Below are 56,941 nucleotides of genomic sequence, written 5' to 3' on the forward strand. Positions count from 1 at the left end.
GTGGATCGCGAGCCCTGTCAGCAACTGCCGCAGGACGCCGGCAGCCACCGCAGGATCGTCCAGGTCGGGACGTCCCCGTCGGGCGGCCATGAAAGGGCCGCCCTCCGTGACCAGCCGGTGGTACCGGTCATTCGGCGGGAGCGCCAGCGTCACGGAGATTGCCTGCACTCTGCCTTCGAGGGCCACAAGGTGGTGCTTTGCGCGCCCCCATGCCCCATCAAACAGATGGTTCGTCCCCACGAGGAGGATGGCGCCTGTGGCCCGGCACGCAGCAATGACCTCTTCGGCCTCCTCCCCACTGGTGGCCAGTGGCTTCTCGCAGAAGATGCCGCGCTTGCCGGCGGCCACGGCAGCCAGGATTTGGCGGGCATGGTCAGCAGGCGGACTGCAGACGGCCACCACATCAGCCTCCGGGTCCGCGAGCAGGTCAACCTCTCCTTCCGACCAGTTGGCACCAAGGCGCTCGGCCAGAACCCGGGCGCGGCCGCTCCCGGCATCGGCAATGTGCACCACTTTGAACAGCTCCACCAGCCGCCCCAGCACCGGGAGATGAAGAGCCGCAACCCCCGGTCCGGCCCCAAGGATCCCTACGTTCCACGGCATCATCGCCCTCCTTCTCTTATGTGCTTATTATTCATAAGTAAGAGAGGTTCTGGCTATAGTCGCGCCGCGCCGCACCTTAGTCGGCCACAATGTGTGAGAATTGTGAGCATGACGACAGACTCCACACTCCGCTTTGGGGCACAAACGGATGAAGTGACGAGCCTTTTGCGGATCGTAAACCTGGTACGCACAGGCGAAGCAACCACCCGCCCGGAAATCGGCAAGGTCACCGGCCTGGGCAGGGGCGTCGTCAGTCAACGTGTGGATCAGGCCATTCAGATTGGCTTCCTCGCTGACGGCGAGTTCGGCGCCTCGTCCGGCGGCCGCGCTCCACGGACCCTGCGATTCCGGGCAGAGCAGGGACGAATCGTGATATGCGCCCTCGGTGCGGCCCACATGCGGGTGGGCATAACTGCGCTCGACGGCGACATCCTGGAACACACGCACCGCCCCTGGGATATCGCGGAGGGTCCGGAGAAGACCATCGACGCAGCCTTGTCCCTGGTCGACGATTTGCTCAAGAAGGACCCCAAGGTGCCCGTGTGGGGTGTGGTGGTGGGGCTGCCCGGCCCCGTGGACTTCGCTACGGGGCGGCCCGTGGCGCCACCGATCATGCCGGGGTGGAACGGCTACGACGTCCGCACCCCCTTTGAAGACCGCTTCAATGCACCTGTATGGGTGGACAACGATTCCAACCTCCTTGCCCTCGGGGAACGCGCCCGGCGGCGCGACACCCTGGCGGACCTCATTTACTGCAAAATCGGCTCGGGCATCGGAGCCGGCCTGCTGTCCAAAGGCAGGATCCACCGGGGCGCAAACGGGGCCGCCGGCGACATTGGCCATGTCCGCGTTTCCGATTCGGATGCACAGTGCCGGTGCGGCAAGATCGGCTGCCTGGAAGCGGTTGCCGGCGGCTGGGCACTGGTCCGGGACGCAGAAGAGGCCATCAAGGAAGGGGCCAATACCTCCCTTGCCGCGCTGGCGAAGAAGGGGGCGCTGACACTTGAGGCGATCACCCTCGCAGCCCAAGCGGGAGACTCCCTTGCCATCACTCTCGTCCAAAAGTCGGCCCACGTAGCAGGCGAAACCATTTCGGCCCTCGTGAACATGTTCAACCCCGGCGTCATTGTCATCGGCGGCGCCATGGGCTCCGCCGGCGAGGTGTTCCTGGCCGAGGTGCGCCAACGCGTCTACGAATTGTCACTGCCGCTCGCCACTCGGGACCTCACCATCACCCTTTCCGTCAACGATGAGCGCGAACCCTTGCGCGGCGGCGCCGAGCTGGCCCGCGAGCAGCTATTCGACGTCACCTTCCCCCGCTGGTTTGCAGAGGGCCGGCCGTCACCTGAACGGGCAACTGTTCCGGCATAGTGTTCCACGATTGTGTGCCAGCCGGAGAGCCGGCCTCCCGGAAAAAGGAACTGTCCCGACGCGGCCTGGCAGCTCAGGTCACGTCGAGGGACGCGCTGGGCACCGGTGCCTGGTCGGGATCCAGCCAGGCCTCCAGGCGGAACGGCAGGACCAACGGCGAGCCCGGGCCGGCGTGCAGGTAGGGCACCAGCAGCCGGAAGTCGACGGTAACGGCGTGCGCACCACGGTGAAGTTCGCGCCTGCCGGACAGGACCAGCCTGTCCTGCACGAACCACCAGCCGGACTCTTCCGGGAGTGCACCTGCCGGCACACGTCGCCTCCCCAGTAGCACCGTCAACTCCCCCGATGGCACCGCGACGCAGTCGACCTCCACTGCCAGGCCAGCCACGCTGGACAGAGGCATCGAGCGGATCCACGGAAGTCCCAGCCGGAGCTCAAAGCCTCCCGGCGTGGCCGTCAGCGCATCTTCGCGCAAAGCGGTTTGCAACATGGCTTCCATCCTTTATCCTAAAAGTGACATAAGTTTGTCAATAACAAGCATAAAGGGGAAAGCACCCAAATGGCCCCCGAAATTCCTCCCTACTGGACCCTCTGCGCCAGCTCGTTCAACTGGACTCCGGAGATCACCGCCGCCCGCCGAACAGCCCAGGACATTGTGACTGGCATAGCGGATTCCGTCACGAAAACAATCGAGCTCGAACCTGGCCTGCTGTGGCGGTCCTTTCCCGCTCCCCAGGATGTCGAGGTGGACGAACTGCGGGATTCCCTGGCCGCAAAAGGGGGGCGTGTCAGCATCGCTGGCGCCAGCCTCGACGATTTCACCTCACCCACGGCCCGCCGCTCCCTGCAGGAGCGCCTGGACTTCCTGGTCCCCCAGCTCCACGCTGCCCAGCGGGTGGGAGCCGACGGGATCCGCCTGCCGATCGGCCAGGCCGGCAAGGAACTGCTCACATTGCTGCAACCGTTGCTGCACGAACTCGACCTAGTGCTGTACGAGGAGATCCAAGGGCAGCAGACGCCCTGGAATCCCGCCGTAGCGCCAGCCCTCGATGCGATCGCCGGGTTGGGGGACGATCACGTGCGGGTGCTCGTCGACATCAGCATGCTGATGCCCGCGCTTCCGGTGACGTACCTTGAAGAACTGCGGCGGGGAGGAATTTCCCCGGAACTATTGGGGCGCCTTGAGAATGACTGGCGGGACCCCGCCACCCTCGACGCCGCGGTTGCCCTGCTCCGCGCAGGGAAGGTTCCGCCAGACATCCACACACTTTTTATGAACCTGCTCATCCGCTTCGGCCGCAGCGACCCCGCAGACCTGCAAGGCATTCTTCCCCTCGTGGGCGCCTTCCACCTGAAGTTCTGGGACCTGGACGACGACGGCCACCGGGTTTCGCAGCCGCTGAGCGACCTTGGCAGTCTGCTCAGCAGGGACGGTTTCACAGGTACGCTGACCAGCGAGTGGGGTGGTCACGAGTGGCTGCTGGATGACCCCACGGAGATGACGCGGCGGCACCTGGCGTTGGCGGGGTCCGCCCTGGCCGGGACAGCACAGGCCGGCCGCGCTGTGGTCTGACCTGCATACAAACGACGGCTGACACAGCGGAACGGCCGGCCCGGGAGTTCCCGGACCGGCCGTTCTGCTGTGCACCATATGGCGCTGTGCGCTACTTCGTGCTGAAGGCGGCGTCGAAAGCCGCTGCGGAGGGCTCATAGCTGGAGAGCCGGCGCACGAACGCCAGCGCTTCCGGGGCGCCTTCTAAGCGGTCCATGCCCGCGTCCTCCCACTCCACGGACAACGGACCGCGGTAATCGATGGCATTGAGCATGCGGAGGGCATCCTCCCAGGGCACATCGCCGTGGCCTGTGGAGATGAAGTCCCAGCCGCGGCGCGGATCAGCCCATGGCAGATGGGATGACAGCCGGCCGTTCCGGCCGTTGATGAGGCGCTTCTTCGTATCTTGCAGTGGACGTGGTAGATGCGGTCCTTGAAGTCCCACAGGAACCCCACCGGGTCGATGTCCTGCCACACCATGTGGCTCGGGTCCCAGTTCAGCCCGAAGGCCTCGCGGTGCCCGATCGCCTCCAGCGTGCGTTGCGTGGTCCAGTAGTCGTAGGCGATCTCGGAGGGGTGCACCTCATGGGCGAACCGCACGCCGACCTCGTCAAAAACGTCGAGGATAGGATTCCACCGGTCCGCAAAATCCTGGTAACCGGCGTCGACCATCTTTTCGGTGGCAGGCGGGAACATCGCCACGTACTTCCAGATGGACGATCCTGTGAACCCGGTTACCGTCTTCACGCCGAGCCTGGCGGCGAGCCGGGCCGTGTTCTTCAGTTCCTCGGCGGCCCGGCGGCGCACCCCTTCCGGATCGCCGTCGCCCCACACAACGTCCGGCAGGATGCCGCGGTGCCGTTCGTCGATGGGGTCGTCACATACGGCCTGGCCCTTGAGGTGGTTGGAGATGGTCCATACCTTGAGGCCGTGGCGTTCAAGTATGTCCAGCCTGCCCTGCACATAGGCGTCGTCATCCCACCGCCAGGGGTCCAGGTGATCACCCCAGCAGGCGATCTCCAGCCCGTCGTAGCCCCACTCGCCAGCGAACCGGGCCACCTCCTCGAACGGCAGGTCGGCCCACTGGCCGGTGAACAAGGTAATTGGTCGTGCCACGTGCATTCCCTCCCTATGCGGCCTGGACGGGGACGCCAGCAGCGACGCGTGTCCAGGCGGAATCATTGTTGGAACTGCGCTCGACGGCGTCGAGCACGCGCTGCACCTTCAGCCCGTCAGCAAACGTGGCATGAGGATCGGTGCCGGACACAATACCCTCGACGAGGTCCTTGACCTGGTGGGAGAACCCGTGCTCGTAGCCGAGCATGTGGCCAGCGGGCCACCACGCCGAAACGTAGGGATGATCAGCTTCCGTGACCAGGATCTTCCGGAAACCCTGGCGGTCGGCGGGTGCCGTGCGGTCGTAGAACTGGACGCTGTTAAGGTCTTCAAGGTCGAAGGCCAGCGCGCCTTTGTCCCCCGAGACCTCGATCTCCAGCGTGTTCTTACGGCCCGTGGCAAAGCGTGAGGCCTCGAACGATGCGAGTGCTCCTGATTCGAAGCGGCCGGTGAAGATGGCGATATCATCCACGGTCACGCGGCCCTTGCCGACACCGGCAGTACCGGACAGACCCGAACCGGAGTCCAGGAGTGGCCGCTCCTTCACGATGGTGTCGATAACCCCGGACACCTTCTCCAGCTTCAGGCTGGTCACGAACTGGGCCAGGTCGATCGCATGGGCTCCGATATCCCCGAGCGCACCGGAACCAGCGTATTCCTTCTGCAGCCGCCACGCCAGCGGCATCGCCGGGTCCACGAGCCAGTCCTGGCGGTAGGAGGCGTGCACGTGGTTGATCCTCCCCACGGCACCTTCGGCGATGAGGTTGCGGAGGAACGTGACGGCCGGAACGCGGCGGTAGGTGAACCCCACCATCGCGCGGATGCCCCGGGCGGCCGCCCGTTCGGCGGCCTCGGCCATCGCTTCGGCCTCCGCCACCGTGTTGGCAAGCGGCTTCTCGCACAAAACGTGCTTCCCCGCCTCAAGGGCAGCGATCGCAATCTCAGCATGGGAGTCGCCGGGAGTGACAATGTCGACGACGTCGATATCGGCCCGGGCAATTACTTCACGCCAGTCTGTGGCCGACTCCGCCCAGCCCCATTTGCTGGCGGCGGCAGCAACGGCGTCGGCGTTCCTGCCCACAATAACCGCCATTTCCGGCTTAGCCGGCAGGTCGAACACCCGCGGTGCCGTACGCCACCCCTGCGAATGGGCGGCACCCATAAAGCCGTAGCCGATCATGGCTACGCGGAGCATCTTCATGCGAGCACCACCTTCCGCTCAACCGCCACCCGGTTGCCCACGTAGCGCATGGGTGCGATCTGCATGTAGAGCAGGCGAAGCGTGAGGATGACTTCGACGTCGATCTCCTCGCCATCATCGGGGATCCGGTCCAGCGGGATGATCACTTCCGGCCTGTCCGCGACAAACCAAAGCGTTTCCCATTGCTCGGGAAGCTCCGCGATGGAGTAGGACCTTCCCTGCAGTTCGAAGCGGAGGGAGTCCTTGGGGATCTGCACGCCGTTGACTGTTGCCGCGACGTCGTCGACGGCGGACAGCCAGAGGCTGCGGTACCAGGGCAGTTGCACCGACACGGCAATGCCCTCCGGGTGCCTGCGGACGTCGGTGTCCTGGAACAGGGAATTGTGAGTTGCCATTGCTTTTCCTTACTTGAAAGTGTCGACGAAGGTGTCGTGGGCTGCGGGTGGCACGGGGTCCGGCGTCTGCCGTGTAGAGGGACTGTAGTCGATGTACCGGCCAGCGTTGGTGTAACGTGCCCGCACGCCCGGAGTGCCGGGCTTGACCCATAGCGGGATGATCCGCTCGTCCTCGACGGCGTTGTGCAGGTACATGTAACGGCTGAACGGGTTCTCGATGTCGCCGCGGTCGGTGGAAGACGTGAACCCCTCCTCAGGCCGGAACGACGGCGTCTTCGATGGCACGCCGCATGAGCGTGTGCTGTTTCTTGACGAGATCGATCGGATCGGATTCGCCAAGGTCAGCGAAGGCATGCCCCTCCCACTCACTGGAGAGGTAGCCCTGGTAGCCGCCCTCGACGAACTGCCGCACAATCCTGGGAATGTCCATCGCTGGCTCATTGCCGTTTTCGTCGATGTCGTAGAACTTCGCGTGGACGTGGAAGATCTGCGGCATGATGTCCAGCCATTCCTCCGGCGGAACCAGCCCGTGCATATTGAAGGCCAGCCTGGTGAACGGGCCCAGGCGCGCGGGGTCGAAGTTGTTCGCGTTGAGGTAGTCCTCGAATTCCTGGTTGCGTTCCTGCATCGGCAGCGGCTTGCGCCAGATGTCCTGCATGACAGCAAAGTGCTCCTCGGGCAGCCCCATCTGCGTCAGCGTGCGGAACAGCGTCGGGGAAAGGCTGTGCATGGTGGAGCTGAAGTCTGCCGTGAAACCGAGCCGATCGCTGCCCAGCTCCGCGTACATTTCCCGGATCTGCAGGATCTTGGGATCGTTCGGGCCCTGCGGTGCATGGATTTCGTAGCCGAGCTTCTGGTCGTACTTCTCTGCCAGCGGAAGCAGCCGGCGGAGCAGTTCCTTGCCGGCGGAGCGGATCACCACGCGATGGAAACCGAGCCTGTTGGCTGTGCGCAGCTGCGCGGCGAAAAAATCATACTCCTCGTCCGGCGTCATGTCCCGGTCCTTGCGGCGGCCCATGTCCAGGTTGGTGCCCACTGCGCTGGGGGTGAGGCCGTAACGGTCCATGCTGTCACGCCACAAACGAACGAAGTGATCATCGACGTCCGGGTAAGTGCGCAACATCTGGGCGATGTTGAACTCGACGCCAGGACCCAGACCTTCATCGGCCACAGCCTTGATCAGGGTCTCCGGGGTGTAGAGTCCGGCGGCGAACTCCGAGGTGAGCGAATAGAGTGTGATGCCAAGCTCGATACCCGAGCCTGCGATGCCTTCTGTCATATTTTCTGATTCCTTCGTTGTCAGCCGCGGACGGGCTGGGCGAGGTGGCTGTTGAGGATGCGGCGGGCTTCCGAGGCGTCCGTGATCATGGCCGAGCCGGCGTTGACGGCGGCTGAACGCTGGACGGCCTGCTCGCCGCGGATGATACTGAACGGGTCCTGCCAGTTGTTCCAGTGCCAGCCTTCGTATTCGCTGGAGATTGCGCCGGAGTAGCCGTTCTCGACCAACTGACGGACCAGGGCACGCACCGGTACAGAGGGCTCTTCGCCGTTCGCGTCGATCCCGAAGAACTTGCCGTGCACGTGGCGCACCCACGGCATGATTTCAAGCCAGGTGTCAATCGGTGCAGGACCGAAAAGCCCGGTTCCGTTGATGCCAAAGTCGATGCCCAGATCGGGCCGGCCGTTGCGGGCCGCCAGGCCGATGAAGGCACCGAACCGCTCGCCGTGGACCTTCTGGGTGTTGGGCGGCCCTTCGGCGTAAAAGCCGTTCCACAGGTCAACCAACTGCCGCAGCAGCTCCTCGGACGCACCGCGCCGGCGGTAGGCCTCCAGCAGCGACGGAGCGAAGCCCGTAACGGTGGCACCCCAGTCGGCGGTGAAACCAAGCAGGGGGGAATCCAGCTTCTCGTAGCGGTCACGCAGGGCCAGGACGCGTTCATGAGCGCCATGCTGGTCCGCATGGACTTCCAGGGCCAGGGTCACACCGTACTTCTCCGCCACGGGCAGCAGGCTTTCCATCGCGTCCGGCGTCAGCGAAATCTGCACCCGGGCGATCGGGAAGCCGAGCCTGGCGGCTACTTCGATCTGCTTCCTCATGTATTCGACCAGCTCGTCGTGGTTCATGAGGCGGTCCCGGCGGATGCCCGTGTCAACGTTTACTGCAAGCGAGGTGGGAACCAGGTCCACCTCGGCGACAAGATCGCGGAACTGCCCGACGAAGTTGTCATCGATCCGGTCCGGGAAGCCCCGCAGGCTGGAGAATCCAATGACTTCGAGCCCGGGACCGAAGCCTTCGGCCGCGACTTTGCGGATCAGGCCGTCGAGCTCGTACTGCCGGGCATGGAAGGCCCGGGTGAAGCTGTAAAGGGTAACGCCCTGGATGGGAGTGCCGAGGCTGGTCATCGCTGTGCCACCTTCATGGTCTTGGTGTCGTGCTCTTCGATGTGCAGCACGCCGTGGTCGGTGATGATGTACGGGATGTAGAGCTTCAGGTCCACGCGGACCTCGTGCTCGGAATGGTTTTCCGCCACGGGAAGGTCGCCGGAAAGGACGGCCGAGTCCAGCGGAAACCACCACTCGCCGGTCTCGTCCACGAGCTCCTCGAAGCTGAACGTGCGGTTGTTCATAGTCCAGCGAAGCGAGTCCTCAGGGGCGGCAACGCCGTCCACTGTCAGTGCGGCTCCCGCGATGCACGAGCCCGGCAGGGCCCGGTACCAGGGGATGCGGACCTCCACGGCGGTGCGGCCGTCCTGCGTAGTAAGTGTTCCCTGCTCGATAATGCGGTCGGCGATCATCGAGACCTCCTTGTCTGCGGCATGCATTGCCTGCGCTTGGGTGAAGGGGCGGGCAAAAGCCACTTCTTCATTATTTAGACATTCTATTGTCTGATTCAAACATAAGTAAAGACCTGCTCAGACCTGCTGCGATGCGGCGTGCCCCGCGCACTGCGAGCGCCACGGCCGTCAGCGTTGGATTGCAGGCGGTGGCGGTGGGGATAACGCCGTTGCCGGCCACGAAAAGGCCGGGAACTTGCCAAACCTGACTGTCCGGGGAACACACACTCTCGCCGTCGTCCTCCGCGCCCATGCGCGTGGTGCCCTGGTAGTGCAGTGATGCTCCCGGCGGGAGGACGAAGGGGCGATCGTCGAGCGGTTCCCCCACCGCCTTGCCCAGCCGGACAATCTCCTGCTTGGCACGCTCCAGCACGTCGTGGTCCCGCTCGGTGAGGCGGTAATGGATGCGCATAGCAGGCATCCCGTAGGAATCGCGGGCGCCGTCGTCGAACGCCACCCGGTCCGCCCGCTGCAGGTCCTTAGCGCAGAACAGGCCCAGCCCGACGATCGATCCCGGGATGATGGGGTCATCCTCGGCCAGCGGGACGGGGGACGCATCCAGCTGCATGACCTGGCCGTGGAACGGCGCTCCGTCAGTGTACGGAACCCACGACACACCACTCTGTTCGCTAAGCGCACCACCCGCGGCTGCCGGGGCGTGATCGGCTTCGACGTCGCGCAGCCTGCTCGCGAAGACCACCTGCGCCTGGTCGTTGAGGTAGCGGCCCAGCGCGGCGGGCCTGATTCCGGAGGCCCACAGCAGTTGGGGCGTGCGCAGGGCATCCGCCCCCACCACAACGTAACGGGCGGACACGTGATGGGTCCCGCCACTGCGCCGGTCCTGGATTTCTACGCCGGCGGCAATGCCATCCTCCACCAGCACGCGGGTGACCAGCGACTCATCAAAAAGCTCAAACTGCGGGTTTTCGCGGGTCACGTCCCCCATCACGACGTCGGAACCTGACCATACGAGGCCGCCGTCCTCCCGCCGGTGCACGGCGAGCGGCATGGGCTGGACGCGGTAGGCCGGGTCCCGCCCCTCATCAACCGCAACCGTGAGGCGTTCGCGGACGAGTTCCGCGAACGGGGCACCGTCAAAAGCGTGGGTGGTGACGCCCAGCAGCCGATCTGCGTCGTCGAGCAACTGCTCCAAGTCGGGCAGGAACACGATGCGTTCCTGCCCGCCCGGGCGCGGGCAGGCGGCCGTCCAATGGGCAGCCATGCCGCCTACGTTGCTGGACATGGCCGCGACGGGCATCCCGTCCTCGCCGGGAAAGGCGTAGCCGTCCTGCAACAGGTAAGTTCCGGGCCGGGCCCGGCGCTCCCCGCTCTTGACGGCACCGGGTGAGTTCACCGTTTCGGCGCCCGCTCCCGGACCTTCCGAGGCCCGCTGGGCAAGGCTGCGGCGCTCAGGATCATCGATGTTCTTGACGTGCGACCCAGGAGGGTCGCTGACCGTGGGGCCCACTTCGAACATCGCGATGGTGGCGCCGGGCGCTTCCTCGCTGAGGATCCGTGCGTACGCCGACGCCGTGGGTCCGCTGCCAACAATGGCGACGTCGACGGCGGCGGGGTACCTGCTGCTCACCGGCCCGCCACCAGTTCCTGGATCCACCGGACGGACTTTGCCGAGTCTATGGTCGGGTAATACTCGAGCCCGACGGGGCCGGCGTAGCCGCTGTTCCGCAGGTCTGCGAGCCGGGCAGGCCAGTCGATGGATCCCGATCCGGGCTCGCCGCGTCCCGGCGCATCAGCGATCTGCACGTACTTAATTAGGTCGCCGGCGTTGGAGAGCTCGGCGGCCACATCCTCGCCCTCCACAGTTGAGTGGTACAGGTCGTAGAGGACCCCGAAGAATGGCGAGTCCACTCCCCGGGCAATGTAAACGGCCTCCGAGGTCCGGTCCAGCAGCGCGCCGGGGTGGTCAACCCGGACGTTCACCGGTTCGAGGACCAGGGTGATGCCGGAGCCCTCAATGTGCGCGACTCCGCGGGTGAATATCTCGATGAGCTCGTCAAGCTGGTCCTGCCGCTTGCGCCCGCCGAACCCGGTGCCGCTGCCCACCACGATCCGGGGGCAGCCGAGCTGCTGCGCTACTGCTACTCCGGCGTCAAGCCCCTCATAGAAGGGTTCGTGGTTACGGGGCGGGATCATGAACTGCATCCGCGGTTCCGCCAGCTGGGCGGTGAGCTGGACTCCGGTTTCCTGGAGCGCATCCTTGAGGGCGGGGATGTCCTTGCCGGTGGGGCCCCACATCTCCACGGCGTCAAAGCCGGCAGCTGCTGCAGCGCGTACCCGGTCAGCAGCGCTTTCGCCTGCTTCTGAAAACAAAAGATCGACATTGGGCGCAAGTTGAAACATGCGGGCCTCCTGGAAGTTGAAAGGGTTGATTGAGAATTGGGGTTGTCGCGGACCGGGTGCACCGTTTTTGGGCGTAGAGGATCGCCACGAAGCGGGGGACGCTGCGCGGTTGTCGCTTGGGCGGGTCAGCCTTTCAGGCCGCCGGAGAATCCCTGGATGAAGCGCTTCTGCGCGAACAGGAACAGCGCCAGCATGGGAATCATGGACACGATCACGATCGCAAAGATCGAATTCCACTCCGACACCAGGGAACCGATGTAGTAGTACATGGCCACCGGCAGCGTCTGGTTGGCCGAGCCGCCCAGGAAGATCAGCGAAGTAAAGAAGTCGTTCCAGACGATGAGCCCGGCGAAGATGGTGACCGTTCCGGTTGCGGGAGCCATCATGGGCAGCACCACCTTCGCAAAAATCTGGGACCTGCTGGCACCGTCAATGGTTGCCGCTTCCTCGTAGTCCGTGCCGAGTCCCCGGAAGAAGTTGGAATAGAGGAAGATCGACAACGGCAGGAGCATGCCGGTGTACAGGATGATCAGGCCCCACGCCGATCCCGTGAGGCCCATGGCCCGCGCACCCATGTAGAGGGGCACTGCGCCGAGCTGGCCGGGGAGGATGATGGCAATCAGGAAGAGGTAGTACGCACCCTTGCTCCAGCGGCGGGTGCTGCGGGAGATGACGTATCCGGTGATTGAACCGAGCGCGATCAGCCCCACGATGCTCCCCGTGGTAATGATGATGCTGTTCACCAGGCCAAGAACAACGTTTGAGTTGCCGGTGGCGGTCAGGACCGCGACAAAGTTGCTGAAGTCTGGGCTTTTCGGCAGTGCCAGGGGCGACGTGGTGTACATCTCGCTGTCCGGCTTCAGGGCCGTGGTCACCAGGAAGTAGAACGGCGCCAGGAAGATCAGCGCCAGGGCCCAGAGCCCAATTTCGCGGAGAAGGGTGAGTTTTGTGTAGCGGAACATGGTTAGTCCTCGGGGTTCGAACGCGTCAGCCGCTGCTGGATAACGGCGAAGAACAGAATGATGGCAGCAAGCACCAGGGCAAGGGCGGCACCGCCGCCGAAGTTGCCGAGCGCAAACGCCTGCTTGTAGACCTGCGTGGCCAGGGTTTCGGTGGCACCGGCGGGTCCGCCGTTCGTCAGGGCCATGATCGGATCGAAGACCCGAAGCCCTTGGACGATTCCCAGCGTGGTGGCAATAGCGATGGCAGGGCGGATAGCCGGCAGCGTGACGTTCCGGAAGCGCTGCCACAGGTTTGCTCCGTCGATGGCGGCCGCCTCCTCGACTTCCACCGGGACGCTGGCAAGTCCGGCCATGAAGATCACCATGGCGAAGCCGGTTGACCCCCAGACAAGGACTACCAGCACTGTCCAGATAGCCCACTGCGGGTCGGCGAGCCATGGTTTGGCGAGGTCGCCGGCGCCGATGGAGGTGAGGAAGACGTTGATGGGGCCGTCGAAGTCGAAGATGTACTTCCAGACGTAAGCCGTGGCCAGCGGACTGAGCACCACGGGCATAAAGAAGAGGGTGCGGAGAATGTACCGCGTCTTCAGCATCCGGTTGAGGCCGAGGGCGATGATGAGCCCGCCCACGTTGCCGAGTAAGACTGAACCAAAGGCCAGGAACATTGTGTTCGTCAGGGCGCCGAGCTTGGTGGGGTCCTTGAAGATGGCTTCGAAGTTCTGCCAGCCCACAACTTTGAACGAGCCGATTCCTGTCCAGTTGGTGAAAGCGAAGAAGCCGCCGATACCGGTTGCCACGTAGTGGATGGCGATGACCAGGACAATCCCGGGCAGCGCCCACCACCAATGTCCCAACTGCAGGCCCGTGCTCCGGGGGCGGGGTTTTTCGCCCGCCCCCGGAGTGCGCCTGCCTCGCAGGGGTGCTTTAGCTGCTTCGCTCTTCGGTTGCATCGTCGCAGTCATGGTAATCCTTGCTTGTCCCTTTGAGTCGTCGGAACTGTGGTGTTCTGAAACTGTCACTGTCCCCAGGCGGTATCCATGGCCTGGAGTACCTGATCGGCAGTTTTCTGTCCGGTGATAAGGCCCTGGACGCCGGTGGCGAGGGCGTCGTACACGGCGGAGTTGGGCCACTGGCTGTTCGGCAGCGGGCCGTACTTACCGTTCTTGATGAGATCGCCGACGTTCTTGTAGGCGCCACCGTTGAAGTCATAGCTGTCCAGGCCGGTGACCGGCAGGGCGCCATCGATTTCTGCGAAGGCCTTGGTCTGCTCAGGCTCTGCCGCCCAGTCGAGGAAGGCCTTGGCGGCATCCTTGTTCTTGGACGCTGCGTTGATGGAAAACGCGTAGTTCGCACTGGCGTACACGAAGCCTTCGGAGCTCGCCTCTGCCGGGAGCGCCCGCACATTGAATTCGGAGTCGGCGGCTGCAGTCTTCAGCTGCTTCCAGCTGGGGCCCGGAATAAAGCCGGCAACCGAGGTACCGCTGGCGAGGCCCTTGGTGATGGCGTCGAACCCGGCACCAGCGGCGCCCTTCTGGAAGCAGCCCGCGTCGTTAAGCTTGCTGACCGCCTCCAACGATGCTTTCCAGCCGTCCGAGCCGGCGAATGTGGTCTCCTTGGCGGCCCGCTTTTCATTCCACTTCGGGTCCTCGGCATAGACGCGGGACGCAGCGAGGGACATCGCCATCAGACCGGTGTTCGGAGCAGCGGAGCCAGCCAGCGCAATGAACGACTTGCCGGACGATGCGAGCGACTTGCACTGATCCTCGAGGGACGCGAAGTCTGATGGGAAATCCGAAATGCCGGATGCTTTGGCAGATGTTTCGTTGGCCACCAGACCAACCACCGTGATCTCCGGCGCCTGGCCGTAGACCTTTCCGTCAGTCCCAAAGAGAGCCTCGCTACCCTCGGGAACCAGTTCCTTGGCGGCGGCATCCAGCGGCTCCAGGAAGCCTGCCTGAACGAGCGGCAAAATGCTGCGGCCGGTGCCGGAACCCGGTGAGGTCACTACGACATCTGACGCGTTTCCGGCTTGGAGCTGGGTGCGGAGTGTCTGGTCGTAAGAGTCATTGGGCTGCGGGTTGAAGGTGATCTTCACGCCCGGATTCGACGCCATATACTTCTCAGCCAGTACCTGGAAGGGACTCTCAATGGTGTTGGAGGTGGCAAACGACAGGGTAAATTCCTGAGCGCCTCCTGTGGGGGAGCTGCCGCTGGCGGGGGCCGAACAGCCGGTGAGGACGAGGGCTGCGATCGTTGGTACTGCGAGGGCGCCGACCTTCAGAGCCGAATAGCTACGGTGCTGTGTCATGTCCAGCCTTTCTGACTTCATTGTCTAAGAATTCCGGGGGCCGTGACCCCGGTCACTCATCAGTATGCAGGAGATGTGCCGGAAAAGCACATAAGTCTTGCCGATGACAGACATAAGTTTCGCTGGGGTCACTAGGCGGACATTGCATAGAAACGGGTGATCTCCATCATCCAAAGTATCGATGCCGCTGATACACTGGCTGACTTAGCTCACCGTTGAAAGAATGTCCCACCGTGACGAACCATGTCCTGCTTTCCCGGCTTGACCTGAACCTGCTGATCTCGCTGGATGCGCTCATTACGGAGCGGAGCGTGACGAGGGCGGCAGAGCGGCTTCACCTGAGCCAGCCCGCACTCAGCGCATCGCTTGCGCGGCTTCGGTCCCACTTCGGAGACCCCATCCTGGCCCGCCGCGGCAATGCGTACGAGCTCACGCCATTCGCGCTGCGGCTGGCGGAGCACACCACCACTGCGCTCGAGGCTGCGCGGCGCGTCTTTGAGAGCCAGGCAACATGGGAGCCCAGCGAGTCCGAGCGGGAATTTTCCATTTATGGCTCCGATTACGGCTTCACCACCATTGGCCGGGTCGCCTCCGAGCTTGCAGCCGAGCGCGCACCGGGAGTCCGGTTTCGCTTTATGCTCCACAACCCGATGGTGGTGGAAGATGCCGCTAACCGTCTTCGTTCCGTGGACGGCATGGTCATTCCGCATGGCTTCCTCAGCGGGCTCCCCTACCTGGACCTGTGGAGGGACGGGTGGGTGGCTGTCGTCTCCTCGTCCAATGCTGCCGTCGGCGAGCACATCACCATGGAAAACATCGCCGAACTTCCCTGGGTGATGACCTATCAGACACGCTCAGCGTCAACGTCGGCGGAACGGCAGATCACGCAGCTGGGCGTCGAGCCGCGTGTGGATGTTGTGGTTGAAAGTTTCCAGTCCTTGCCGCACTTTGTGGTGGGGACCAACCGGATCGCAATGATCCAGGCGGCGCTGGTGCCGTTCGCGGTGCGTGTAGGGGGCGTGCGAATCCTGCCACTGCCCTTTGATGCCACACCGCTTGTTAATGCCCTGTGGTGGCACCCCGTACACAACCGGGACTCCGAGCACGAGTGGATGCGGAGCCTCTTCAAAGAGGCCGGGGACATCGTGGCGGCAGCCGCGACGAAGCAAGTCAATTAAACGCCTCGATGCCCGCCGCATAACAGGCGGACATCGAGGGATCTACGGCTTGCAGGTCAGGCTGAGGTCAACGCCCTGCGCATACTCCTGCGGATAAGGTCGTGCTGCCTCCGGACCAATAGCAGCGGGTCCACCTCGCCGAGCTCAGCGAAGGCGTGGCCTTCCCACTCGCTGGACCAGTAGCCGCGGTAGCCGCCCTCGACGAATACCCGGACGAGTTCCGGATAGTCAATGGCGGGCTCGCTCCCCTGCTCATCGATGTCGTAGAACTTCGCATGGACGTGCATGATCTGGGGCATGATGTCAGCCCACTCCTTCGGGCTGACATGGCCGTGCATGTTGAATGCCAGGTGCGCGAAGGAGCCAAGGCGTGCAGGATCAAAGTCCCGTGCCCGCAGGTAGCCAATAAACTCCTCCTGCCGCGCCCTCATCGGGGCATCGGTGGACCAGATGGCCTGCAGCTTCTGGACGGCTTCGTCGTCGAGCCCGGCACGGCGGACAGCGCGGAGGAGCGTCGGAGACATACTGTGCATGGTTGAGGAGAAGTCAGCCACGAACCCCAGCAAGGGTGAATCAAGCTCCGCAAAAACGTCCCGGACCTTCATGATCTCCGGGGAGTTCGGCCCAAGGGGCGCATGAATCTCATACGCAAGCTTGAGCTCAAGGTTCTCGGCGAGTGGAAGGAGCCGGCGAAGCAGTTCGGGTTTGGCGCTCTGGATGCGGATGAGCGGAAAACCGAGCTGCTTGGCGCCGCGGAACAGCGTCTCGGTGAACTCGTATTCCTCATCCGGGGTCATGTCGCGGTCGCGGCGGCGGCCCATATCGAGGTTCGCGCCAAAGGAGCTTGCGGTGAAACCGTGTTTGTCGAAGGCCGCGTGCCACGAGCGTGCGAAGTCATGGGTCACATTGGGATAGGTGGGCAGGACCTGGGATGCCACGATTTCAATGCCGGGGCCAATGCCCAGCTCGGCAACTCGGTTCAGCAGGCCATTGAAGTCGTACCAGCCTGCCCGGAACTCGGCACTCGCCGAGTACAGGGTAAGCCCGAGGGAGAACGGATCCTCCTCGGCCTTCGGCGGAGCCGGAGTGACCGCCGTCGCCAGCTCCGGTGCCGCCGAAGCCCTGTCCGTGGCGGCGAGGTCCAGCGTCTGGTTCACGAAATTGGGAACGTACATGCCGGGACCCCCGTCGGTTCCGGGGGCAATCTGCATGTAGGGCAGTCGCAGTTCCCCGATGAGCTGAACGGAGTGCTGCTCACCGAGCGCGACCGGGTCCTGCCTTTTCACAATGAGCAGGGGATGGTCCTGGAGGTACCAGAGGGTCTGACTTTGACCCGGCAGGTCCGGGAGCGCATAGCGCACACCTCCCAGTTCCAGGGACAGGTCCTCGGCGGGGATGTCCTGGCCGTCAACGGTAAGCCTGAGGCTGGAGACCGAGGAGAGCCACAGGCTCCGGTACCACGGAAGTGTCAGGGCCAGGGCGAAACCCTCGGGGTGGACGCGGAGGCTTGAATCGTCAAGAAGTCCGTTTGGCATGGTTGTTCTCTTCGCTGGGAGGTGGAATGGGTCAGGTAAGTTCGGAGGTGATGCGGCGGATCAGGGCGTGCTGGCGGCGCACTTGTTCGACGGCCCGCCACGGGGTGCGTTCGCCTTCGTATTCACTGGAGAGGTAGCCGGAGTAGCCGGAGTCCTTGAGCGCCTTGAGTACGGGCAGCCAGGGAATCTGCTGGTCTTCCAGCTGCTCGTCAATGTCGTGGAACTTCGCTTGGATAAACACCACGTACTGCGCGATGTCCGCGAAGTCGGCAGGATCGACGCCGATGCCGTCAAGGAAGGCCGGCCTCGTCTCGCGGGTCTCCCCTTCGCGCAGCGGGATCGGCCGGTCCTGGAAGATCCCGGTGTCAATGAGCAGACCGAAGTTCTTGGTTCCGGTCCGTTCAATGAGGCTGATGTAGTCCTCGACGACGGGGTGTTTGATCGGCGTGGGCGAGTGAATTTCCGGGCAGATGATGATCCCCAGCTCGTGGGCCAGATCAAGGGATCGTTCCACGGACTCGGCCCAGATGGGATCCGGGACCAGATCACTGGACACCACGCCGATCTTGGGGCGCACGAACCCGAAACCCAGTTGGCTGGCAAGCCTCAGGTCGCGCTGCAGGGCCGCCGCACCCTCGGCAACGGTCATAGTACGGCCCGGGTGAAGCCGCGTGTCGATCCAGGAGCCGTAGCTCGTTGGCTCCAGTGAGTACTTCTCCAGCAGGCCGAACCACGTATCGATCCAGGCGCCAGAGGGTTCCGGATAGTTGGGAATGTGTCCCTCGCCGAGGATTTCGACGCCGGCGGCACCTACGTCCGCGACGGCGGCCAGCGCTGACTCCAGGTCCAGGACGGTGCCGTAGTCACCCATGAAGCTGTAGAGGGAAACGCCGTACCGGAAGGTGCCTTCGCCGCCTTCCGGCGCGAGCGTCACCTTGCGGCTGACCCGGTAGGTGCTGGGCTGATGCTCCACCGGGATATAGGACATGCGTAGCCGCAGCTCAATAGAGAGCTCGTGGACGCCCTGTGGCAGCCCGCCGTCGAAAGGAACGGTGACCACCGCGGCTTCCTCAAGGGGCCAGCGCACGCCGTCACTTTCCCACAGCTGCTGCAGCGTGTAGGTCTGCCCGCCGAACGTCCACAGCGGAACGTCAGGGCCGACGTCAACGACGTTGCCTACGCGTACGGCGACGCCGTCGATGAGGGACGCGGCCATGCCGCGGTAGGAAGGCATCCGGAGGCGGAACTGAAAGCCGGTTACGCGCCTGCCGTCAGTAACATTCCGGAAGCCAACGGACTGGATGAGGTCTCTTTCGAGAAGCATCGTTGCTCACTCTCTCTAGGTTCCGAACCAGCCTAACAGCATTAGGTAGGTTTACGACTTAAGTCTGTGAGAATTCGTCCTAACTCGCGGCGAGCTTGACGAACGAACATTCGCCTCCTGGGACTACAGGGCTCGACGGTGGGATCTGGCGGGTTCACAATCCAAGTTGCAGCCATTCACGCAGCGCGCCACCCGGGCCACGGGCGGAAGGAATCGAGCTCGTTGGGCGGACCCCCGAACGGGCCCAACGCCCGCTTCGAAGACCCACGCCCCTGCGCCGCCATTGTGGACGCCCGTAAACGGCAGATCCCCAGTTCATGGCGCGATTGCGGCGGCAGGTCTCCGCGGCGCGAACGGTCGTGGATCAGCTCAATCAGTCGGTCGGCCCGTTCCACCTGTGGGCAAGAGAACGCAGATCTGCCCTGAGATCTCCGAGAGGATTTCGTCAACGGACCTGGAGATGTTGATCGTGGCCGCCATACTGAGGAACATTATCGCGGAGACTATGTGTGCCAGCCTGGCAGCGTTCCGAGGCTCGATCCGGGGGTCCCGCGTCAGCACGTCGGCAATCGCCTCCTCGGTCTGAGCGGTGAGGGCGAGGGCTTCGCGGTGGTGGGGTTCGTCGGGATCCCCGAACACGATCTCGCGCAGGTAGGTTCGGCCGTTTTCGATCTGCTTTCGGTTGCACTCCACCACGGGGCGAACGATCGCCATCACGGCCTCTAACACATCCGGGATCGCCTCGGCGGCCGTCCTACCCGTGACGAGCGCATCGGCGTAGGTGGAGTTCTGAACGAGCAGGAGCAGCTCCCCCTTGGTCTTGGCGTACAGGAATAAAGTCCCCGTGCCAATGTCAGCCCTGTCGGCGATCTGCTGGGTTGTGACTTCATCGACACCATGTTCGGCGAAAAGCTCTGCTGCGGCGGCCGTGATGCGGTCGAGCTTGTGCTGCTTGTTCCGCTCACGTCGGCCTACGGGTTGGACGACTGCCATTACGTGTTCTCCGGGGAATAGAATCTGACCATGCTCAGTTATGAGCATAGTCGGTACCGTGTGGGCTCAGTAGTTTTTATTGTCCCACAGCGGCCGAAAGGGGCCTATCGGGTGGTGCTAACGATCTATCGAATGGGAAGGACCACGCTCATGAACATGTCCTCTCTCTGGCACCCTCCCACGCCTGATCAGGTGCCATTAAGCCGCAGGCCCTGGCGGCTCCCCTTCAAGCCAGGGCGGGCGGCCCCCTCACCATCAACCCCATCCGCGCCGACCCGTGCGCATTTATCTCAAACAAGAAAGTCCAAGCAAATGCCCTCACTCAATGGAGTAGTCGTCCTCGTCACCGGAGCGAACGGCGGCATCGGAACGCACTTCGTGCATGACGCCCTCGCCCGCGGTGCCAGCAAGGTCTACGCCACTGCCCGCACCCCCCGAACCTGGGAGGACGAGCGCATCGTCCCCCTCACCCTCGACGTCACCGACGTCGCCTCGATCGAGGCAGCCGTCTCGGCAGCCGGCGATGTCACGGTGTTGATCAACAACGCTGGAGCCTCGGTCGCCAGCCCGGGCATCCTCACCCACACTAACGAGGAAATCCGGACCAATGTCGAGACGAATTTCCTTGGCCCGCTGTTCCTCGCCCGCGCATTTGCACCGGTCCTTTCAGCGAAGGATGAGTCGGTGATCATCGACATCCACTCCGCCATGAGCTGGTACGCCGTCGCCGGCATCTACAGTGCCACCAAGGCAGCCCTCTGGTCGGCCACCAATTCTCTGCGCCTGGAACTGGCCTCCGAAGGGGTCCACGTGGTGGGCGTCCACGTGGTGTGGGTCGACACTGCGATGGCTGCGCACACCACCGATCCCAAGACGGACCCGGCCGATCTGGTCCGCACCGTATTGGATGCCGTGGAAGCCGGCGAATACGAAGTTCTGGCCGACGAGACATCCGTGCAGCTCAAGGCCGCCCTGAGTGGCCCGGTCGAGGCACTCTACCCGGCGTTGCAGGGCACAAATTCCAAGAGCCAGTCATGACAGAACCTCGGCAGGTTGCGCTGGTAACAGGTGCTTCCTCTGGCATCGGCAAAGCGGCAGCGATCGCACTCGCGGCCGCGGGTTTCCAAGTGATCGGAACCGGCCGCAACACCGTGCGATCCACCGCTCCCGCCGGGGTGACCTACCTCGACCTCGACGTGACCAGCGACGAATCGGTCGCCTCGGTGGTCAAGCACGTGATCGACCAATTCGGGAACATCGATTTACTCGTTAACAACGCCGGCGTGGGCGCCACCGGCGCCGCCGAGGAGTTCTCTCTCGCGCAGACGCAGGACGTTTTCGACACCAACGTCTACGGGGTGATGCGGATGACCAAGGCGGTCCTGCCGTACATGCGCGCCCGACGACGAGGACGCATCATCAACGTCTCCTCCCTCAGCGGGTTCGTCCCCAGCCCGTTCATGGCTGTCTACGTCTCGACCAAGCACGCCGTGGAGGGCTGGACCGGGTCGCTGGACCACGAGGTCCGCGAGCACGGCATCCGGGTACTGCTCGTCGAGCCCGGCCCGATCAACACCCCGTTCGCAGGCCACAGCGTACAGGCCGACACCCCCATGCCGCTCTACGCGTCGGGACGGCGCACCTTCGACGAGGTGCTGGCGAAGAATACCAGCGGTGGCGACGATCCCGCCGTCGTAGCCAAAGTGATCGTCGCGGCGGCCTCAGACCGGAACCCGAGACTTCGGCGCACCGCCGGCTCGACGGCGGCAAGCATCAGCGCGCTGCACCGCGTCCTGCCGGCCCGAATCTTCGACCGCATTGTCCGCAGATTCAACCGGATGCCGAGCTGACGCTCACGTTCGAACTGACGTTGAATGCCTGAGGGCCGCAGCAAATGCTGCGCCCCTCACTCTCGGTGGCTGGTGTCAGCGTCGCTAGTTTGCGATGCCGATGTACTCGCCGAGTCGGTATTCCAGGTCCGTGCCGGCCTGCTCTGCAAGCGCCTGGGTGCCTGCGGCGCGAGTGAGGAACCCAGGCAGGGTGAGCGAGTGCGCGAACTCGCTGTAGGCGGCGACGAGGTCCGCATCCGGCGGTAGCGAGGCCCGGTTGATCATCGCCTTGGCCGATGCCAGGGATGTGCGGTCGAAGGACGCCAGCCGAGAGACGATGGCGTCGACGAAGGCATCCAGCTCGGCGTCGGGCAGGGCGCGGGTTACCCAGCCCCATTGCTCGGCGGTGGATGCGTCGTAGTCGGCGCTGGTGAGGATGACCTCCAGTGCCCGGTCACGACCGATGGTGCGTGGAAGCCGCTCGGTGCCGCCACCACCGGGCAGCAGACCACTGCCGACCTCGGGCTGCCCGAAGATCGCCTTCTCGAGGCTGGCGTAGCGCAGGTCGAACGCGAGAGCGAGCTCGTTGCCCCCACCCCGGGTGCGGCCTCGGATGGTTGCGATGGTGATGTAGGGGGCTCTGGAAAGCTTCAGGACCAGGTCGGTCCACACCGGCACTGCTCCCTCGCCGTCGGGGGCGGGAAAGTCCGCGGCTGCGGCGAGGTCGAAGTGGTTGTAGAAGAAGTCGGGCACACTGCTGCCGAACACGACGACTTGGATGTCGGGATCGGTCGCCAACTCTTCGACGATCTCGGTGAGTCGAAGGACGGTCTCGCCGACGATGAGGTTCACCGGCGGGTTCGCGAAGGTGATCTTCGCGACCTGTGGCGACGTGCGTTCGTAGTGGATGGTGCTCTGCTCGCTCATGTTCTGCTCCAGAGGTTCGATGGATGTCGGGATGGGAGGAGTTCGTCTATTCCTGGTAGTGCGGAAGGATGTCGCCACCGGTGACGTAGGTCAGGGCCGCGGACACGTCGTAGGCGTGGACCGCGGACGCGAACCCCGACAGCCTGTCCGAGAGCGTGGCGACCTCCCCGCCGGCGAAGAACGCCGCCCGCGCGGCTGCGTCGTTGAAGCCGAGGATCAGTGAGGCGTGGAACTGCTGGTCGGTGGGGTTGTCGTGGGCGACGTTCGTCGGTGACAAACGTCCGGAACGGGCTGGTGCCGACGGCCTCCCGTTTCCTAAGGTAGATCAGGGTCGTCTCGCCGGGTCCGGCGATACTCATTGAACCCCGGCGTCGGGGAGAACATTTTGCTCGTCCTGTCAGTGAGTTTCGGCTGCCGGTCAGCGGGCCAGGAACTCGACGGCGACAGGCGCGAACTTGTCGTGGAACTGGAAGATGCCGCCGTGTCCGGAGTCGGGGTAGATGATCAGCTCGGAGCCGTTGATGCGGCTATGCATATCTTCGGAGAGGACCGAGGGCACCATACGGTCGTTGTCTCCGTTGGCGATCAGGGTGGGCTGGGTGAGTTTCGACAGGTCGGCGGGCGCCGACCGTCCCCACTTCCTGATCGCCTTCAGCTGCGTCTGGAACGCCTTCACGCTGATCGGGGCGTCGCGGTCGACGGTGCGCTCCTGAAGGCGCGTGATGAATGCCTTCGCGGCGGGCTTGCCGGTGGCGTTGCGGTTGAAGAAGAGGAATTCCTTCGCGTCGGACCGGGTCAGCGCGGCACGAAGGATGTCGTAGTAGGTGGTCCCGGCGACCTTGTCGATGTCCTTGCCGCCCCTGGGACCAGTGCCTGTGAGAACGAGCTTCCGGACTAGCTCGGGGTGCTTCAGGACCAGTGCCTGTGCCACCATGCCGCCGAGGGAGAAGGAGAAGATGTCGATCTTCTGGTATCCGAGGGCTTTGATGAACGTGTACGCGTCGTCTGCCATCGCCTCGATACTGTCGGGCACCTGGCCGGTGGAGGCTCCGACACCTTTGTTGTCGAACGTGATGACGTGGTGGTTTTTTGCGATGGGGTCGATGATGCGCGGGTCCCAGTTATCCAGGGTCGCGGCGAGGTGGACGAAGAAGATGACGGGGATGCCTCCCTTGGGTCCGAGTTCTCGGTAGGCGTAGTGCACGCCTCCGGCGCTAATGGCACGGGCAGGCGCTTTGGCGTAGGAGGTGATGACGGGTTCGTTGTCGCGGGCATTCATGACGGTGCTCCTGCAAGGTGGATTGTTGGTCGTTTGGTGATGATGGGGCGTGCTGCGTCTCTGCGCGGTGTTCAGGGGTTACTGATGACGGCCTTGCCGCGGATGCCGCCCTTTTCCAGGCCCTGAAGGGCTTCGATGGTCTGATTGAAGGGAAAGACACGTCCAACGACCGGGCGCAAAGCGCCGCTGTCGATGAGGGCTGTGATCTGGCGCAACTGGTCGCCGCTGGCACGCATAAACAGGAACTCGTAGCTGACGCCCAGCTTCTTGGCTTGGCGGCGTATGCCTGCGCTCAGGGCAGCGATGGCAACGCGCAAAACTGGATTCAGGCCGGCTTCGCGTGCAAATGCCGGGTCTGGAGGCCCGACGATTCCAATCGCCTTGCCGCCGGATTTGAGCACCCGCAGGGATTTCTTGAGGTTCTCTCCGCCGACGCTGTCCAGCACGAGGTCGTAGCCGCTCAGGAGCTGTTCGAAGTCCTGGCTGCGGTAGTCGATGACCGTGTCGGCGCCGAGCCCGCGCACGAACTCCAGGTTGGCGGCGCTTGCGGTGGTCGCGACGGCAGCTCCGAGGTGCTTGGCGAGCTGGATCGCGATTGAACCGACTCCCCCGGCGCCGGCGTGGATGAGGACCTTCTGTCCCGGCTGCACATTGCCGCGCTCAACCAGGGCCTGCCACGCCGTCAACGCAACCAGCGGCAGGGAGCCGGCCTCCTCCATGCTGACCGATGCCGGTTTGAGGGCCAGATCGGCCTCGGCGACGGCGATTCGCTCGGCGAAGGTGCCGATCCGGTCCTTGTCGGGGCGGGCATAAACCTCGTCGCCGGACCTGAACGTGCGCACCTTCGAACCGACACGGATGACTGTTCCGGCGACATCGTTACCTGGAATCAAGGGAAGCGCATAGGGCAGGATCTGCTTGAACTCGCCCGCTCGGATCTTCTCGTCGAGTACGTTCAGCCCTGCGGCCTGGACCTGTACGAGCACATCATGCTCCCCCACTGTGGGCTCGGGGACATCCGATTCCTGCAGCGGACCCTTGTATTCGTTGATGACGAACGCTCTCATGTTTCTTGCTCCTTCTGGGCGTGTGGCGAAGCTGGTTTGGGTTGCCTTAGCTGCGGAGGAAATCCCGGGCCACAGCGACGAACGCCCGGAAGTGTTGGAAGGCGACGCCATGACCGGACTGCCGGAACACCAGGACCGGAAGCGTTCGGTAGCTGCCGAGCACGTTCGCGTTTGCGGACGGCACCATAGGGTCGCTGTCTCCGTAAACGCTGCGCATCGGGCCCGCTCCTCGGAATATAACAGAGTATGCTCAATTATGAGCACACTCAATTATTCTGTCAAGGGGGGTCGCATGAGGGGTCACGTTGGCCAAAGCCAGGGAGGTGGTCTGGCACTGGCTGGACTAGCACAGACCAGCAGCCATATTTAGAAATTGCCAGCTTCCTGAGAGTTCATCGCCGGAAGGTCGGGGTGGCGATCGACACACTCGCCAATTTTGACGCGGTGTTCGTCGCGCTCCCCGCAATGAGTCAGCAGCCGCAGGACCGGCGGATGATGAGCTCTGTGGGGAGGAGCTGGATCTTCCCGGCTGAGTCCTTGTGGGAGAGGGCCGCTTCGAGGACCGCTTCGGCGATCTGATTGATGGGCTGCCGGACAGTCGTGAGCTGAGGCCAGCTGAATTCCGATTCAGAGGTTCCGTCGAACGAGACCACGGCAATGTCATCGGGTATGGAGAGGTCGGCCTCGTGGATGGCTCGCAGGGCACCAACCGCCAGCAGGTCGGAGCTCGCGAAGATGGCCGTGGGCCTCTTTGGTAGTTCGAGCAGCCGCCGGGTGGCTTCATAGCCGCCTTGCCTGGTGAAGTCAGTGAATTCAGCAGCCCCCTCGGGCAGGCCTGCCTCCCGGAGCGCCTTCTTCCAGCCGTTGTGTCGTGGATCCGCGCGGGTTGGATCAATATCCTTGCCCACCAGAATGGCGATATCCTGGTGACCGTGCCCGATAAGGTGCTGCACCCCCAGTGCGGCTCCCTGTTCAAAGTCGGTGCTGACCGTGGGTATGCCGTGCACTGCGCTGGACTGGTCAATGAGCACCCTGGGAATTCCCTGAACCGGCATAGCGGCGACTTCGCTGGGGCTGAGCACCGTGGCGAGGATGATCGCGTCGACCTGACGTGACACGAGATTGAGGGTGTTTTGCCGCTCGGTGTCGGCGTCCGTACGGGAGTTGGCTGCGAGCAGAGCGTAGCCCCGTGCGGCAGCAGCCTGCGCGATGGTGTCCGTGAGTTCAGCGAAGTACGGGTTGGTGCTGTCCGGGACAATCATGCCTAGCAGCCGGGCGGATCCCATAGTCAGAGCCCGGGCGGTTGCATTGGGCTGGTACTGGAGCACTTTGATGGCCTCATGCACCCGTGCGGCAGTCGCTGCCGCGACCGGCTTGGGGCCACCGTTGATGACGTAGCTAACAACCGCCGTACTCACCCCGGCATAGCGGGCAACGTCGGTTCTCGTTATTTTTCCTGATCCGGCTTGTGCCTGCAGACTCGCCATGTAGACCACCCTTTCACTCCATCGTTCACATCATTCTACCCGGGTGGAACGCATTGTCTTTAGATATCTGCCAGCAAATACAACGTAGAGTCGGGTTGTTGCGCGAACGAGTCTACCCGCGTAGACTCGTGTTCGAGCAATGAGCAGTGATCCTCCTCACGTTCCCCGCCTGACGATATCCAGGCCCTTTTGAACTCTTACAAAAAACTCCACATTCTCCGAAGGGATCAATGATGATGACCATTCCAAAGCCTCGAAGCGGGGCGGCGCGGATCCTCACCGCCGCGGCCACTGCAACCATCGCAGCCATGGCACTGACCGGCTGCGGCGGACCAGGATCAGTCGGTAGCGGTTCCACCGTTGAGGCGGGCTCCGGCGAAGGCACCATTAATGTCTGGGCAGTCGACGGGCAGGCAGCCGAGAACGACGCGTTGAAGAAGATCATCTCGAACTTCGAAAGCGCGCAGAGCAAGATCAAAGTGAATCTCAAACTCTTCCCCTCCGACCAGTACACCAAGGCCGTGAACTCTGCGGCGCCGGGTGACCTGCCCGATGTTCTGGACTTCGACGGGCCCACTCTGGCCAGCTTCGTCTACAACGGCAAGATGGCCCCACTTAAAGGCTCCGTATCCGACGCGACCCTGTCGAACCAGACGGACTCCATCACGGCACAGAACACCGTCGATGAAGCCGTATATGGAGTAGGCATGATGAACGCCGGCCTCGCATTGTGGGGCAATAAGAAACTCCTGGACACCGCAGGTGTTGCCTACCCGACCACCCCGGAGAAGGCCTGGACAGCTGACGAATTCACGGGCGCCCTGGACAAACTCACCGCAGTGGTCCCGGGAGGCAAACCGCTGGATCTTTCGGAACAGTACGGCTTTGCCGGCGAATGGGGAACCTGCTGCTCGGCCGGGCCCGTCATCTGGTCCGGGGGCGGCACCATGCTCAAAGACAATAAGGCATCCGGAGCGCTGGACTCAGACGCCAACGTGAAGTCGCTGACAAAGTTCGCCAGCTGGAAGAAATACACCGATCCGAACGCAGACGGGCTGGCATTCACGAGCGGACGCGTCGCCCTGAGCTGGGTCGGACACTGGACCTACCCGACGTACAAGGCCCTGGGTAACGACCTGGTCTCAGTCCCACTGCCGAACTTCGGCAAGGGCACCAAAACCGCATCCGGAACCTTTGCCTGGGGCATGGGCGCCGGGTCGAAGAACGGCGCCGCGGCCGGGAAGTTCCTGGACTTCCTGATGACGGACGAAAGCGTCCGCACTTACACCGACGCCAACGGTGCCCCTCCCGCTACGAAGACGGCACTAGCGGCATCCGCCCTCTACGGACCCGGCAAGCAGCTGCAGCTCCTGGGCGATCAGCTGAGCAAGGCCTGCGGCCCGGAGGACCAGATCAGCGACACCTGCGTTAGCGTCACCCGGCCGGTGACCGCGGGCTACCCCGTCGTCACGGACCAGGTGGGCAAAGCCGAGGCCGCCATCTACGCAGGCAAGGACGCCAAGGAAGCCCTGAGCGCGGCCGCCCGCGCCATCGACCAGAACTTCGCCGACAACGACGGATATAAGAAATAGACCTCCGGCAGTCGTCCGGCCGCCGCAACCACCGCGGCTGGCCGGACCCCCGGAATCGCTCCCAGCGAAAGCCTCCATTATGACCACTCAAACGCAACAGATCCAGGCCCCCGCGGCGCCGGTAAAGCGACGGCCGTCCGCCGGCCTTTCCGGACACCGGTTCGCGGGCCCGCTCTTCGCCAGCCCCGCCCTGCTCGGACTCGCAATCTTCCTGGTCGCACCGTTCGTGCTCGCCCTCGTGCTGTCCTTCTACCGCGTCCAGCTCAACAGCCCGCGTCCGGCACGCTTCGTCGGATTCGAACAGTACACCCGCTTGTTCACCGATCCGGACCTGGCAGCAGCCTTTGGCCACGCACTGCTGAACAACTTCACCTTCGCCGTCATTGTCGTGCCCGTGCAGACCGTACTCGCTCTGGCCCTGGCGGTCCTCGTCAACCGCAAACTGCGCGGCATGGTGGTCTTCCGGACCTTCATCTTCATGCCCCTGGTATTCCCGCTGGCCCTGACGGCCGTGATCTGGCGCCTCATCTACTCCCGGGGCGATCAGGGACTCCTCAACGCGATCCTGGGCTTCTTCAGCGGCGGTGGCCTACCCAGCCACGACTGGCTCGGCGATCCCTCCACCGCGCTCGGATCAATCATTGTCATGTCGATCTGGCAAAGCGTCAGCTTCCAGATGATCATCGTCCTCGCCGCGCTGCAAAGCGTACCGACCGAACTCTACGAGGCGGCATCGCTGGACCGCGCCAACAAATGGGCGCAATTCCTTAACGTGACGGTTCCCGGCATCAGAAATACCCTGATCTTCGTCGCCCTCATCACCACGATCTTCTCCTTCCGACTCTTCGACCAGGTCTATCTCCTGAGCCGGTCCGGCAGCGTCGACCGCGGTTCGACCGAGACCGTGATGACCCAAATCATCAACACCGGATTCGACAACAACAACGTGGGGCAGGCTGCCGCCATGACCGTCATCTTCATGCTGATCATCACCGTGATCGCAATCATTCAACGCGCAGTTGCGCGCCAGCGAGGAGGCGTCTGATGGCGATGTCCAAGACCGTGAAGCCAGGGCGAAGGGGCGGGAGCATGAAACGCACACGCCGTTGGCAGACCGCACTCCACTACCTGATATTGACAGCTGTTTCGCTGTTCTTCTTCCTGCCCGTCTACTACCTCATCGTGGGAAGCTTCCGCCCCTCTGCCGAGGTACTCAGCGGGATCAGCGGCTTTGTCCCAACGAACTTGTCCCTCGACAACTTCACAGGCGTCTTCGAACACCTCGGTTCAGAGGCCACCGGGTACTTCGGACAGTTCGCGGCCGTCTCCATCCTTGTCACCACCGCGGTCGTTGCAGGCAGCCTTGTCGTGAATTCCATGGCCGCCTACTCCTTCGCCAGGATGCAATGGCGCGGGAAGAAGATCATCTTCCTGCTGGTGATTGTCCTGACGATCATCCCGTTCGAAGCGGTCGCCCTGCCTTTGTACTTCATGTTCTCCGGGCAGCGGGACACCATCTTCATCCAGGCGATTCCGTTCATTGCCAACGCGTTCTCGATCTTCCTGTTCTACACCTTCTTCCTCGACGTTCCGGGCGAAATCGAGGAGGCAGCACGTCTTGACGGTGCCGGGCCATTCCGGACGTTCTTCCAGGTCGTGGTGCCCATTACGAAACCGGCGTTTGCCACCGTCGCCATCCTGACCTTCCTGGCGCAGTGGGGATCCTACCTCTGGCCGGTCCTGATGGTCTCGGATCCAACCGTCCGGCCGCTGCCACTGGCGATCAGCATCTTCCAAAACCAGCAGCCACCGGAGTGGGGCCAGGTGCTTGCCTTCGGAACGATGTTCATCGTCCCGGTCCTGGCCGTCTTCCTGGTCTTCCAGCGCTGGTTCGTCGCCAGCATCAGCAGCTCCGCAGTCAAGGGCTAACACTTCCTCCCAAGCGGCCCCGCCCGGGCGGCCACCAACAGAAAAGGTGAATTCACTTGGTTTTCAGTCTTAAGGATTCATGGGTGTGGGACTTCTGGCTTGCCGACGACGGCGGCAACTTCCACATGTACTATCTCCACGCTCCCAAGAGCCTGGGCGATCCGGCTCTCCGGCACCGCAACGCCCGGATCGGGCACGCCACCTCACAGGACCTGACCCACTGGGTCTCGCACGGCGTCGTCCTGCAGCCCGATGACCCGGATGCCTTTGACGCAACCTCAACCTGGACCGGTAGCGTCGTCCAAGGCCCGGACGGCATCTGGCGGATGTTCTACACCGGAGCCCGGTTCTACGAAACACACAACATCGAAGCCATCGGCGTCGCAACCTCCCCGGACCTCCGCACCTGGACCAAGCACCCCGCCGCCGTGATCGAAGCCGACGCACGCTGGTACGAAAAATACGGTGATTCGACCTGGCCGGAAGAAGCCTGGCGGGACCCCTGGGTGTTCGCCGATCCGGCTGGCGACGGCTGGCACATGCTGATCACAGCCAGGGCAAACCACGGCGACGTCGACAACCGCGGCGTCATCGGCCACGCCGTCTCGCCGGATCTGGAGACCTGGGAGGTGAGGCCGCCCCTGAGCCGGCCCGGTGCCGGCTTCGGACACCTCGAAGTGCCCCAGACCACCGTCATGGACGACCGGGCCGTCCTGTTGTTCTCCTGCGGAGTGGACACGCTCGCGGCCAAGAAGGCAGAAGGATTCGGCGGCGGGGGGATCTGGAGCCTGGAAACGGACCAAACCAGCGGACCCTACGACGTCGCATCAGCGGCGATCGTCACCACTGCGCCGCTCTACAGCGGGCGCGTCATACGGAACCGTGCCGGCCAACTGATGATGATGGCCTGCCACAACGCCAACAGCGACGGTTCCTTCGACGGCGTCATCTCGGACCCACTTCCGCTCCACTGGGATCAGGAGCGCGGCGGCCTGACCACGACGCCGACACAACAAACCAACACCGCCAAACCCGTTTAACCCGTGACGGCCCCGACCACCCAATGCATGAGGAGTTCCATGCCAACCGATAACCAGGGCGCGCTCCTGCAGCTGACCGCCGCCGGAGTGACCGTGCTGATAGACGCCACGGCCGGCCAGCTTCCCGCCATCGTCCACTGGGGCCCTGCGCTACCGGCTTTGACTGCCGATCAGGCCCGTGCCCTGCTTGGAGCAAGCGTCCCGGTGGCCGGTTCCAACACCGTCGACCTGCCGCCCCGGCCCGGCCTGCTGCCCGGGCACCACAGCGGCTGGACAGGCCGCCCCGGGTTAAGGGGCTCCTTCGACGGCGCTGGCTGGTCACCCAAGTTCCGCACCCAAACCGTGGCACTGAACGGCACCCCGGTCACAGGATTCACTTCCTCCGGGGCCGGTCTTCTCGAAGTCAGTGCCCTCGATGACGCCGGACGGCTGCGCCTCGACCTGACGCTGGAGCTGCTCCCGGGCGGGCTGCTGCGCAGCCGGGCAGAACTGACCAACCTGTGCGATGAAAAGTACACGCTCGAAGACCTCGCCCTGTCCTACCCGATTCCCGCAGAGGCCACGGAACTGCTGGACTTCGCCGGCAACCACAACTATGAACGGATCCCCCAGCGCGGCACGCTGCGTACCGGCACCCACGTGCGCGAGAACCGCAAAGGCCGCACGGGGGCCGACAGTGCGTTCATCCTGCACGCAGGAACGCCCGGATTCGGATTCGGCCATGGCGACGTCTGGGCCGTCCACACAGCCTGGAGCGGAAATCACCAGCACTATGCAGAACGCGTCTTCACCGGCGAGCAATTGCTCGGCGGCGGGGAGCTGCTCCTGCCAGGCGAAATCCGGCTGGGCCGCGACCACAGCTACATGAGCCCCTGGATCTACGCCTCCTACGGGGCGGGACTCGACGAGGTCGCACACCGCTTCCATACCCACGTGCGCAACCATACGCCGCGGGTCTCAGCTGATCGACCGGTTAGCCTCAACGTTTGGGAGGCCGTGTACTTCGGGCACGACGCGGACAAACTCATCGACCTGGCCGAGCGTGCCGCCGCCGTCGGCGTCGAACGGTACGTGCTCGACGACGGGTGGTTCGGTTCACGCCGCGACGACACGTCGGGGCTGGGCGACTGGGTGGTCTCCCCCGACGTGTGGCCCACCGGGCTCCATCCTCTGGTGAAATCCGTCCACGATCTCGGGATGCAGTTCGGCCTGTGGTTCGAACCGGAAATGGTCAACCCCGACAGCGACGTCGCCCGAGCACACCCGGAATGGATCATGGCCGCCCGCACCGAATGGCCCGTGGAGTCACGCCACCAGCAGGTCCTCAACCTCGGCATCCCCGAAGCCTACGAACACGTCAAGAAGCAGATCCTCGCCATCCTCGCGGAGTACCCGGTCGACTACATCAAATGGGACCACAACCGCGACCTCATCGAAGCAGGCAACCAGCTCCACGAAGGCCGCCCGGGCGTTCACGACCAGACCCTGGCGTTCTACGCCCTGCTGCAGGAAATCCGGTCCCTGCATCCGGGGCTGGAAATCGAATCCTGCTCATCGGGCGGCGCCCGCGTCGACCTGGGCGTCCTGGAACACACGGACCGGGTCTGGGTGTCGGACAACATCGATCCCCACGACCGGCAGACCATGCTGCGCTGGACCGCGCAGCTGCTGCCGCCGGAGTACATGGGCTCCCACATCGCATCAGGGCGCTCCCACACCACCGGCCGCCAGCACGACCTGGCATTCCGGGCAGGCACCGCGATCTTCGGACATCTCGGCGTCGAGTGGGACCTTGCCCAGGCCTCACCCGAGGAGCTATCAGGCCTGCGCCGATGGATCGACTTCTACAAACAGGAACGCGGCCAGCTGCTCACCGGCGACGTCGTCCGAATGGACGGCCCCGACTCGAACGTTTTGGTTCACGGTGTCGTCAGCAGGGACCGTTCCCGGGCGATCTTCGCGGTAGCCGCGCTCGACAGCCTGTACCCGGATCCTGCCGGACGCCTGAAACTCCGCGGACTCGCCCCGGACGCAACGTACCTGGTGGAACCCGTCTTCCCAGGGACCACGCCCGCCGGGCTCCTGCCGCCCGAATGGTGGGGTACGCCAACAGCCGCCGGCCAGGCGATCGAACGCACTTCCCTGCGCGGAGCCACCCGGGATGACGTGACATTTCCCGGAGCCAGCCTCCCAGGCAGCGTCCTGGCGAAGGTCGGCGTGGCCTCCCCACGGATCCACCCCGACCAGGTGGTCCTCTACCGCATCACCAAGACCGCGTGAACCCATCGCCGACCAGAGCAGCAAAGGGAACCATATGATCACACACATCAAACCGGGTCAGGCTTTGCAGGTCACCGGAAACAGCACCACCCACATTGAGGACGAAGGGTTCGGGTGTGAACAAGTAATGATGGAACTCTGCGGTTCTTCTTTTTCATGGCGTTCCAAGGTCCTGTCAGCCTTTCAGGCCCTGATCGCCCCACATTCACCTGAGCCGTCTCCGCTTACAACGGGAACGTGCCCCTCCTGGGTGGGGGCTACCGAACGGTCCGGCCACAGCATGGAACTCGGAGACTGTCGGAAGTTGCCTGCAGCCTGTCCAACTACGCAGCCAAGGTCGGGCCGCCCCCGGACGGGTTACCCTCCGGCGCGGAGGCGGCCTGCGTAAACGTGCGGGCGGCCCGTGAGCCGGCGGCGGTGCTCGCCGCGATGGTGATGAGGGCTCCGAGAATCATGGCCGCGGCCTCCCCCGGTTCCAACAAATGCAATTGGGAGCCGATTGTGGCAGCGGCAACCGGCACTCCTAACTGGGACGCTGCAAGCATAGCCAGCGGCAGAGGCTGGCCGAGTAGCCGAAGGCTTCCATGGACCAGCAAGGTTCCCAGTCCCAGGCAAATACCGAGGAGAAACATTTTCGGGCTTATCGCAAGGGTGCGCAGATCGAGCGATGCGCCCAGCCAGACGAAGAACACCGGCCCTAGAAAGCCGTCGCTGACGGCGAACAGTTGATGAGCCAGTCGCCTGGGTTCGCCCACCGCTGCAACCACCAGGCCGAAGGAGAACCCGGCCAGCATGATGGACACGTGGCCGGCCACCGCAAGCCCGGAGAGCGCGAAGAGCACAGCAAGTTGGATCCTCAGCTCCAGGGCGAACTTCCGATCCTCGGACAGGTCATGCACCCGTCCGCGCGTGCCGCTGCGCTCCAGCCAGCGAAGTACAAAGAACAAAACCGCCGCGCACGCCGCGACGACGGCTGCCCCAACGGCGGCCCTCGGCGCGTTGGGTGGGTCGACAGCAAGCGGAAGCGCCACAATGCAGGCGATGTCCGCTACCGCCACTTGCGCCGTCGTCGTCAGGACCTTTGGTCCCCTCAGCCGCAACGAATCGACGATCGGCAGGACCAGGGCTGCCGACGAGGAAGCGAGCAGAACAATGTAAAGGGGAGCATGTCCGGTGCCGAACGCAAAGGCAGTGACGATACCGACGACGGCCGCCAACACTGCGGCGATGCCGGCACGCAGCGCGCCCGCGCCCAGTGCCGGGCGGATGGCTTCGTCCCGCACTGGGACATGTGTCCCGGCCACGAACATAACGAGGGCGAACCCTACGTCGGCCACAAAGGTGAACGTGGGGTCCGAGGAGTCGACCAGACCCAACCCCGTGCGCCCGATGGCGATACCTGCCAGTAACTGCCCTAGCACCACGGGCAGATGCCATTTCCGGGGAAGTGCCAGCAGCGGTCCGAGTAGCGCGACCGCGGCGATCAGCGAAAGCTGAAAGAACGACACCTTCCTCCTTCCACCGGGATTGCGGTTGGCTTGCGGCAGTTACCGCGGCGCGTCAGCCAGTTTTATTGGAATGTCTGCGTTTTCGTCCGTGTAGTAGCTTGCGCTTACCCGATGGTAGCCATCGGCCACCATTGCGGGAATCCCTCGGGCCAGCGATGCTCGAGGGGGCGACCTTGAGCGACGCGACAATGGTGGCAACAACGTCGGCGGATCCGACGCGGAGCGGGTACAGGACGTCCTCCAGGACGGGGTCGACTTCGACGCGCGACCCGGTACGGTTCACACCGCCATCGAACGGGTGGTTAGGCTGGGTGAATGGCGACAGTTATTCTCGTGCGGCACGGCCGCACCACAGCCAATGCCACTGGACTGCTGGCCGGCCGGGCCGTCGGCGTCAGCCTGGACCAGACCGGGCGCGACCAGGCGGCTCTGACCGGAGACCGGCTCGCGGCCGTGCCAGTGGTCGGGGTGGTGTCGAGCCCTCTTGAGCGTTGTCAGCAGACCGCCCAGCTCATCCTCGATCGCCAGGCTGGCTCGCCGTACGCGCCGGTCGATCTCGATCTCACCGAGTGCGATTACGGCCAGTGGCAGGGCCGCACGCTCAGTGATCTCGCGACCGAGGATTTGTGGCCGGTTGTTCAGTCGCAACCGTCCGCCGTCATCTTTCCCGGCGGTGAATCCATGGCAGCGATGCAGGCTCGGTCGGTGGCAGCGATTCGACGCCACGATGCAGCCTTTGAAGCCGAGTACGGGCCAGGGGCAGTGTGGGTGGCGGTGAGTCACGGTGACATCATCAAGTCAATCCTCGCCGACGCGCTCGGCATGCATCTTGACCTGTTCCAGCGTATTAACGTGGGCCCCGCCTCCGTATCAATCGTGCGCTACGGCGCTAGTCGGCCGAGCGTTTACGCGACCAACACCGACGCGGGTGATCTGTCGTGGCTGTCGAACGGCATCCAGTCTGGCGATGCGCCTTTGGGCGGCGGTGCAGGGCAAAAGGCGCCATGAACTTCATGTGCCTAGAATACTGACATGCCTACACTTGTTCACGAGTTTGCCTGGCCTGATCGGGTCGTCGTTGGCACCATTGGCCTTCCGGGTGCGCGCACGTTCTACCTGCAGGTGCGGGCAGGGACGCAGATCGTGAGTATTGCCCTGGAGAAGCAGCAGTCGGCTCTGCTCGCGGAGAAGATCGACGAAATTCTCGACCAGCTTCTCGCCGTCGAGGGCAACCCCCACAGCGTTCCCACCAGTACTCCCATTGAGTTGGTTGACAATGACCAGCTCGAGGCCGTTCAGGAGCAGTTTCGGACCGGCGCCATGAGTTTAGGTTGGGACCCGACGACGGCGCAGGTCGTGATAGAGGCCTACCCGATCACCGATGTCGACACAGATAACAACGACGAATCGCTTGAGGACGAAGCTGACGTGCCCGAAATGCTGCTGGTGCGTATGCCGGTTGGCACCGCCCGCGCATTTGCTAAGCGCACGCGTGAGGTTGTGGGCGCCGGGCGTCCCGCGTGCCCGCTCTGCGGTTACCCCGTAGACGCCGACGGGCACGTCTGCACTCTGCCCGAGGTCTGATGCCGGCGCCCGACCTGTTCACGGCCGAGCTGACGCTCACTGGGCGCATCACCACGGCGTCGAACGCTACATTTCTGGGCAGCATCGGCGACACGACAGTCGTCTATAAGCCGATAGCCGGGGAGAAACCGCTGTGGGATTTTCCCGACGGCTTCCTTGCCCACCGGGAGGTTGCCGCCTATCTGGTTTCGGAGGTCCTCGGCTGGAACGTGGTGCCACGCACCTGGCTGCGCGATGGTCCGTTCGGCGCAGGGATGGTGCAGCTGTGGCAGGAGACAGACCCAGACCAAAACGCGGTGGACCTCGTTGCGTCGGACGACGTACCGGAGACCGGTTGGAAACACGTCCTCGAGGGTCAGGATGAGAACGGACGGATGGTCGCCCTCATACACGAGGACTCTCCGGTGCTTAGACGCATGGCGGTGTTCGACGTCGTCGTGAACAACGCCGACCGTAAAGGCGATCACATCCTTGCCATGACGGACGGACACCGGCACGGCGTGGACCACGGGCTCACCTTTCACCGTGACCACAAGCTGCGCACGGTGCTGTGGGGATGGCTGGGAGACGCTCTGACCGCCGAGGAACGCGACGGCATAGACCGTGTCAGCGAAGGACTGCACGGTGGGCTGGGCCGGGACCTGGCGGACTTGCTCAGCGCCGAAGAAATCGCATCGCTAGCCGCGCGCTGCGCCCGATTGCGCCTGGCAGGGCGGTTTCCGGCTCCGAGCGGGGAAATGTCTGCGGTGCCCTGGCCGCTGTTCTAAGGTAATTACGGCTAAGGCTTCGCAGGCTGTACACGTTGATGGCATGGATCTGAAGGTAGCGGCGGAGCTCATCATTCCTGAGCACGAGCTCCGCTGGCGATTTTCCTGGGAGCGGAATTCGCTGCCCAAACGCCATAAGTGCTTCGGCGTCACACCATTTCCGTCATGTAGTCATCCAACAGGCCGGTAATGAACCGATATGGAAGACCAGCCAGACAGCAGCAGGTACCTCGCCTCGGGACATCAAGCTTAGAATCCGCAGTGTCATGTACGCCGCGCCGAAGGTATCCATGAACGGGTAGCAAGAAAAATGGCCCCCGAAGGGACCCTCATGTAGGGAGTTTGTCCACAGTCAGCGGCCCATTAGGCTGTTGACCTGCGCAGCCCTCGGTCGCGCTGGTTCGCTGGTTCGCTGTCAACGATCGGGTGCCGCGGTTCAACATTGCAGCGCGGGGCGGCGAGGCTTCGGTGGACGGTCGCTTTTCGAGGATTCCGTGAAGCGATGTCCTTTTAGCTCCGGCATTCCCTTTCACGGGCGGGTTTTGAAGGACTCCACCTTGGCGGGGTCTCGTTCGATGACCGGGTCCAGGATGTCATCGACCCGCGTCAGAAGGGCCGGGTCAAGTTTTACCCCGGCTGCGGTGGCGGTGTCGATGAGCTGCTCCGGGCGGGAGGCTCCGACGATGGCCGCAGAGACATTGGGGTTTTGAAGTACCCAGGCGACAGCCAGTGCGGGCATGGACAGCCCGGCCTCGGCAGCGAGCGGTTTGAGTTGCTGGACGCGGGTGAGGATGTTGTCGGTCAGGTAGCGGTTGTCTGACTTAAGTTTGCCGCCCTCGTCTGTGAAGCGGGATGCTGCCGGGGCTGGCCGGCCGGGGGCGTACTTTCCGGTGAGGACGCCTTGAGCCATGGGTGACCAGCAAATCTGTCCCAGTCCCAGCTCTTCGCAGGTGGGGACGATTTCTTGTTCGATGACCCGCCAGAGCAGGGAGTACTGGGGCTGGTTGGAGATCAGGTGAAATCCTAGTTCCCGGGCGAGGGCGGCGCCCGAGCGGATTTCTTCTACGGTCCATTCGGAGACTCCGATATAGAGGGCTTTGCCGTGACGGATGACGTCGGCGAAGGCTTGCATGGTTTCTTCAAGGGTGTCTCGTAGTCGTAGCGGTGGGCCTGGTAGAGGTCCACGTAGTCGGTCTGCAGCCGCTTCAGGGAGGCATTGACGGATTCCATGATGTGCTTGCGGGACAGCCCGCGGTCATTCCGGCCCTCGCCGGTGGGGAAATAGACCTTGGTGAAGATCTCGACGCTTTCACGCCGCACACCGGTGAGCGCTTCACCGAGCGTGCGCTCCGCGCGGGTGCCGGCGTAGGTGTCCGCGGTGTCGAAGGTGGTAATGCCGAGGTCCAGGGCCTGCTGGACGCAGGCCGTGGCCGTGTCCTGGTCGATCTGTTCACCGTGGGTGACCCAGTTTCCGTAGGCCAGTTCGCTGATGTACATGCCGGAAGAACCAAGTTTGCGGTATTCCATGCTCGTAGTGCCTTTCGGAGTCAGGTGTTGCCTGCGGCTGCCGGCCCGGTGGCGGCGAGGGAGGATTTTGAGATGTCAAAAGTTGGGTCTTGCGGCGCCGGTTAAGATGCTGGCTGCAAATGGGCCCGGAGTTCCTGCAGGGTCGGCGGATTTGCGCCCGGGCGCCCCACTGTGATGGCCGCGGCCATGGATGCTGTGCGCCCCAGCTGCTCCAGAACAGCCGGTGCGAGGCCGTCAGTCCCCCGGGTGAGGAGCCCCAGGATGAGGGCAGCCATGTATGAGTCCCCCGCGCCGATAGTGTCAGCTACGACGGCTTCTACGGACGGGATGTGCAGCCGTGTCGCAGCCGTGGCGAGCAATGAACCTTGCGAGCCTTTGGTGATGACAGACAGACCGGCGCCCAGGCCCAGGAGATGCGTGGCGGTGTCATCCAAGGTCTTCCGGGGGTAGAGCCATTGGGCGTCCTCATCGCTGAGTTTGACGACGTCCGTGAGCTGCACCAGGTCTTCGAAGATGGATTTCGCCTCGGAGTGGCTGCCGAGCAGGGCGGGCCTGATGTTGGGGTCATACGTGATCGTGCAGACGTGGCGGCACTGCTGCAGGAGTGATTTGACCGCGGCCGCGCCCGGTGCCAGAAACGTGGCGATCGAACCGGTGTGAAGCACCTTTGGGACGTGGGCGGGAGCGACTGGTTCGAGGGCCCAGGAAATGTCGAAGTCGTAACTGGCGGATCCGTCACTGGCGAGTGTGGCGGTCGCTGTCGCCGTTCGGTCCAGGGAATTTGAGCCGGGAAGGAGCGTTACGCCCGCACTGCGCAGGTGCCGCTCGATGGCGGCACCGCGCTGGTCTTCGCCAAGGGCAGTCAGCAACCCGGTGTTGACGCCGAGCCGGCCCAGTCCGTATGCGACGTTGGCCGGTGACCCGCCCGGGTATTCGGTCGTCCCCTCCGGTGAGGTGACGACGTCGACGAGCGCCTCGCCGACAACAACGACGTCCAGGAGTTGCCGGGACGGTCCGGCGGACTCGAGATAATGCATGTCATGTCTTTCTTCAGGTGGGGTGTTGAGCGTCGACGGGGCGCGCCGGCCGCTTCGAACGGAAGCTCGTGCCAGCTATGCGTATTGAGTGATACTCAGGCTGTTGAGTGTTGCCGTGCCCCCGATGGCGTAGAGCGAGACCTCGGTGCTGGCGGCTGCGGGAAAGATCAGTTCGGTAAGGGTGACCTGGCCTCCCTGGGCGAAAACCTCCACGGAGCAGTGGTCCACATAGACGGTGAGCTCGTAGGATCCGCCGCTCGTCCGGATCGGGGCGGTGTCAAGGGAAGCGAAGGATTCATGGAAATCTATTTGCCCGGATTCTCTTCTGTCGACGATGATGAGCCCTTCCGTGGGCCGGATGCCGATACGGGTTCCCTGTGTTCGGTCGCCGCGGACGACTAGCCCGAATTCGTGGGCTGTTCCCGGGGTGAAAGCGAGGTCGATGCGTTGGACACTGCCGGCTGCGCCGTCCAGGACGTGATGACCTTCGGATATTTCGACTGCCGCGAGGCCGAACGACGGCGTAGCGTCAGGGGACGGGGAAAGATCTCCCGCGGCCTGCTGTACCAGACACCAGCTCCGGTCCATGCTCGCCAGGGACACTTCACGGACCAGGGACATGGGACTGCGCCATGGCGAGGTGGGGATTTGGTTGGCGTATTCCCAGTTGTTCATCCACGCGATCATGAGGCGGCGGTCGTCGGGAGCGTCGCTGAAGGAAACGGCGGCGTAGTAGTCGCGGCCCCAGTCGAGCCACTGGTATTCCCCCAGCCTGTCCGGATCCTGCAGACCTTCCGTGACCGTGGTGCTTGAGGTGAACGTTGTCCCGTCGAAGTCCCCGACGAAGTACTGCCCGGCCGAACCGCTGTTGGGGCCGCCGGGGTTGAGGTTTACCGTGAGTACCCATTTGAGATTTTCCGGGTTGCCGTCGACGGGCAGCGGGAAGAGGTCCGGGCATTCCCAGACGCCGCCGGTCGCGTTTGCCGGGCCGAAGGCACTCAGCAGCTGCCAGTTCTTGAGGTCGTGGGATTTGTAGAGGACCACCTGGAACTCCGTGGCTTCCACGGCGACCATGACCCAGTAGCTGCCGGCGTCGGCGTCGTAGCGGAAGACCTTGGGGTCGCGGAACTCAGCAGATCCCCGGTTCAAAACGGGGTTTCCGGAGTGCTTGGTCCAGGTGTAGCCCCCGTCCAGGCTGTAGGCCAGGGACTGGGCCTGCACGCCATGAAGTTCCGATGCCGGTTTGTAGGCGCTGGTGTAGACGGCGACGAGCGGCGGAGCCGAGTCGGTGCCGAATCCGCTGGTGTTGTCCCGGTCGAACACGACGCTGCCGGAGAAGATGTCTTCTTCCTCGTCGCAGGCGATGGCGACAGGGTGTTCGGTCCAGGTCAGCAGATCTGTTGAGGTGGCGTGCCCCCAGGACATGTTTCCCCAGACGTTGTCCAGGGGGTTGTTCTGGTAGTAGAGGTGGAAGACGCCCTCATGATGAATCAGGCCGTTGGGGTCATTGAGCCAGGTGTTCCGGGCGGCGTAGTGCAGGGCCGGCCGGTACGTGTCGGCTGTCGTGGCAGTAGCGGCAGTCATGAAGAACGGTTCTCGTTTCTGTGCAGGTCTGGCGGGCCCCCGTTTGCAAGGGTTCCCTCAGGTGGGGCGGGGGGGGGGGGGGGGGGGGGGGGGCCGGTAGGCCGGCCCGCCCGTCTTGTTGGGGTTAGGAGTTCTTCTTGTAGCGGTCGTAGGCCTGCTGGTAGACCTCGATCATTTTCTCGACGCCGACGTTCTTGAGCTGGGTGACGTAGCCGTCCCATTCCTGCTCGATGCCGCCGGAGACGATCCATTTGGCGATGTTCTGCTTCACCAGGGATGCGGTGTCCGTCTCGATGCTGGTGATCTGCTGGAGTTCCTCGGTAGACAGTGCCACCGGGGGGTAGCCGTCGTTGCCGGCGAAGGGCTTGTAATTTTCCTCGACGGTTTTCTGGCGTTCCGCGGCGCGCGGTTCGGGGGCGACGACGGTTGTAAAGTTCTCGGCGGTGTTGGCCTTCGGCCCGCCCGGGGCGACCTTCTGGCGGCGTTCGCCTTCGCTGGTCCCGGCCGGCGCCGGGATCTGGGTCAGCAGGCCGCTGGCGTCTTTCTGGAGGGTTTCACCGATCGGCCCCCAGTTGGCCTGGGCTGACTGGATGGGGTCGTAGAGGTTGTCGGCCCAGCGCACGGTTGCTGCCGGGTACTTGTTGGCCCGGGTGATGGCGAATGCGCCGCGGGCGATTTCCTGGTTGTTGGACTGGCTGGCGATCCGCTTGCCGTCCACACCTTCCAGGACTGAGACGAGGGAGTAGTTTCCGGCACGGTCCGCGCCGACCATTTCGGGGACTTCCCACCAGACGAACGAGCCGAGGTTTTCCGTGGCCGCTTTGCCCTTGGCCAGGTACGCCTTGTCATCCTGGGAGAAGGATTCCGGGTCGATCAGGCCCTCCTGGTACCACTCGTGCAGGGTCTGGATGGCTTTTTTGTAGCCGTCCTGCGTGGGGGTAAAGATGACTTTGTCGTCCTGGACGATCCGGTGGTCCATGTTGTCCGGCACTCCGCCGAGGGCGGCGATCAGGTCAACGATGTCCCCGCACCATGAACCGGGCATGAAGCTCAACGGGATTGTCTTGCCGGTCCCGGACGCGTCCTGTGTTTTGAACGCGAGCAGGGCGTCATGGAACTCATCGATGGTCTTCGGCATCGGGATGTTGAGCTTTTTCAGCCAGGAGGTGTTGATTGCCAGCTCGTTGGGAAACTGGACCAGGCCAAGCTCTTCCACCGAAGGCAGGGAGTAGATATGCCCGTCCGAGGAGGTGATGGCTGCCTTGATGTCGGGGCGTTCCGAGAGCAGCTTGGAGAGGTTGGGTGCGTTCTTCTCGATGAGTCCCTCGAGCGGGATGAGGGTGCCGCTGGCGGAGTATGTGGCGATCTCGGCGTCGGTGAGGCCGGTGTTGAAGAAAGCGTCCGGCAGGTCTCCGCTGGCGAGGATGAGGTTTTTCTTTTCCTGGAAGACCGTCTCGGGCAGGTTTTCCCAGTCGACGTGGATGTTGGTGGCCTTTTCCCATTCCTTGACCACGGTCATGGTGTTGTAGTCCGGCGCCAGCGCCGCTTTCGTGCCGGAGAACTTGAGGGTGAGTTGCTTGCTGACGATCGGTAAGCCGGTTTCCTGGAAACCGAAGTCGGCGGAGGCGTCCTTGATCTCGGTGGTGCCTGAGCCGCCGCCGGAGCAGGCGGTGAACGTCAATGTTCCGGCCAGGATGGCGCCGAGGGCGGTGTATTTGCGGCTGATTGCCATGGTCTTCCTATTCTGAGGTGGGTTTGCTGGCGTCCGAGGGCGGACGCCCGGGAGGTATTGGGGAGGAGTTATTTGACGGCGCCGATCATGGCGCCCTTGGTGAAGTGCTTCTGCATGAATGGCAGGGCAATCATGAGTGGCAGGCTCGAGACGACGATCATGGCGTACTTGGTGAGCTCTGCGATGCGTTGCGCGGCAGCATAGGATTCGATGTCCCCGCCGGTGGTTCCGGTGGAGGAGACATCTGACTGGATGAGGATGTTGCGCAGCACGAGCTGCAGCGGGTATTTGGAGTCATCGTTCAGGAAGATCAGTGCGTCGAAGAACGAGTTCCAGTGCGCCACGACGTGGACCATGATCATGAGCATGATCAGTGGCTTGGACAGGGGAAGCACCATCTGGAAGAAGAACTTGAAGTCAGTGGCCCCGTCCATCTGCGCAGCTTCGCGCAGTTCGTTCGGGATGGTGTGTTCAAAGAAGGACCTGGCGATGATCAGGTTCCACACGCCCACGGCGCCCGGCAGTACCACCGCCCAGACTGTGTCCAGCATGCCCAGGTCCCGGACGACCAGGTATTTGGTGATGAGGCCGCCGTCGAAGAACATGGTGATCACGAAAAGGAGCATCAGGATCTTGCGTCCGGGCATGTCCTTACGGGACAGCGCGTACGCTCCGCACAGGATGGTGCTGACGCTGATGGCGGTGCCGAGGACGGTGTAGACGACGGTGTTGCCCAAGCCGTTCCAGATCCGGCTGTCGGCGAAGATCCGCTCGTAGCCTTCAGTGGTTACCCCGGAGGGGAACAGCCAGACCTTGCCCTCGTAGACAGCGTTGGGGTCGCTGATGGAGGCAATGACGATGAAGTACAGCGGGTAAACCACAGCCAGGATGGACAGCAGCAGGACGGTAGTGGCGGCGATGTTGAAGACGCGGTCACCGTACTTGTCCCGGAGCGTCGGCTTGGGGCGCGGGTGGCGGCCGCGGTTCACGGTCGGGTTGTCGATAGTGCGGGGGTTGGTTGTCAGAGACATTTCGGCATCACCACAGGGTCGCTTGGTTGGCCCGGCGCGCAATCGTGTTGAAGACGAGCAGCAGCGCCAGATTGAGGAGGGAGTTGAACAGGCCGATGGCGGCCGAGTAGCTGAACTGCGCCTGCTGCAGGCCCGCGTGGTAGACGTAGGTCTGGATGATCTCCGAGGTCGAGAGGTTCAAAGGCGTCTGCATCAGCAGCGCCTTCTCGAAACCGACGTTCAGCAGGTTGCCGATAGCCAGGATGAACAGGATCGTCACGACGGGCATGATGCCCGGCAGGTCGATGTGCCGGATGCGCTGGAGCTTGGAGGCGCCGTCGACCTTGGCCGCGTCATGGAGCGCCGGGTCAATGGCCGCCAGGGCTGCCAGGTACACGATCATGGAGAATCCGGCGTTTTGCCAGACATCCGAGATCACGTAGATGGGGCGGAACCACTCCGCGGAGCCCATGAAGAAGATCGGCTCGCCGCCGGCCAGCTGAATTGCGTTGTTGACGAGCCCGGATCGGGGGGACAGGACCACGAACATGATGCCGACCACCACGACGGTGGAAATGAAAGCGGGCGAATAGAGCACGGTCTGGGTGAACTTCTTGAACCTCTCACTCTGGAGCTGGTTGACCAGCAACGCCAGAATGATGGGGACCGGAAAAGCCAGCAAAAGGCCGAGGACCGCTATCCAGAGTGTGTTTCCGACGACCTGGCCGAACTGGTAGGAGTTTACGAACCTGATGAAGTGCGTCAGGCCCACCCAGGGGCTGTCGGTGAACCCGTCTACGGGGTTGTAGTTCTTGAACGCGATCTGTACGCCATACATTGGCCAGTACTTGAAGACCAGTATGTAGATGATGGAGGGGGTTAGTAATACGTATAACTGCCAGGCCCGGGAAATTCTCTTCAGGCGGAGCGAAAGAGAAATTTTTTGTAGCGGCAACGGCGCCGCCGACGGACGCCCGCGTCGGGCCGGTATGGTGCGGCTCATGGCATCTCCTTAGGATGAGTCACTGAATTCCGTTCAATCAGAGGGCAGTCCATCAGCTCGACCCGGCCATCGGGTTCCGCGTCCTGGAGGATCAGTTCAACCGCACGCCGGCCCATGGCGACGAACGGCAATTCAAGGGTGGTAAGACCGGGTCGCAGGTGGGGCGCCAGGATGGCCTGGTTATCGAATCCGACTATCGAGACGTCGCCGGGGATCGAGAGGCGCAGGTCCGAGATGGCCTGGTAGGCCCCCCAAGCGGTCCGGTCGTTCGCGCAGAATATGGCTGTCGGTGGCTTCGGGGCAGTCATTAGCTCCATGGCGTACCGGTAACCGTCTTCCTCTCCTCCTCCGCCGAAACGGACCAGAGCGGGATCGACGTCCAGACCTGCCTCCTCGAGGGCTGCGGCGTAGCCCTCGTAACGGCCGACAGCAGCAGGCAGCCCGCTCTCCAAGGTCTCGATGTTGATCAGCCCTATCCGGCGGTGCCCTGCGTCAAGCAGCCGGCGCGTGGCGGCATAACCGCCCTTGACTTCGTCGGGGGCGACGCTCGGGAGGCGGCGGGCCCGGTCCTGGGAGTTCAGTACCACCGACCGCACGCCCGCCAGGGCTTCCGGAACGTCAAGCCGCCTGTGATACATAGCGCCGTAGACAATTCCTGCGACCTTGTAGGAGAGCATGGTGTCCAGGGACGCGGCTTCAAGGTCTTTGTCTCCGCCGGTGTTCATTGTCAGCAGGAGGAGCCCGTCCTCCCAGGCCCGTTCCTGCGCTCCCTCGATGATGGCCCCGGCAAAAGGGGAGGTCGCAACGGAGTCGCCAATGAATCCGATCATGCCGGCCACGCCGTCGCGAAGAACTTTGGCATGGGCGTTGGTGCGGTAGCCGAGCCGATCCACAGCGTCACGAACCCGCTTACGGGTCTCCTCGGAAAAGCGCGACCCGGACGCCGAATTCAGAACCAGGGACACCGTGGCCTGCGAGACGCCGGCAGCGGCGGCGACATCATGCATCGTCGGTCCCGACTTTGGCCGTGATCCAGCCATGGGCACCTCCTTGGGCCAATCGATTTTCTGGTAGTTATTCGTATAACTTGAGATGAACTGTATCGTTCATCACATCGATCGTCAACATAGGGAACAAACCACTCAGGGCGGACCGACGGGCAACCAAACACCACTGCCTGATTTGCAGGCAGAATACACATCCGCGGTTGCGGAAAGTGGCTGGTGCGCGCCACTGAGCGGCCCAAAGCAGTACCATGACGTCATACTGGAGGCTGTCGCTTCGGCCGCCGTCGACTCCTTCTTCCAGGGGTCCGACGGCATGATTCCACGCTACTCTGAAGAAAGGTCTCGTGTCGGCTCAGGAATTGGCTCTGAATCTCCAAGAAGTCAGTTTTGAGGATCCGCGTGCTGCCCGATTACGGGATCTGCTGAGCAAGGAACTCCTGGATGTCGTGGAAAACTGTTGTATTACGAGACCCCAGGTGTGTCTGTTTCTTGCCACCGATTCTCGTCAACGTGGCAACTGGCCTGCCCCGATCTGTGCGGCAACTTTTTCCGCTTCCTCATAGCTGGTTGGCATGTTGTCCCGGAAGGCCGCATCGGCCTCTGCACGGCTGACGTTGGCAGCGAGCACTCGAACGTGAATTAATTCCTCGTGGGATTCGCTGCATGCCAAGACGTCTCCGCCGTGGCGGGAGGTGTGGGCGTCATCGGTCGGAAATGGGTGGAAAATGATCCACCAGGTCCCGCCAGACTTGTCCTTGAAGAGGTAGTCGCCCGGTGGCCGGTAGGCGATGCCGTCCACGCCGCGGCCACCGTAGCCTTCGACGCTCTCGGCAGCTGCGGCGAACCTCAGCCCGGATGGTCGGCGCTCCCCCAATCCGCCCTCACGCCAACGCTCGTCGTTAGCCAACATGGACCCAGGGGCGTTGGGTGACATCGGGTACTGCTTCCCGGAGCACTTCTCTCGTAACGGGAGCGATTTCGCCTTCGCCAAGGAACAGGAACCGCAGGAGGTTGGTGACCGGGTTCCCTTCCGTCCAACGGAAGTAGATGTGTGGCATGAGCCCGGTGGCATCGCGGATGTGGAGTAGCACCGAAGCGATGGTGTTCGGGACGACGGGCCCGTGCACTTCCAGAATCCGGTAGCCGTGCCGGATCACTCCGTGCACCTGCAGTTCCGTTTCGAAGTCCGAGGAGTCATCGACGATCACTTCAAGGAACAGGGCTTCGTTTTCCAAGGGCAGGTGGCTGACCTCAATGGCAGAGGTGAGCTTCTCCCGGTAGGCGTCGGCGCTGAGCCGGAGTGGTTCGTGGGCGATGATCGCGATAGGCCCTTCGAGGGTGTCGGACATGAATTCCAGGGCCTGCCGGTCCAGGTGGACGTGGGTTGCGTGCAGTTCGAAGGAACGGCGGACGCGGGAGAGCAGGGAGATCACGATGATGCCCAGGATGAAGATCCCGGCGATCCTGATGCCTTCGGGGCGTTCAAAGATGTTGGCGATGGTGGTGTAGGTGAAAACCACCGAGATGGCGCCGAAGCCGATGGTGCGTTTGCGCTGGTTGCGGCGGCGGGCCGATAGGGTCACGGCGATTGCTGCTGAGGTCATCAGGACCAGGACGCCGGTGGCGTATGCGCCCCCTTGGGCGTCGACGTCGGCCTCGAAGAGGTAAGTGATGAGGAAACCGATCAGGGTGAACACCAGTACCAGGGGGCGGACGGCTTTGGCCCATTCCGGTGCCATGCCGTATCGGGGCAGGTAGCGCGGGACCAGGTTCAGTAGTCCAGCCATCGCTGAGGCGCCGGCGAACCACAGGATGGCGATGGTGCTGATGTCGTAGATGCTGCCGAATCCGACGCCGAGGTATTCGTGTGCCAGGAAGGCCAGGGCACGGCCGTTGGCCTGTCCGCCGGGCTGGAATGCCTGCTCGGGTATCAGGACGACTGTGATGAAGCTGGTGGTGACCAGGAAGCAGCTCATTATCACGGCAGCGGTGGTCAGCATACGGCGGGTGCCACGGATACGGCCCGCAGGGTTTTCCTCGGTGTCGGTTTCGTCACCGCTGACCTGCGGCATGACGGCTACTCCTGTTTCGAAGCCGGACAGGCCGAGGGCAAGTTTAGGAAAGACGAGCAGGGCGATTCCCACGACCATAAACGGGTCCCCGTGCGAGGTCCATAGGATCGTCCACCAATTACCCATGGCAACCGGGTGGTTGAACACCTCTATGAGGGTAGCGGCGACAACTACGGCGTTGAGGCCCAGGTAGAGGACGACGAGCGTGACGGCAACCCCGATGGCTTCCTTGAAGCCGCGTAGGAAGACCGCCGCCAGCAGTGCCAACAGGACGAGGGTGACCAGGATGTTCTGGCCCTGCAGCCATCCGGGGGCGACGGGGTTCTGAATTAGGTGTGCGCTGGCGTCCGCGGCAGAAAGAGTCATGGTGATCATGAAGTCGGTTGCAGCGAATCCGAGCAGTATCAGGACGAAGAGTTTGCCGCCCCAGCGGGGAAGGAGCCGTTCAAGCATGGCGATGGAACCTTCGCCGCGGTGGCTTTCCCCCGCGACTCGGCGGTAGACCGGCAGTGCGCCGAGCAGGGTGACGGCGACGAGGACCATTGTTGCCAGCGGTGAAATCACGCCTGCGGCCAAGGCAGCGATGGCCGGCTGGTAGCCCAGAGTGGAGAAGTAGTCGACGCCGGTCAGGCACATGACCTGCCACCAGGGGTGCTTCTTCTCGTGGGCAGTGGTGATGCCGCCAGGACCAAGGTGGGTGCCCTTGCTGTCCTGGAGTCCGAACAGCAACCAGTTCTTCAGGGCCTGCTTGCCGGCGGGTTTGAGGGCCGATGGATCAGCCGGGGGCCTGCTCAACGTGGTCATGGATTCCTTTCCGCGCGGCGCACCGCACCGCACCGCCGATAATGCCGAAGCTAACACCGGCGAAGAGCACCGAATCGCAGAAAGTGGATTTATTGACGAATCATTTACACCGCCGTCGTAACCTTTGCCCGGAGCGGCCGGGCGGCGATCCGGGTATCTTGCAGCGGCGTTATAGTTCGAAGCGGTAGCCCATCCCGGCTTCGGTGAGCAGGTGACTGGGCCGAGCTGGCTGGGCTTCGAGTTTTCGCCGCAGCTGTCCCATGTAGACACGCAGATAGTGGGTCTCACCCTCGTAACCAGGGCCCCAGACCTTGGCCAGCATTTGTTGCTGGGTGATGAGCCGTCCGGGGTTACGAACCAGCAGCTCCAGGATGGCCCACTCCCTCGGGGTGAGCCGTACTGTTACTCCGTCGCGGATCACCTTGCGGTTTGCGAGGTCCACTGCGAAGTCCCCGACGTCAACGGTCCGTTCCTGCGCGTCAGATGTGCCCAGGCGGCGTTCGGCGACCCGCAACCGTGCGAGGAGTTCGTCCAGCCCAAAGGGTTTGGTGACATAGTCGTCCGCTCCGGCGTCGAGGGCCCGGACTTTGTCCACGGACCCGTGCCGGGCCGAGAGGACAATGATCGGTGTGGTGCTGGAACGGCGGATCCTGGTTATGACGTCCACTCCGTTGATATCCGGCAAACCCAGGTCCAGGACGATCAGATCCGGGTGGTTTCTTTCGGCGTGCAGGAGCGCCGTTGTCCCGTCCAGCGCAGTGAGTACCTGGTAGCCCTCAAGCTGGAGGTTCACCTGCAACGCGCGCAGGAGTTGGGCCTCATCATCCACGACAAGTACAGTCCTCATGGCGTGCCGCTTCCCTTGCCATGCGGTTCGGTGCGGGTGAGCTGAGGGCCGGTGGAAAGGGGCAGCCGGATCACGACCGTCAGCCCCCCTCCCGGCGTCGCCTCCGCCGTCAGCTGTCCGCCCATCCCTTCGGTGAACCCCTTGGCAACGGCAAGTCCCAGTCCTATACCGAGTCCTTCCGGCGCGTCATCCAGCCGTTGGAACGGCTCAAACATGGCGACCACGTCCTCTGCAGGCACACCCTGGCCATGGTCCACAATCCGTAGTTCGCCGCAAGGGCGACCATTGATGGTGGAGGCCCCCGATCCGGTGGATGGGCCGACGATGACGATATCGGAACCGGCTGCATATTTCAGGGCGTTCTCGACGATGTTGGCGATGACGCGTTCCAGCATGCCAAGGTCTGCGTCGATGGGGGGCATGTTGGGGGCCAGGTCGACGCGTATATTTCGTTGAGGGAGCCCTCGCAGGGCGTCTTCGATGGCGTCGCGCCAGGTCACCGGGGATGTGAGCGGAGCAGCGGATCCGCTCGATATTCGGGACATGTCCAAGAGATTGCCGATCAGGGAATCAAGGCGGTCGGTGTAGGAATCAATGGTGTCCAGCATTTCATTCTGAATCTCTTCCGGAAGCCGTCTTTTTTGGCGCTGCAGCGAGGTGACCGCAAGCTTGATACCTGCCAACGGTGTCCGGAGGTCATGGCTGACGGCGCGCAGGATGGATGTCCGGATACTATTGCCCTCAGCCATCCGCGTGGTGTCTTTCAGCCTGAGCTGAAGTGCATGTCGCTCCCGAAGCAGGAGCAGGTGGGCCGCGTGCGCTGTCAGCAGTCGCCGGTCCCCGCCGGTGAGGGTTTTGCCGGAGACCGCTAGGGCTGTCTGCTGATCCGCCAGTGCATAAGCGCCGTTGCCGGGTTCCTCCGCGCCCGGTGGCGCAGGCGGGACCTCTCCTGCATTTGCCTGCAGTTCCCACTCGCTGCCAGTGTCCTCCCTGGTGAATAGCCCCGCCGAGCCGGCATGGAAGGTCTCACGGACTTTGTCCAGAAACGCCGCTATGGTGTCATCTTCGATGAGTGCGTCCCTGGCCAAATCCGCCAGGGTTGCCGCCTCAGCCCGGGCTCGGGCAGCCTCTTGCGTTCGCTTCGCCGAAAGTCCTACCAGCAGGGCCACCGTGATGGCCGCGCCCAGGAATACCAGGAGCGCGAAGAGATTCTGCGGGTCATTGATGCGCAATGTTCCGACCGGGTCGGTCTCGAAGTAATTGAGCAGCAATGAATCGAGGAGCGCTGCCAGCACGGCCGGCCAGAGACCTCCGATAAACGCCACCGCCATTACTCCGGTGAGGTGCACCAGAACATGGGTGGCCAAGTTCAGTTCCGGAGTCAATGACAGAACGGATGTGGCGAGGGCCGGGATGAGCACCGCAAGGATAAAACCGGCTGTTGTCCTGGCACTGCCCAGCCCCCACGGGTTTGCCCTCGGCAGTCCGCCAGCGGCTGAAGGGTGGGAAACCATGTGGACGTCAATGTCTCCGGAACCCCGAACTACTTTGGATGGGACGTCCCTGCCAAGCAGACGGTTGGGAAACCGGCTCCGAGAGATCCCAATGACGAGCTGGGTTGCGTTGACACTGCGGGCAAACTCCAACAAAGCCGCTGCTTCGTCCTCGCCGGAGATGGTGTGGAAGCTGCCACCGAGGCCTGTCACGAGTTGGCGCTGCTCTGCCAGGGCTGACAGCGATTCCTTGGGCCGGCCGGCCGAAGGGCGGACATGAACGGCCAGAAAGTCACCGCCATTGACCCTCGAAAGAATCCTCGATGCGCGCCGGATGATCGCATCGTCCCCAGGATTTCCCGCGACACCGACGACGATGCGTTCCCTGGCCGGCCAGTTCTCTGTGATGCCATGGCTGGCCCGGTATTTCGCGAGCCCCTCATCCACCCTGTCCGCGAGCCAGATCAGTGCCATCTCGCGGAACGCGATGAGGTTGCCAAGCCGGAATTCATTAGCCAGGGCGGCGTCAACCGCGCCTCGGGGATAAATGTTCCCATCCGCGATCCGCTGACGCAGTAGTTCCGGAGAAATATCCACGAGCTCGATGTGGTCTGCCCCGCGAACGATCTCATCGGGCACCGTTTCCTTTTGCGTCACCTGAGTGATGCCGGATACGACGTCTTCCAGAGATGCCAGGTTCTGGATACTGATGGTGGAGAGCACATCAATGCCCGCGCTGAGCAGCTCCTCGATGTCCTGCCACCGGTAACGATTCCTGCATCCGGAAGCATTAGCGTGGGCAAACTCATCAACGACAGCAACCTCGGGATGCCGGGCCAACACGGCGTCGACGTCCATCTCCGGCCGGTCAGAACCATTGTGTTCCTCCGACATCGGGGCCACCGTCTCAAGGTACCTCAGCAGCTCCCGTGTCTGCACCCGGCCATGGTCCAAAGCGATGCCCACAGCAACATCCCTGCCGCTGGTCACCATCTGGTGGGCCTCCTGCAACATCGCAAAAGTCACGCCCGCCCCTGGCGCCGCACCCAGAAATATGCGAAGAGTTCCCCTGGCCATGTCCACAGTCTGTCAGCTCGCATCAGGTCCAGCGCCATGATTCTTCCAACATGGTCCGACTACGCACATGGCGGCCGCCAGTTACCGGTGCCAGAACGCTATTCCATCCGGCTGCCCGACGACGTGCTGGCGAGGGCTGTGAAAGACCTGCTGGGAGCGAAACTGGTCGCGTACATCGGGGCCGTGAAGGAAGCCCGGGCCGTCCGGCAATGGGCGGACGGGGAACGGAAACCCTCCGCCGACGTGATGCGCCTGCTCCGCGCAGGCAAGCTGGACGACGCCTGCCCGCAGGTCCTGGCCGCCGCACACGCGCTCGCGGCCGCAGGCTGACCGCGTGGTTTCTGCACAACTGACTGCGGCCAGGGCCGCCGGCAAGGTCTGGCAAGTCGGCTTCCACCCGGAACCGTGGCCCTGGAGCGGCCGGAAATGGATCGGCTGAATAACGGACACGCCGATCACGTCCACCGCCTGACCAGAGCACCCCCTCGACGGTAAGCAGCATCGGCAGGAAAGAGAGCCAGGTGTCTGGCAACGACTACCTTAACCGTCGGCGTCCCCTCGGCTTCCGTCCGAGCTCGGCGGAGCCCAGCGATGTCACTGCACCGCCGATCGGGCCGCCGGCGCCGTAGACCAAGGCCGTTCGGCCACGTAACAGGCCGGTTGGCTCTGCACCCTTTTCCAGCAGCAATGCGGTCCTCCTGCCGGAGTGGTCAATTCCTCCACTATCTTCTCGTCGGCGGCAGGTGGCAAGGGCACGGCTCCGTTCGAGCCCTGAAAATGGCGCTCACCACGGCGACAAACTTCGGCCTCGTCGTAGGTGCCGCCGTGAGCGCTGGCGCGGCTGTGGCCGCCGTCCTGGTCTTCTATAAGGCCTGCAGTCTCCGCCGGATCACTCTAATCCCCGCGGTCGAGAAGGCCCGCTTCCTTTCGAAGTTGGACCGAATTCGGGAAGTATTCCAGCGTCATCGGGATGCGGTTGTCGGGGTGGGCCAGAAACCATTCGTAGGCGTGGTCGTCGGCAGCCCGCCAACAGGGCTTCGGCAGGCCAGTGAGCTTCCGGGCCCTCCGTCCCTGCCACTCTTCTTTGACATTGAAGTAGCCCTGGAGGACGCCGAGGCCGAAGAGGGCGCCGAAGAACAGCATGACCAGCGTCAGGAGCGGCATCTTGAACAGGACCAGGACTCCGAAGATCAGGCACGCCAGGGTTGCCGGGAGAAAAATGAAGACAGCTGCCAGAAGGCTGAAGTAGAAGGACCGGATCAGTTTATGATCCCCGCCGCCTGAACTGGCCCCGATGCCCCATTCCTCTTTGGTGTAGGCGTACACGGTTTTACCCGTCATCGGATACCCGTAGTAGTAGGGGCGGTTCACTATCAGCCGGAAGTGCTCTTCGTCCGTGGTCACGGTATTGATCCTATCTGCCTGTCATTGGTGAGTTTCCTGGTCCGCCAGCCCAGCTGCCGGCCGATTCCCAGGCCTTCCTTGGGGACCTCGTACGGCCACCGGCTGCCGGTCAGTGCCGCCCGGTACTGCTTGCCGGCCAGGGAAACTCTCCCAGCCCAAGACTTCATGTGGCCGGCGATTGAGTTGATCCGCAACTAAGGCAAGGTGTTCGGCAGTGTGGACGCCCAAGTCTGTTCCTTTCGGGGACCATTCCAAGGCGTCGTTGACTCCAGAACGAGGACTGGTCCTTGGAAATCCACGAGAGGGTCGAAGCCAGCCCGGAACAGCCGGTTGTTTTCTTCCAGGAACGCGGCTTCGAAGAATTTTTCGGGTCGGGCCCGCGGGAAACCAGAGCACGTTCTCCAGCTAGTCACGTCTCATGTCGACCAGGGCGTGTCTGGTACCGTTGCGGTCCACCCAGTACTCGGCCTGCCGGAAAGTGCCGAGCAGTATCGGCACTGCGTTGTCGTTCATTCGGGGGCGCCTCATCCTTCGCTAGGGTGAGGTCTATGTGTGCGGCGGCGCCGGATGGGTTCACCGGTCATAGCCAGAGCACATGCCCGCTTCGTCCTCTCCCGTCAGCACAGTCCCAGCGCGGCCGACCTTAACCCCTTTCGTGGAACTCTCCATAGGCAACAAACAGCCAGTAGGACGCACGTAACTACAGGGATTTCCTAGATTCGCACCCCGACTCGGGAAGCCGGCACGCCCTCGTCAAGGCATGCCCACGCATCCGATACGTATCCTCGCCGAAGATGTAAGAGACTAAGCTGTGGGCCCAGACCCGGCTACTTCCAGCTGAAAACCCGAATACCGGTTCGCCTGCGGCATCTTAGCTGCCGCCTAGAAGGTCCTGCCCACGGAACCAAGCTGCTGAGCTGCGTCAACGATCCGGCCAGCGAGCCCGGCCTCCGCCACGGCGCCCCAGACGCGGGGGCCGTAGGTCTTCTTGTTGCCAACTTCGCCCTCGACCTTGAGGACGCCATCATAGTTGCGGAACATGTGGTCCACCACGCAACGCGTGTAGGCGCACTGGGTGTGGCAAGAAACGGATAGAGCCCGATCGCAGCAGACCACAGACAAAATATTCGAGACGATCGAGAACTCCGGACCCCCAAGTTCCGCACTAAAAGAATCCTTGACAGGGCCTCCCTGCAGCCCTATGTTTATTGCAACCGATCTCAGCAACCGATCTCACTGCTCGTCAATGCAACCGATCTCAAAGGAGAGACTCGATGATCAACTCGCTCATCCCCGGACCTTCGGTAGCCCCACATTCAGCAGGCGTCGTTTTGAATACGGCATGCTCCCGCATCAGCAACCCAGTACACAGGAGAGATTCATGATAAAGAAGCGATGGGGCTTGGCACTCGTCACAGCAGTCGTAGCCAGCCTTGCTCTCAGCGGCTGCTCCCCCTCAACTCCGGAATCTGGGGGGCCGGTGACGCTCAATTACTGGGACTTCCTCGATCCCAGCCAGGCTAATCCGCGCTCAAAAGCCCTGAAGGAAAATATCGCCAATTTCGAGGCGGCAAATCCGGACATCAAGATCAACCTCTCCGTTGTTTCATTGGGCGACATGCTGAACAGGCTGCCGCAGTCAGCAGCGGCCGGTCAGGCGCCGGATGTATTTAAGATGTTCACCCCGCTCGTCCCCCAAATGGCAGGCGCCGGCGTCTACTCGCCGCTGCCTGATGCTTCGTCCAAAGTCAAGGACTGGCTTCGCCCCACCGACACTCTTGCCGGTCCTGACGGCAAGCAGGTCGCAGTGCCTTATGAATACCGGACCTGCGCCCTCTACTACAACCAAAAGATTCTTTCTCAGATCGGTGCGGCCACTCCAACCAGCTACGAGGAAGTCGTCGACGTTGCACGAAAAGCTGCCGCAGCTGGGTTCACCGGGTTCGGAACCGGGTTCTCGGACACCGATAACTCAGCCATCATCAGCACTTTCTTCAACTGCTTCATGACGCAGGTTGATCAGGAAATATGGACTGGGGACGGACAAGCAGATTTTGCGACAAAGAAGGGCGAGGAGTTTGGCAACTTCCTCACCAAGCTCCGGGACGCAAAGGCTCTGGGTAGCAATGTCGTTTCCGATACGTACGGCACCGTAGCAGACGGCATGGCCAGCGGCACTGTCGCAATGGCAGTCCTCGGCACGGAACGGGCCGTTTCCTTCGGCTCGCAGAACCCGGACCTCAAGTGGACCTCCCTGCCAAAGGCATCCACTGGCGACACCACCGGCACCACCATCGGGTGGACTTTGGGAATAGGCTCGGGAAGCAAGCACACAGAGGCGGCCTGGAAATTCATCGAGTACATGACCGGTCCCGAAGCCGGGGCAAAGATGGCCACCGGCGGTGAGGTCCCCACACGCGCTGCCACTTATGAGCAGCCATTCTTCTCCACGCCCGAAGCGAAAACGGTGAACGACATCGCCGCCTACGTCAAGAGCAACAGCAAACCCCGCACGTACTCCAATAGCTGGACCTCGCTGGCCACCGGGCTCTCCCAATCCGGACAGAAACTGACCCTCAACGGTACATCGGGCAGCGAATTTATCCGTTCCGCCCAGGATGCGGCCAACAAGAAATAGCCCCCAACGTCCGTCGGGAGCCTGACGAATCAGGCTCCCCTCGGAAGGGAGAGATAATGTCAACAAACAGCCCGACCCGCACTTCATCTCAGACGGCCACCCCGCCCACAGGCATCCAGGCTTCCCGCCGGGCTCGTAAGGACCGCATGGTCTGGTTGTACGTCGTCCCCGTCACTGCCGTGTTCCTCTTTGTCTTTGTTGGACCACTCATCTACACGGCATGGACGGCGCTTCATGAGACTTCGTATTACCAGATCGGAAAATTCTCCGGTCTTAACTCTTTTACCAAGCTGTTCTCAGACTCCGATCTTCCCGGTCGCATCTGGACAACCCTTGTATTTTCGCTCGGGGCGCTGGTCATTGCATTGCCCGCGGGGCTCTTGTCTGCGATTGTGCTGAACAACCTGCACCGATTCAAGCGCTCCGTCCGCAGCCTCTTCCTGTTGCCGTGGCTCATGTCCCAGGCCACAGCAGGAACAATCTGGCTGTGGTTTCTCAACCCCAATTACGGTCCGGCCTCAGCTATCACTAAATCCCTTGGGTTCGGTCCTACTGATGTCTTCTCGTCCCCGAACAGTGCGCTCGTTGCCGTGACTCTGATGACGGCATGGTGGTCCTACCCGCAAGCCATGCTTCTCTTTCTCGGCGCCCTTCAAACCATTCCAGGGGAATTGTACGAAAGCC

At 63.1% G+C, this 56,941-nt stretch carries 51 protein-coding genes and 3 pseudogenes (2 of these 54 running past the window's edge); 16 read left to right on the plus strand and 38 right to left on the minus strand.

Annotated elements, in window-relative coordinates; translation table 11 throughout:
* Positions 1–603: the 5' portion of a Gfo/Idh/MocA family protein gene (locus AC07YR_RS13295; protein WP_494734244.1), read on the minus strand. It extends 438 nt beyond the left edge of the window; only the first 603 of its 1,041 coding nucleotides appear in the window; its start codon is at positions 601–603; the stop codon falls past the left edge of the window.
* A gap of 108 nt (positions 604–711) precedes the next feature.
* On the opposite strand from AC07YR_RS13295, the gene AC07YR_RS13300 reads away from it, so the two are divergent.
* Complete coding sequence (locus tag AC07YR_RS13300) at positions 712–1,974, plus strand: ROK family protein (protein WP_055806410.1); 1,263 nt, start codon at positions 712–714, stop codon at positions 1,972–1,974.
* Between the two features lie 73 nt (positions 1,975–2,047).
* Here the strand turns inward: AC07YR_RS13300 and AC07YR_RS13305 are convergent, their stop codons facing one another.
* Positions 2,048–2,464: a DUF6379 domain-containing protein gene (locus tag AC07YR_RS13305; RefSeq protein ID WP_055806730.1), complete on the minus strand. Its 417-nt coding sequence runs from the start codon at positions 2,462–2,464 to the stop codon at positions 2,048–2,050.
* Positions 2,465–2,533: 69 nt separating this feature from the next.
* Between AC07YR_RS13305 and AC07YR_RS13310 the strand changes: the two genes are divergently transcribed.
* Positions 2,534–3,547 (plus strand): restriction endonuclease subunit R, encoded by a 1,014-nt coding sequence (locus tag AC07YR_RS13310; protein ID WP_436057453.1) that lies wholly within the window; start codon positions 2,534–2,536, stop codon positions 3,545–3,547.
* A gap of 91 nt (positions 3,548–3,638) precedes the next feature.
* On the opposite strand, the pseudogene AC07YR_RS13315 reads toward AC07YR_RS13310, so the two are convergent.
* The 12 genes and pseudogenes from AC07YR_RS13315 to AC07YR_RS13370 all read right to left on the minus strand — a co-directional run bounded on the left by AC07YR_RS13315 (position 3,639) and on the right by AC07YR_RS13370 (position 14,703).
* Positions 3,639–4,642 (minus strand): annotated as a pseudogene (locus tag AC07YR_RS13315) (sugar phosphate isomerase/epimerase family protein).
* Positions 4,643–4,655: 13 nt separating this feature from the next.
* Entirely contained in the window at positions 4,656–5,843 is a 1,188-nt protein-coding gene (locus tag AC07YR_RS13320; RefSeq protein ID WP_494734245.1) for a Gfo/Idh/MocA family protein, read from the minus strand.
* Positions 5,840–6,238, minus strand: a complete 399-nt coding sequence (locus tag AC07YR_RS13325) for a C-glycoside deglycosidase beta subunit domain-containing protein (protein ID WP_055806416.1) — start codon at positions 6,236–6,238, stop codon at positions 5,840–5,842. Before AC07YR_RS13325 ends, AC07YR_RS13320 begins: the two co-directional genes overlap by 4 nt.
* Before the next feature lie 9 nt (positions 6,239–6,247).
* On the minus strand, positions 6,248–6,523 hold the full coding sequence (locus AC07YR_RS13330) for a hypothetical protein (protein WP_494734246.1): 276 nt from the start codon (positions 6,521–6,523) through the stop codon (positions 6,248–6,250).
* Positions 6,492–7,517, minus strand: coding sequence for a sugar phosphate isomerase/epimerase family protein (locus AC07YR_RS13335; protein WP_494734247.1), 1,026 nt, complete (start codon positions 7,515–7,517; stop codon positions 6,492–6,494). Before AC07YR_RS13335 ends, AC07YR_RS13330 begins: the two co-directional genes overlap by 32 nt.
* A gap of 20 nt (positions 7,518–7,537) precedes the next feature.
* A complete protein-coding gene (locus AC07YR_RS13340) occupies positions 7,538–8,641 on the minus strand; it encodes a sugar phosphate isomerase/epimerase family protein (protein ID WP_055806423.1) in 1,104 nt (367 codons plus the stop codon).
* Positions 8,638–9,033, minus strand: a complete 396-nt coding sequence (locus AC07YR_RS13345; protein WP_436059306.1) for a C-glycoside deglycosidase beta subunit domain-containing protein — start codon at positions 9,031–9,033, stop codon at positions 8,638–8,640. The genes AC07YR_RS13340 and AC07YR_RS13345 overlap by 4 nt, the downstream gene beginning before the upstream one ends.
* 70 nt (positions 9,034–9,103) lie before the next feature.
* Entirely contained in the window at positions 9,104–10,660 is a 1,557-nt protein-coding gene (gene carA, locus AC07YR_RS13350) for a c-glycoside 3-oxidase CarA (RefSeq protein WP_055806425.1), read from the minus strand.
* Positions 10,657–11,433, minus strand: a complete 777-nt coding sequence (locus tag AC07YR_RS13355; RefSeq protein WP_494734248.1) for a TIM barrel protein — start codon at positions 11,431–11,433, stop codon at positions 10,657–10,659. Before AC07YR_RS13355 ends, carA begins: the two co-directional genes overlap by 4 nt.
* A 125-nt stretch (positions 11,434–11,558) precedes the next feature.
* The gene (locus tag AC07YR_RS13360) at positions 11,559–12,395 is read right to left on the minus strand and encodes a carbohydrate ABC transporter permease (protein WP_055806432.1); all 837 of its coding nucleotides are present in this window, start codon (positions 12,393–12,395) and stop codon (positions 11,559–11,561) included.
* A 2-nt stretch (positions 12,396–12,397) separates the two neighbouring features.
* Positions 12,398–13,357: a carbohydrate ABC transporter permease gene (locus tag AC07YR_RS13365; RefSeq protein ID WP_055806435.1), complete on the minus strand. Its 960-nt coding sequence runs from the start codon at positions 13,355–13,357 to the stop codon at positions 12,398–12,400.
* A 53-nt stretch (positions 13,358–13,410) separates the two neighbouring features.
* Entirely contained in the window at positions 13,411–14,703 is a 1,293-nt protein-coding gene (locus AC07YR_RS13370; protein ID WP_494734249.1) for an ABC transporter substrate-binding protein, read from the minus strand.
* A 233-nt stretch (positions 14,704–14,936) separates the two neighbouring features.
* Between AC07YR_RS13370 and AC07YR_RS13375 the strand changes: the two genes are divergently transcribed.
* Positions 14,937–15,881 (plus strand): LysR family transcriptional regulator, encoded by a 945-nt coding sequence (locus tag AC07YR_RS13375; RefSeq protein WP_055806438.1) that lies wholly within the window; start codon positions 14,937–14,939, stop codon positions 15,879–15,881.
* A 56-nt stretch (positions 15,882–15,937) separates the two neighbouring features.
* On the opposite strand, the gene AC07YR_RS13380 is transcribed toward AC07YR_RS13375, so the two are convergent.
* The 3 genes from AC07YR_RS13380 to AC07YR_RS13390 all read right to left on the minus strand — a co-directional run bounded on the left by AC07YR_RS13380 (position 15,938) and on the right by AC07YR_RS13390 (position 19,733).
* Positions 15,938–17,416 (minus strand): C-glycoside deglycosidase beta subunit domain-containing protein, encoded by a 1,479-nt coding sequence (locus AC07YR_RS13380; protein WP_494734250.1) that lies wholly within the window; start codon positions 17,414–17,416, stop codon positions 15,938–15,940.
* Between the two features lie 31 nt (positions 17,417–17,447).
* A complete protein-coding gene (locus tag AC07YR_RS13385) occupies positions 17,448–18,740 on the minus strand; it encodes a C-glycoside deglycosidase beta subunit domain-containing protein (protein ID WP_494734251.1) in 1,293 nt (430 codons plus the stop codon).
* Between the two features lie 369 nt (positions 18,741–19,109).
* Positions 19,110–19,733 carry a TetR/AcrR family transcriptional regulator gene (locus AC07YR_RS13390; RefSeq protein WP_494734252.1) on the minus strand — a complete coding sequence of 208 codons (624 nt, stop codon included), beginning with the start codon at positions 19,731–19,733 and terminating at the stop codon, positions 19,110–19,112.
* A gap of 312 nt (positions 19,734–20,045) precedes the next feature.
* Here AC07YR_RS13390 and AC07YR_RS13395 point away from each other — a divergent pair, with 312 nt between their 5' ends.
* Complete coding sequence (locus AC07YR_RS13395; protein ID WP_494734253.1) at positions 20,046–20,771, plus strand: SDR family oxidoreductase; 726 nt, start codon at positions 20,046–20,048, stop codon at positions 20,769–20,771.
* A complete protein-coding gene (locus AC07YR_RS13400; protein ID WP_494734254.1) occupies positions 20,768–21,583 on the plus strand; it encodes an oxidoreductase in 816 nt (271 codons plus the stop codon). Before AC07YR_RS13395 ends, AC07YR_RS13400 begins: the two co-directional genes overlap by 4 nt.
* Positions 21,584–21,667: 84 nt before the next feature.
* Here the strand turns inward: AC07YR_RS13400 and AC07YR_RS13405 are convergent, their stop codons facing one another.
* From AC07YR_RS13405 to AC07YR_RS13430, 6 genes are all read right to left on the minus strand, one after another.
* On the minus strand, positions 21,668–22,489 hold the full coding sequence (locus AC07YR_RS13405; protein ID WP_494734255.1) for an enoyl-CoA hydratase/isomerase family protein: 822 nt from the start codon (positions 22,487–22,489) through the stop codon (positions 21,668–21,670).
* Between the two features lie 46 nt (positions 22,490–22,535).
* Positions 22,536–22,766 (minus strand): hypothetical protein, encoded by a 231-nt coding sequence (locus AC07YR_RS13410; RefSeq protein WP_494734256.1) that lies wholly within the window; start codon positions 22,764–22,766, stop codon positions 22,536–22,538.
* 141 nt (positions 22,767–22,907) lie between these two features.
* Entirely contained in the window at positions 22,908–23,768 is an 861-nt protein-coding gene (locus AC07YR_RS13415; protein ID WP_494734257.1) for an alpha/beta fold hydrolase, read from the minus strand.
* Between the two features lie 71 nt (positions 23,769–23,839).
* On the minus strand, positions 23,840–24,835 hold the full coding sequence (locus AC07YR_RS13420) for an NADP-dependent oxidoreductase (protein WP_494734258.1): 996 nt from the start codon (positions 24,833–24,835) through the stop codon (positions 23,840–23,842).
* Positions 24,836–24,881: 46 nt separating this feature from the next.
* Positions 24,882–25,052, minus strand: coding sequence for a hypothetical protein (locus AC07YR_RS13425; protein ID WP_494734259.1), 171 nt, complete (start codon positions 25,050–25,052; stop codon positions 24,882–24,884).
* A 253-nt stretch (positions 25,053–25,305) separates the two neighbouring features.
* Positions 25,306–26,322, minus strand: a complete 1,017-nt coding sequence (locus AC07YR_RS13430) for a LacI family DNA-binding transcriptional regulator (RefSeq protein WP_055806749.1) — start codon at positions 26,320–26,322, stop codon at positions 25,306–25,308.
* Positions 26,323–26,555: 233 nt separating this feature from the next.
* Between AC07YR_RS13430 and AC07YR_RS13435 the strand changes: the two genes are divergently transcribed.
* From AC07YR_RS13435 to AC07YR_RS13455, 5 genes are all read left to right on the plus strand, one after another.
* Positions 26,556–27,914, plus strand: coding sequence for a type 2 periplasmic-binding domain-containing protein (locus AC07YR_RS13435; RefSeq protein ID WP_494734260.1), 1,359 nt, complete (start codon positions 26,556–26,558; stop codon positions 27,912–27,914).
* A 79-nt stretch (positions 27,915–27,993) separates the two neighbouring features.
* Positions 27,994–28,959, plus strand: coding sequence for a carbohydrate ABC transporter permease (locus tag AC07YR_RS13440; RefSeq protein WP_494734261.1), 966 nt, complete (start codon positions 27,994–27,996; stop codon positions 28,957–28,959).
* A 44-nt stretch (positions 28,960–29,003) separates the two neighbouring features.
* Positions 29,004–29,843 (plus strand): carbohydrate ABC transporter permease, encoded by an 840-nt coding sequence (locus tag AC07YR_RS13445; RefSeq protein ID WP_494734262.1) that lies wholly within the window; start codon positions 29,004–29,006, stop codon positions 29,841–29,843.
* A gap of 56 nt (positions 29,844–29,899) precedes the next feature.
* Positions 29,900–30,883, plus strand: coding sequence for a glycoside hydrolase family protein (locus tag AC07YR_RS13450; RefSeq protein WP_436057433.1), 984 nt, complete (start codon positions 29,900–29,902; stop codon positions 30,881–30,883).
* 39 nt (positions 30,884–30,922) lie between these two features.
* Positions 30,923–33,163 carry an alpha-galactosidase gene (locus AC07YR_RS13455; protein ID WP_494734263.1) on the plus strand — a complete coding sequence of 747 codons (2,241 nt, stop codon included), beginning with the start codon at positions 30,923–30,925 and terminating at the stop codon, positions 33,161–33,163.
* Positions 33,164–33,486: 323 nt separating this feature from the next.
* Here AC07YR_RS13455 and AC07YR_RS13460 read toward each other — a convergent pair whose 3' ends face one another.
* Positions 33,487–34,671, minus strand: coding sequence for a cation:proton antiporter (locus tag AC07YR_RS13460; protein ID WP_055806473.1), 1,185 nt, complete (start codon positions 34,669–34,671; stop codon positions 33,487–33,489).
* A 315-nt stretch (positions 34,672–34,986) separates the two neighbouring features.
* On the opposite strand from AC07YR_RS13460, the gene AC07YR_RS13465 reads away from it, so the two are divergent.
* Genes AC07YR_RS13465 through AC07YR_RS13475 form a run of 3 tightly spaced genes read left to right on the plus strand, consistent with a single transcriptional unit; the run spans position 34,987 to position 37,022 of the window.
* Positions 34,987–35,679, plus strand: coding sequence for a histidine phosphatase family protein (locus AC07YR_RS13465; RefSeq protein ID WP_436057431.1), 693 nt, complete (start codon positions 34,987–34,989; stop codon positions 35,677–35,679).
* A 24-nt stretch (positions 35,680–35,703) separates the two neighbouring features.
* On the plus strand, positions 35,704–36,255 hold the full coding sequence (locus AC07YR_RS13470) for a DUF3090 domain-containing protein (RefSeq protein ID WP_436057430.1): 552 nt from the start codon (positions 35,704–35,706) through the stop codon (positions 36,253–36,255).
* Complete coding sequence (locus tag AC07YR_RS13475) at positions 36,255–37,022, plus strand: SCO1664 family protein (protein ID WP_436057429.1); 768 nt, start codon at positions 36,255–36,257, stop codon at positions 37,020–37,022. The genes AC07YR_RS13470 and AC07YR_RS13475 overlap by 1 nt, the downstream gene beginning before the upstream one ends.
* Before the next feature lie 529 nt (positions 37,023–37,551).
* Here the strand turns inward: AC07YR_RS13475 and AC07YR_RS13480 are convergent.
* The 11 genes and pseudogenes from AC07YR_RS13480 to AC07YR_RS13530 form a co-directional block, all read right to left on the minus strand.
* Positions 37,552–38,549: pseudogene (locus AC07YR_RS13480) on the minus strand (aldo/keto reductase family protein).
* A 101-nt stretch (positions 38,550–38,650) separates the two neighbouring features.
* A complete protein-coding gene (locus AC07YR_RS13485; RefSeq protein WP_436057427.1) occupies positions 38,651–39,586 on the minus strand; it encodes a carbohydrate kinase family protein in 936 nt (311 codons plus the stop codon).
* Between the two features lie 75 nt (positions 39,587–39,661).
* Positions 39,662–41,170, minus strand: a complete 1,509-nt coding sequence (locus AC07YR_RS13490; protein WP_494734264.1) for a glycoside hydrolase family 32 protein — start codon at positions 41,168–41,170, stop codon at positions 39,662–39,664.
* Between the two features lie 124 nt (positions 41,171–41,294).
* Positions 41,295–42,902 (minus strand): ABC transporter substrate-binding protein, encoded by a 1,608-nt coding sequence (locus AC07YR_RS13495; RefSeq protein ID WP_494734265.1) that lies wholly within the window; start codon positions 42,900–42,902, stop codon positions 41,295–41,297.
* A 68-nt stretch (positions 42,903–42,970) separates the two neighbouring features.
* On the minus strand, positions 42,971–43,933 hold the full coding sequence (locus tag AC07YR_RS13500; protein ID WP_436057424.1) for a carbohydrate ABC transporter permease: 963 nt from the start codon (positions 43,931–43,933) through the stop codon (positions 42,971–42,973).
* A gap of 7 nt (positions 43,934–43,940) precedes the next feature.
* Positions 43,941–44,750 carry an ABC transporter permease gene (locus AC07YR_RS13505; protein ID WP_436057423.1) on the minus strand — a complete coding sequence of 270 codons (810 nt, stop codon included), beginning with the start codon at positions 44,748–44,750 and terminating at the stop codon, positions 43,941–43,943.
* A gap of 161 nt (positions 44,751–44,911) precedes the next feature.
* Positions 44,912–45,955, minus strand: coding sequence for a LacI family DNA-binding transcriptional regulator (locus tag AC07YR_RS13510; RefSeq protein ID WP_436057422.1), 1,044 nt, complete (start codon positions 45,953–45,955; stop codon positions 44,912–44,914).
* A gap of 472 nt (positions 45,956–46,427) precedes the next feature.
* Entirely contained in the window at positions 46,428–46,856 is a 429-nt protein-coding gene (locus AC07YR_RS13515; RefSeq protein WP_494734266.1) for a hypothetical protein, read from the minus strand.
* On the minus strand, positions 46,822–48,798 hold the full coding sequence (locus tag AC07YR_RS13520; protein ID WP_494734267.1) for an APC family permease: 1,977 nt from the start codon (positions 48,796–48,798) through the stop codon (positions 46,822–46,824). Before AC07YR_RS13520 ends, AC07YR_RS13515 begins: the two co-directional genes overlap by 35 nt.
* A gap of 169 nt (positions 48,799–48,967) precedes the next feature.
* Entirely contained in the window at positions 48,968–49,645 is a 678-nt protein-coding gene (locus AC07YR_RS13525; protein WP_494734268.1) for a response regulator, read from the minus strand.
* A complete protein-coding gene (locus AC07YR_RS13530; protein WP_494734269.1) occupies positions 49,642–52,215 on the minus strand; it encodes a DUF4118 domain-containing protein in 2,574 nt (857 codons plus the stop codon). Before AC07YR_RS13530 ends, AC07YR_RS13525 begins: the two co-directional genes overlap by 4 nt.
* 36 nt (positions 52,216–52,251) lie before the next feature.
* Here AC07YR_RS13530 and AC07YR_RS13535 point away from each other — a divergent pair, with 36 nt between their 5' ends.
* Positions 52,252–52,545, plus strand: a complete 294-nt coding sequence (locus tag AC07YR_RS13535) for a hypothetical protein (protein ID WP_494734270.1) — start codon at positions 52,252–52,254, stop codon at positions 52,543–52,545.
* Positions 52,546–53,109: 564 nt separating this feature from the next.
* Here the strand turns inward: AC07YR_RS13535 and AC07YR_RS13540 are convergent.
* The 3 genes and pseudogenes from AC07YR_RS13540 to AC07YR_RS13550 all read right to left on the minus strand — a co-directional run.
* Entirely contained in the window at positions 53,110–53,619 is a 510-nt protein-coding gene (locus AC07YR_RS13540; protein ID WP_494734271.1) for a hypothetical protein, read from the minus strand.
* On the minus strand, positions 53,616–53,786 hold the full coding sequence (locus AC07YR_RS13545; RefSeq protein WP_494734272.1) for a hypothetical protein: 171 nt from the start codon (positions 53,784–53,786) through the stop codon (positions 53,616–53,618). The genes AC07YR_RS13540 and AC07YR_RS13545 overlap by 4 nt, the downstream gene beginning before the upstream one ends.
* A 715-nt stretch (positions 53,787–54,501) precedes the next feature.
* Positions 54,502–54,696: pseudogene (locus AC07YR_RS13550) on the minus strand (class II fructose-bisphosphate aldolase); the annotation flags it as partial.
* A gap of 265 nt (positions 54,697–54,961) precedes the next feature.
* On the opposite strand from AC07YR_RS13550, the gene AC07YR_RS13555 reads away from it, so the two are divergent.
* Both AC07YR_RS13555 and AC07YR_RS13560 read left to right on the plus strand, forming a co-directional pair.
* On the plus strand, positions 54,962–56,257 hold the full coding sequence (locus AC07YR_RS13555; RefSeq protein WP_494734273.1) for an ABC transporter substrate-binding protein: 1,296 nt from the start codon (positions 54,962–54,964) through the stop codon (positions 56,255–56,257).
* Positions 56,258–56,313: 56 nt separating this feature from the next.
* Positions 56,314–56,941 carry the 5' portion of a carbohydrate ABC transporter permease gene (locus tag AC07YR_RS13560; protein ID WP_436057414.1) on the plus strand. Its footprint extends 305 nt past the window's final position, so 628 of the gene's 933 nt are visible here — the first part of the coding sequence; it begins with the start codon at positions 56,314–56,316; its stop codon lies beyond the right edge, outside the window.

Source organism: Arthrobacter sp. GW460-12-1-14-TSB2 (assembly GCF_059423525.1).

What these genes read in the sequence shown, in the direction of transcription:
- AC07YR_RS13440 (WP_494734261.1), top strand. Translation starts at nt 27,994, where the DNA reads ATGACCACTCAAACGCAACAGATCCAGGCCCCCGCGGCGCCGGTAAAG.
- AC07YR_RS13445 (WP_494734262.1), top strand. Translation starts at nt 29,004, where the DNA reads ATGAAACGCACACGCCGTTGGCAGACCGCACTCCACTACCTGATATTG.
- AC07YR_RS13530 (WP_494734269.1), bottom strand. Translation starts at nt 52,215, where the DNA reads ATGGCCAGGGGAACTCTTCGCATATTTCTGGGTGCGGCGCCAGGGGCG.
- AC07YR_RS13465 (WP_436057431.1), top strand. Translation starts at nt 34,987, where the DNA reads ATGGCGACAGTTATTCTCGTGCGGCACGGCCGCACCACAGCCAATGCC.
- AC07YR_RS13425 (WP_494734259.1), bottom strand. Translation starts at nt 25,052, where the DNA reads ATGCGCAGCGTTTACGGAGACAGCGACCCTATGGTGCCGTCCGCAAAC.
- AC07YR_RS13355 (WP_494734248.1), bottom strand. Translation starts at nt 11,433, where the DNA reads ATGTTTCAACTTGCGCCCAATGTCGATCTTTTGTTTTCAGAAGCAGGC.
- AC07YR_RS13435 (WP_494734260.1), top strand. Translation starts at nt 26,556, where the DNA reads ATGATGACCATTCCAAAGCCTCGAAGCGGGGCGGCGCGGATCCTCACC.
- AC07YR_RS13385 (WP_494734251.1), bottom strand. Translation starts at nt 18,740, where the DNA reads ATGCTTCTCGAAAGAGACCTCATCCAGTCCGTTGGCTTCCGGAATGTT.
- AC07YR_RS13505 (WP_436057423.1), bottom strand. Translation starts at nt 44,750, where the DNA reads ATGTATGGCGTACAGATCGCGTTCAAGAACTACAACCCCGTAGACGGG.
- AC07YR_RS13545 (WP_494734272.1), bottom strand. Translation starts at nt 53,786, where the DNA reads ATGAAGTCTTGGGCTGGGAGAGTTTCCCTGGCCGGCAAGCAGTACCGG.
- AC07YR_RS13390 (WP_494734252.1), bottom strand. Translation starts at nt 19,733, where the DNA reads ATGGCAGTCGTCCAACCCGTAGGCCGACGTGAGCGGAACAAGCAGCAC.
- AC07YR_RS13395 (WP_494734253.1), top strand. Translation starts at nt 20,046, where the DNA reads ATGCCCTCACTCAATGGAGTAGTCGTCCTCGTCACCGGAGCGAACGGC.
- AC07YR_RS13415 (WP_494734257.1), bottom strand. Translation starts at nt 23,768, where the DNA reads ATGAATGCCCGCGACAACGAACCCGTCATCACCTCCTACGCCAAAGCG.
- AC07YR_RS13535 (WP_494734270.1), top strand. Translation starts at nt 52,252, where the DNA reads ATGATTCTTCCAACATGGTCCGACTACGCACATGGCGGCCGCCAGTTA.
- AC07YR_RS13325 (WP_055806416.1), bottom strand. Translation starts at nt 6,238, where the DNA reads ATGGCAACTCACAATTCCCTGTTCCAGGACACCGACGTCCGCAGGCAC.
- AC07YR_RS13405 (WP_494734255.1), bottom strand. Translation starts at nt 22,489, where the DNA reads ATGAGCGAGCAGAGCACCATCCACTACGAACGCACGTCGCCACAGGTC.
- AC07YR_RS13360 (WP_055806432.1), bottom strand. Translation starts at nt 12,395, where the DNA reads ATGTTCCGCTACACAAAACTCACCCTTCTCCGCGAAATTGGGCTCTGG.
- AC07YR_RS13345 (WP_436059306.1), bottom strand. Translation starts at nt 9,033, where the DNA reads ATGATCGCCGACCGCATTATCGAGCAGGGAACACTTACTACGCAGGAC.
- AC07YR_RS13500 (WP_436057424.1), bottom strand. Translation starts at nt 43,933, where the DNA reads ATGTCTCTGACAACCAACCCCCGCACTATCGACAACCCGACCGTGAAC.
- AC07YR_RS13335 (WP_494734247.1), bottom strand. Translation starts at nt 7,517, where the DNA reads ATGACAGAAGGCATCGCAGGCTCGGGTATCGAGCTTGGCATCACACTC.
- AC07YR_RS13380 (WP_494734250.1), bottom strand. Translation starts at nt 17,416, where the DNA reads ATGCCAAACGGACTTCTTGACGATTCAAGCCTCCGCGTCCACCCCGAG.
- AC07YR_RS13525 (WP_494734268.1), bottom strand. Translation starts at nt 49,645, where the DNA reads ATGAGGACTGTACTTGTCGTGGATGATGAGGCCCAACTCCTGCGCGCG.
- AC07YR_RS13455 (WP_494734263.1), top strand. Translation starts at nt 30,923, where the DNA reads ATGCCAACCGATAACCAGGGCGCGCTCCTGCAGCTGACCGCCGCCGGA.
- AC07YR_RS13365 (WP_055806435.1), bottom strand. Translation starts at nt 13,357, where the DNA reads ATGACTGCGACGATGCAACCGAAGAGCGAAGCAGCTAAAGCACCCCTG.
- AC07YR_RS13370 (WP_494734249.1), bottom strand. Translation starts at nt 14,703, where the DNA reads ATGACACAGCACCGTAGCTATTCGGCTCTGAAGGTCGGCGCCCTCGCA.
- AC07YR_RS13470 (WP_436057430.1), top strand. Translation starts at nt 35,704, where the DNA reads ATGCCTACACTTGTTCACGAGTTTGCCTGGCCTGATCGGGTCGTCGTT.
- AC07YR_RS13555 (WP_494734273.1), top strand. Translation starts at nt 54,962, where the DNA reads ATGCTCCCGCATCAGCAACCCAGTACACAGGAGAGATTCATGATAAAG.
- AC07YR_RS13485 (WP_436057427.1), bottom strand. Translation starts at nt 39,586, where the DNA reads ATGCATTATCTCGAGTCCGCCGGACCGTCCCGGCAACTCCTGGACGTC.
- AC07YR_RS13495 (WP_494734265.1), bottom strand. Translation starts at nt 42,902, where the DNA reads ATGGCAATCAGCCGCAAATACACCGCCCTCGGCGCCATCCTGGCCGGA.
- AC07YR_RS13340 (WP_055806423.1), bottom strand. Translation starts at nt 8,641, where the DNA reads ATGACCAGCCTCGGCACTCCCATCCAGGGCGTTACCCTTTACAGCTTC.
- AC07YR_RS13510 (WP_436057422.1), bottom strand. Translation starts at nt 45,955, where the DNA reads ATGGCTGGATCACGGCCAAAGTCGGGACCGACGATGCATGATGTCGCC.
- AC07YR_RS13320 (WP_494734245.1), bottom strand. Translation starts at nt 5,843, where the DNA reads ATGAAGATGCTCCGCGTAGCCATGATCGGCTACGGCTTTATGGGTGCC.
- AC07YR_RS13515 (WP_494734266.1), bottom strand. Translation starts at nt 46,856, where the DNA reads ATGTCACCCAACGCCCCTGGGTCCATGTTGGCTAACGACGAGCGTTGG.
- AC07YR_RS13490 (WP_494734264.1), bottom strand. Translation starts at nt 41,170, where the DNA reads ATGACTGCCGCTACTGCCACGACAGCCGACACGTACCGGCCGGCCCTG.
- AC07YR_RS13310 (WP_436057453.1), top strand. Translation starts at nt 2,534, where the DNA reads ATGGCCCCCGAAATTCCTCCCTACTGGACCCTCTGCGCCAGCTCGTTC.
- AC07YR_RS13520 (WP_494734267.1), bottom strand. Translation starts at nt 48,798, where the DNA reads ATGACCACGTTGAGCAGGCCCCCGGCTGATCCATCGGCCCTCAAACCC.
- AC07YR_RS13475 (WP_436057429.1), top strand. Translation starts at nt 36,255, where the DNA reads ATGCCGGCGCCCGACCTGTTCACGGCCGAGCTGACGCTCACTGGGCGC.
- AC07YR_RS13400 (WP_494734254.1), top strand. Translation starts at nt 20,768, where the DNA reads ATGACAGAACCTCGGCAGGTTGCGCTGGTAACAGGTGCTTCCTCTGGC.
- AC07YR_RS13420 (WP_494734258.1), bottom strand. Translation starts at nt 24,835, where the DNA reads ATGAGAGCGTTCGTCATCAACGAATACAAGGGTCCGCTGCAGGAATCG.
- AC07YR_RS13300 (WP_055806410.1), top strand. Translation starts at nt 712, where the DNA reads ATGACGACAGACTCCACACTCCGCTTTGGGGCACAAACGGATGAAGTG.
- AC07YR_RS13430 (WP_055806749.1), bottom strand. Translation starts at nt 26,322, where the DNA reads ATGGCGAGTCTGCAGGCACAAGCCGGATCAGGAAAAATAACGAGAACC.
- AC07YR_RS13305 (WP_055806730.1), bottom strand. Translation starts at nt 2,464, where the DNA reads ATGTTGCAAACCGCTTTGCGCGAAGATGCGCTGACGGCCACGCCGGGA.